Source organism: Ruegeria sp. HKCCSP346, assembly GCF_017872595.1.
Taxonomy (GTDB): Bacteria; Pseudomonadota; Alphaproteobacteria; order Rhodobacterales; family Rhodobacteraceae; genus Ruegeria.
The window spans coordinates 227,146-282,858 of the sequence record NZ_JAEDOT010000003.1 but is presented as its reverse complement, the minus strand read 5'-3'; the positions used below and the strand labels follow the sequence as shown (position 1 = coordinate 282,858).

Genomic DNA, 55,713 nt, shown 5'->3' with positions numbered 1-55,713 from the left:
CAGAACTTGCACAAGGGAGGCATGAGATGGGCGAGAACAAAGACGATCGTCTGTTGCAACGGGGGGTCGAAGACACCCTGGTCACTGATTTCGCCGAAACGCACCGCAAAAGCTATGGCGACTTCCTGCAACTGAAGACGCTGCTGAACCTGCAAAAAACCTTTCAGGACCCCGCACAACCTGACGAGATGCTGTTCATCATCATTCATCAGGTCAGTGAGCTGTGGCTGAAACTGATGCATCACCAACTGGTCGAGGTCCGCCGGTTCCTGCAACAAGACGAATTCGGGCCCGCCATGAAAAACCTCGACCGTATCAAGGCCATTCAACGGCAATTGATTGCGGCCTGGGAAACCCTGCTGACCATGACGCCGGCCGACTATATGACGTTTCGGCAGGCCCTCGGCAACTCTTCCGGGTTTCAAAGCTATGGGTACAGGCAGATCGAGTTCATTCTGGGCAATAAGGATGCCTCGACTCTGAAAGTGCACGAGCATGACCCCGAGGTGATGGAGATGCTGAACGCCGCCCTGACCAAACCGTCCCTGTATGACGAAGTGTTGCACATGCTGGCCCGACAGGGGTTCGACGTTCCAAAGGACTTGATCGAGCGGGACTACTCCGAACCCTATTCCGGTGATCCGCGCGTGGTTCAGATCTGGGTCGACGTGTTCCGCAACACGGACAAATATTGGGATCTGTATGCGCTGGCAGAAAAGCTCATGGATGTGGAAAGCCTGTTTCAACGCTGGCGCTTTAACCACGCCACGGCGGTTGAACGTGTGATCGGAATGCAACCCGGTACCGGAGGTTCCAGCGGCGTGGCTTTCTTGCGAAAAGCACTTGAGTTGCGATTCTTCCATGACCTCTATGATGTGCGGACGGAACTCATGTACAGCGGGCAGGGCTGAGCCATGCTGTATCGCGGATTTTCACAAGCCGAACTGGAGCGGGAATACTCTCCCAGTTCGATGATCGGTGGCGACCTGACCCCTTATCTGGCCAGCTATCAAACGCTGAGTGCGCAAGCCCGTGCCGAGCTGCCCGTTCAGGCCAACCTGGCCTTTGGCGACACCCCGGCCCAGGTGCTGGATTTCTTTCCTGCGAAGGGGGCCGGCGCCCCGTTGCATGTCTTTATTCACGGTGGGTATTGGCAGGATCTCAGCCAGCGCGAATCGGCCATGATGGCCCCTGCGCTGATCGAAGCCGAGCAATCCTTTGCCACCTTGAACTACACGCTCGCCCCGGATGCGCGGCTGGATCAAATGGTCGACGAATGTCGCGACGCCCTTCTGTGGCTTGCGTCACAGGCCGGGGCACTGGGTTTTGACCCGACGCGGATCACCTTGTCAGGACACAGTGCCGGCGCCCATCTGGCAAGCATGGTCATGGCGACCTCGGCCGGCGCATTGGCCTGCGCCGGGCTGCGTGTGCGTGACGTGCTTCTGATCAGCGGCGTCTACGATCTGGAACCCGTCAGTTTGACATCCGTGAATGACCCGCTGCACCTGACCCCAGTCGAAGTGAACGATCTGTCCCCGATCCGCAACCTGCCCCCACCGGGCCCCCGCTATCATGTTTCAGTGGGGGAACGGGACACCGGCGAATTCATTCGTCAAAGCCGCGACTATGCGGAACGGCTGCGCAAGGCCGGGCACTCGGTCAGCTTTGCCTTGAAACACGGAATGCACCATTTCGACATCATCCTGCATTCCGGAACCTTCCTGCCCGACACGTAATGAGGCATTTTTCAAACAAAAACAGCGGCCCGACCGGTGCCGCTGTTTTTTTGTGTCCATCCCGCTTGGGATCAATCCAGGGTACGGGTAACTTCTTCGCGCTCGAATATCTCGATCACGTCGCCCTGGCGGATATCGTCGTAGTTCTCGAACGCCATACCACATTCCTGACCCGACTGGACCTCGGCCACTTCGTCTTTGAAGCGCTTCAGGGTCTTCAGCGTGCCTTCGTGGATCACCACGTTGTCGCGCAGCAGGCGAACGCCTGCGGAACGGCGGGCAACACCTTCGGTAACCAGACAGCCGGCAACCTTGCCGACACCGGTAACCTTGAAGACTTCGCGGATTTCGGCATAGCCGATGAACTTTTCTCGTATCTCGGCGCTCAGCAGGCCGGATGCGGCCGCTTTCACGTCGTCGACCAGGTCATAGATCACCGAGTAGTAGCGGATCTCGACACCCTTTTGGTTCGCCGTGTTCCGCGCCGATGCGTTGGCACGGACGTTGAAGCCAAAGACCGGCGCGCCGGAAGCCTCCGCCAGACCGACATCCGTTTCGGTGATCGCGCCCACACCCGAGTGCAGAACGCGCACGCGCACTTCTTCGTTGCCGATCTTTTCCATCGCCTGAACGATGGCTTCGGCAGAACCCTGCACATCGGCTTTGACGAGGATCGGCAACTCGGCCACGTTCTCGTCTTCTTTTGCCTTCTGCATCAGCTGCTCAAGGGTGGTCGCGGCACCAGCGGCGGCACGTTTGTCCTTGGCGGCTTGTTCGCGATAAGCGGCGATTTCGCGGGCCTGCGCTTCGGTCTCGGTCACGTTCAGAACGTCACCGGCCTCAGGCGTACCGTTCAGGCCCAGAACCTCGACCGGAACCGAGGGGCCAGCTTCCTTGACGCGTTCACCCTTGTCGTTGATCAGCGCGCGGACCTTACCGTACTGCTCACCCACAACGAAGATATCGCCCTGACGCAGTGTGCCGTTCTGAACAAGAACCGTGGCGACCGGGCCACGACCCACGTCCAGCTGCGCCTCGATCACGGCACCTTGGGCGGCGCGGTTCGGGTTTGCCTTCAGTTCCAGAATCTCGGCCTGAAGCGCGATGGCTTCCAGCAATTCGTCCAGACCCTGACCCGTGATTGCGGACACTTCGACATCCTGGACTTCACCGGACATTTTCTCGACGATCACTTCGTGTTGCAGCAGATCGGTGCGGACCTTGTCCGGGTTTGCATCCGGCTTGTCGACCTTGTTGATCGCCACGATCATCGGTACTTCGGCCGCTTTTGCGTGGTTGATCGCTTCGATCGTCTGCGGCATCACCGCGTCGTCAGCCGCGACGACCAGAACCACGATATCCGTGACCTGAGCACCGCGCGAGCGCATCGACGTAAACGCCGCGTGGCCCGGAGTATCCAGGAAGGTCAGCGTGGTGCCGCCATCGGTTTTCACCTGATACGCGCCGATATGTTGGGTGATGCCACCGGCCTCACCCGCCACAACGCGCGCGTCGCGGATTGCGTCCAACAGCGAGGTCTTGCCGTGGTCGACGTGACCCATGATGGTGATGACCGGCGGACGCGGCTGCAGATCGTCTTCGCTGTCTTCGACCTCTTTGATGACGTCTTCAACATCCGAATCGGATACGCGAGTGACCTTGTGGCCAAATTCTTCGATGATCAGTTCCGCGGTGTCTGCGTCGATGGTCTGGTTCTGCGTGACCATCATGCCCATCTGCATCAGCGATTTGACCACGTCAGCCACACGCTCGGCCATACGATTGGCCAGTTCCGAGACCATGATCGCCTCGGGCAGCTGTACGTCGCGGATCACCTTTTCCCGTTCAACGGCACCGCCCATGGCTTTCTGACGCGCACGCTCCTGCTTGCGCTTCATCGCGGCCATCGAGCGCTGACGGTTGCCCTCGCCACCGGTCGCCTGACCCAGAGTCAGCTTGCCCGAACGGCGGTTGTCGTCGCGTCCTTTGCCACGACCACGCTGCTCACGTTCGCGATCCTGTTTGCGCGGCGTGGCTGCCGGCGCAGGTTTGCTGGCCGGGGCGCGAGCCGCTTTGGGCTCTTCAGGTGCGGGCGCGGCAGCGGCGCGTTTGGCGGCTTCTTCCGCCTCTTTGCGCTTGCGCTCTTCTTCCTCAGCCTTCTGACGCGCACGCTCTTCGGCTTCGCGCTGTTCGCGTTCTTTGGCTTCCTGTTCCGCACGGCGGCGTGCGCGCTCTTCTTCGCGCGCCTTTTCAGCAGCCTCGCGCGCCGCGGCCTCTTCGGCCTCACGCGCTTTGGCCGCTTGCAACGCCTTCATGCGGCGCGCCATTTCCGCATCGGAAATGCCCGCAGGACGACGCGACGGATCACCCGAAGGTGCAGCACCGCCACCCGGCTTTGCTGCGCCCGGCTTGGGAACCACCACGCGTTTGCGTTTGGTTTCCACCACGACATTCTTGGTGCGTCCGTGGCTGAAACTCTGTTTCACATTTCCGGGGCGTGCCCCGCCACGAAGACCCAATGTCTTTTTGCCGTCATTATCGCTCATAAAGCTCTTTACCCTTCCGCGCGGCCCCTGCCGCCGTCATCCGTTTCGCGCAAGCCACGCAGGCGCTGCGCTTCCTCTACAACACGTTTGGCGAGTCCGCCAGAGGCCAAGGCCGCATGAATCACCGTTTGGCGCCCAAATGCCTGTCCTAATTCGTCTGCCGTCAGCCAACCTATGTATTTCCCGAAGTGCGGCGTGCTCAGTTTGGACTTGCCGCGCCCCGATCCATCGGCGGCCTGAATCAGCACCTGCGCCTCTTCCCGGTCCAGCCACGTCTTGACCTTTTCATACCCCGCGACCGCGTCGCCGGACTTGCGCGCCAGGCTGAGCAGCTCGACAACGCGGCGCGCGATCTGCTGTTCAACCTTTTCCGCCAGGTCCTTGGGCACAGACACCTGCGCCTTGAACCCCCGCGCAAACAGTTTCTTGCCAACGGCCTTGTCCAAGGCGGCACGATCTGCCGCCACATAGACCCCCCGCCCGGGCAGTTTCGCCGCGACATCCGGAAAAACCTGACCGTCCGGCCCCGCCACAAAGCGGATCAGCCCGTTTTTGGGCTGCACCTCGCCTGTGGCGATGCACTTGCGCTCGGGTCCGTCGGACCGATCCTTATGGGCGCCACCGCGACTCATACACGCCACCCGAAGCCCGAGATCAGGCCTCGACCTCCTCGTCTGCTGCGTCGCCGTCGACGTCTTCTTCCGCCTGTTCCAGCTCGGCCGGATCAACCCAACCCAGCAGGATACGCGCCGTCATGACCATATCTTGCGCCTCTTCCAGCGTTACGCCGAAAGGCTCCAATACACCGTCATCCTTGACACGCTCACCATCGACGGTCGTCCAGCCACCGGCCAGTTCCCAGTCGGCGCAAGTTGCAAAGTCTTCCAGAGTCTTCACGTCGTCCCTGGCCAGCGCCTCTACCATCTGGGGTGTCAGACCTTCGAATTCAATGAGACTGTCCTCGGCCCCCAATTCACGCGCCGCATCCAGTGCCGCCTTGGCCTGTGCTTCCAGGAATTCGCGGGCGCGGGTTTGCAGTTCCTGCGCTGTACCTTCGTCAACGCCGTCGATGACCAGCAGTTCCTCAATCTCGACATAGGCAACCTCTTCGAGGTTGGTGAAGCCTTCCGAGACCAGCAGCTGAGCAAAGAATTCGTCCAGATCCAGGCTGTCCATGAACAGTTTGGTACGGGCTTCGAATTCCTTCTGGCGGCGGGCCGATTCTTCGGCCTCGGTCATGATGTCGATGTCCAGGCCGGTCAGCTGGCTGGCCAGACGCACGTTCTGACCGCGGCGACCGATGGCCAGCGACAGTTGTTCTTCTGGCACGACAACCTCGATCTTGCCGGCTTCTTCGTCCAGAACCACCTTGGAAACCTCGGCAGGCTGCAACGCGTTCACCAGGAAGGTAGGCTGGTCTTCGTTCCACGGGATGATGTCGATCTTTTCACCCTGCAGCTCGTTCACAACCGCCTGCACACGGCTGCCGCGCATACCAACGCAGGCACCCACGGGGTCGATCGAACCATCATAGGAAATCACGGCGATCTTGGCGCGCGAACCGGGGTCACGGGCCACGGCCTTGACCTCGATGATGCCGTCATAGATTTCCGGCACTTCCATCTTGAACAGCTCGGCCATGAATTCCGGCGCTGTGCGCGACAGGAAGATCTGATGGCCACGCACTTCGCGGCGAACCTCTTTGATATAGGCGCGCACCCGGTCATTCGGGCGATAGCTTTCGCGGCCGATCTTGTCGTTGCGGCGCAGAACCGCCTCGGCACCGCCCAGATCGACGATGACATTGCCAAACTCTTCGCGCTTGACCGCACCGTTGATGATGGTACCGGCGCGATCCTTGAATTCTTCGTACTGACGGTCACGCTCGGCTTCGCGCACCTTCTGCAAAATCACCTGCTTGGCGGACTGAGCCGCGATCCGGCCCATCTCAACCGGCGGGACCTCTTCGACGAAGACGTCACCAACCTCGGGCGCTTCCATATACTGCTTGGCCTGCTCGACGGTCATTTCGGCCTGATAGTTCTCAAGCTCCTCATCTTCGACCACGGTACGGACGCGGGTAAAGGTCGCCTTGCCGGTCTTGCGGTCGATCGACACGCGGATGTCCATCTCGGCGCCGTAGCGGCTCTTGGCGGCACGGGCGAGCGATTCCTCCATCGCTTCGACAACCAGACCGGGGTCGATCATCTTTTCGCGGGCCACGGCCTCGGCGGTCTGCAGCAGCTCCAGCTGGTTGGCTGAGGTGATTGCCATCAGTTCGTCTCCTCTTCGGACCCTTCGGTCTCAATCTCGTCGAAAGCGTTTTCGTTCAGGGCACCGGCGTCTTTGCGCTGGCGCAGCATTTCCTTGATCAGGTCATCGGTCAGGACCAGCTTGGCGTCGCTCAGCCAGTCGAATTGCAGACCGATGGTGATGGTTTCATCCCCCTCGGGGATGTTGATCAGAACCTCGTCCCCTTCGATCCCCGCCAATTCGCCCTTGAAGCGTCGGCGGCCGTCAATCAGTTCGGCGGTCTCGATCTTGGCCTCATAGCCTTCGAAGGTCTCGAAATCCTTCAGACGGGTCAGAGGGCGGTCGATACCGGGGCTGGACACCTCAAGCGTATAGGCATCAAGGATTGGGTCCTCGACATCCAGCGTGGCGCTGACCGCGTTGGAAATCTCGGCGCAATCATCCACTTCGATACCGCCATCGGGCTTGTCGGCCATGATCTGAAGCGTAGTCTGCTTGCCGCTCATCAGGCGGATACGGACCAGCTCATACCCCAGATCTTCGATCACGGGCGTGATGATCTCGGCCAGTCGCCGGTCAATGGCAGCTTTTGCTATCAGGTCGTTTGTCATCTGGTACTCTACCCTGTCAGTCGGGCACAAAAAAACGGGCGCGCGGCCCGTCGAATTTTCCGGTGGAGCCTTGGACCAGAAGTCCAACGCGCCGCTGTTGAAACTGCATATACGCAGGATGGCCCGAGTCTGCAACCCCCTGAGGGATTCGCATTCGGATTTACACCATCCACCACCGTTCGGCGATGCGGCCATCGTCCAGCGCACCGTTCCCGGCAATCTGCCGCGGCATCCCGACAGCATCCGATACGGCAAGGGCCATGTCGGCCTCGGACGGGTGGAACCGGACACCGCGCGTGCCTCGCATTCCGGCCCGATCCGGAAGCGCCGCGATATCGACATACCCGTCCTGCAGCGCCTCGGCGCGCACGGCTGGGTCCGGGATTACAATGACTTCAACCGCGTCAGCCCATCCGGCCTGACCATCTTTGTAATGCCCCTCGACACGGCGGCCCAGAAAATGGCGGCCATCTTCTGCCCGTTCGACACGATAGCAGCCGGTGCCATTGGCCTTGCGCAACGGGGATACGGTTTCACCGGCGCGCGCAACAACAAAGCGGCTGTCGGCCAACAGGAAAGGCAATCCGGGATTTGCCTCGGCAAGTTCAAGCCGCAGGCGGTTGGGGGCAAGGGCCTCGGGCCTTCCGATTTCGGCCAGAACGGCCAGGACATCGGCAATCTGCAACGGTTCGCCATCGTGAAAGACCGCGTCATCACGCAGATCAAAGTTCCAGACCCGTGCGTCGGCGTCGGTTTGCCAGCCGGTCGCAAGCTCACCGCGCAACGTACCATCCGGGGCGATTTCGGTCATTGTGTCGAAAACGGCCCCACGCGCCACTTGCTCGAGGCTGTCATCGCGCGGAACAGCCAGACGCAATGTCCCGCCTTTCTTGGGCGTACCGGCAAGGGATGCTCCTGTCGCCGCCAGCAATGCGGCAGCGGCACCAGAGGCAAAGAGAGCACGGCGATCGATGCGGGTCATGCGACACCCTCCGCCACACGGTCCATGATTCGCACCAGTTCCGCGCTGATGCCCGGCTCGGACAGGGCGTGCCCCGCCTGACGAACCATTTTCAGTTCGGCATTCGGCCAGCGTTCCGCCAGCGACCAGGCGGCCTGCGGCGGGCAGATCATGTCATAGCGCCCCTGCACGATATGGCCGGGGATATGCGCGATCCGGTCCATCTGATCCAGAATCTGCCCGTCCGTTTCCAGAAACGCCTTGTTGGTGAAATAGTGATTCTCGAGCCGCGCAAAGGTGCGCGCGTATTCGCCGGGGCTTTCGCCAACCGATCCGTTGGTGTGGATCGAGGCCAGCGCGTTTTCCCAATGCGACCAGGCCCGCGCATACAGTATCTCTGTCGCGCGGTCGCCCGAAAACAGGCGTTTGTTATAGGCGGCAATGGTGTCGTTCAGTTCAACCTCGGGCAGCAGCGAGGTGAATTTCTGCCATTGCTCGGGCCAAAACCGCCCGGCGCCACCGCCGTAAAACCAGTCAAGCTCGGCCTGAGTCGCAAGGAACACCCCGCGCAACACCAGTCGACTGACGCGATCGGGATGGGTCTGGGCATAGATCAACGCCAGAGTCGCCCCCCAGCTTCCGCCAAAAGCGATCCATTCTTCGATCTCGAAGAGTTTGCGCAGCCGCTCTATGTCGGCCACCAGATGCCACGTCGTGTTGTCCTCGACCGAGGCGGTGGGGCGCGACCGGCCACATCCGCGCTGGTCAAACAGAATCACCCTGTAGGCCTGAGGATCGAAGTATCGCCTCATGGCCGGGCTGCACCCCCCACCCGGCCCCCCGTGCAGGATCACGACGGGTATGCCGTCAGGATTTCCGCATTGTTCCACATAAATACGGTGCCCATCGCCCATATCGACCATCCGCTGGTCGAAAGGGTCGATCGGCGGGTACAGATATTGAACTGCGCGCTTTTGGTCCGGGTACTTGTCCATTATGGCCCTATATAGTCCTTAAGCGTAAAAGAGCACACGGAGACAGGAATGCAAGCGCATCCGAACACGGTGGACCCGTCCGAGATCGCAAAATTCGAGGCGATGGCCGCCGAATGGTGGGACCCGCACGGGAAATTCAAACCATTGCACATGCTTAACCCGTGCCGGCTGGACTATATAACGCAGCAGATCGCCGGAGAATTCGATCGCGACCTAAAGTCGCCTGTGCCGTTCGAAGGCCTGCGCCTGCTGGATATCGGCTGCGGCGGCGGGCTGCTGAGCGAACCCATGGCGCGGCTCGGTGCTGAAGTTGTGGGTGCCGACGCCGCCGAGGGCAACCTGCCCGTGGCCCGCATCCATGCCGAGCAATCGGGGCTGCAAATCGATTATCGCCACACAACCGCCGAGGACATGGCTGCAGCAGGCGAACAATTCGACGTGGTGCTGAACATGGAGGTGGTCGAACATGTGGCCGATCCCCTTGGCTTTCTGACCGCATCGCAAGACTTGCTGAAACCGGGTGGCTTGCTGATCTGCTCCACCATCAACCGCAACCCGAAATCCTATGCGATGGCGATTTTCGGGGCCGAGGTCGTCATGCGCTGGCTGCCGCGCGGCACCCATGAATGGAACAAGTTCATCACCCCCGATGAGCTGTTCGACCTGCTGCGCCAAGCCGGGTTGGAACCGGTGGACCGGAAGGGTTTTGTGTTCAACCCGATCCTGTGGAGCTGGTCGATCTCGGACCGGGACTTGAGCGTGAATTACGTGACGGCGAGTGTGAAGCCGGGGTGAGGTAGGTTTTTTGATTCGATCTTTAAGTTACGCGCCGTGGCGCGCGGTATTTTTTGGTGCGGCAATTTCCGCTGCTACCTTGTTCGATAACACACTAGCCACAGCAGAAGAGAATGCGGGCGTGTTCGTGTACGAACATGAAGGCGTTCCGCTGTATGGCTATGTAAGCGATCCTAAGGTTTCTGAGGCGACTCAGGAAATAGCAGATCGTTACTTGGGTTCGAACTCGAACAACTATGATCTGGTAAGGGCGTTGTATTTTTTCGTCTTTATTGACCCCGAGATAGTTTCGGATGGCAAGTTTGTGAAACCAGTGGAAATAGAACTGACGGAGGAGACGACAGAACCATTTTCCAAACACGAACTCTCTGACGAAGGATGCAATGTAGGGAGAATATTCTCCACGAATGAAGAAGAAAAAGGAGAGTATTTGGTATGGCTTGTTCATGGTGGGCAATATGAGGGCAAAGAAGGAATTGAATCTTGTCTTCTTTTCGCGGCGGCGGCTTCGGCCGGAATTTGGTTGGGTGATTTTCCAGCTTTGGATCCCCGTGATTTACGGCAGCTTCTGGATAGAATGCTCTTAGAATGAAGTGGCCGTTTAGTCCGCGGCACATTGCATGAGCATCAAGCCTGCCAGCGCCCGACCACACCAGTCCTGGATCCACCTTGGGACAACGGTTCGCTGATCCCTACTCCCCCTCCAACTGCAACCGCAAATCCCGCAGCACGGGTAACGTGCTGCGCACCCGTTCCAGCCCCAGCTCTCCGACGACACGGTTGATCAGCGGCGCGATCGACGAAATCGCCTGATCCCGCGCACGGCGACCGGCGGGGCTGATCGCGACCATCTTGCGGCGGGCGTCGTCCCAGTCGGGGCGGATGTGGATGTATCCGGCCCATTCCAGCTTGGCCAAGGTGTTGGTCATCGCTCCTCGGGTCACGTGGAATGTGTTGGCCAGTTGCGCCGGGCTACGCTCGTCCCCGACGAAAACCAGATGATTCAGCACAGAGAAATGCGAAATTTCCATACCCTTGGGCAGCACCCGGCTGAGCCGGTTGCGCAACAACTGATCCGCGGTCAGGATCTCGCTGAACAGCGTGACCGCAAGGGCGTTGGTGTCTTCCGTCATTGTTCAGTTCTGTCAGGGTCCAGTGAAAGACCGGATATGTGTCAACGACGGCACGCGGCGGCGTGCCTCTGACACAGAACTATCATCCAAATCGAAAATGTGAATGCCCGGATCGGTACCTGCGTCGATCAGCACCTCTCCCCAAGGGGCGACAACCATGCTGTGCCCATGGGTAAAACGCGTCTTTCCGCGCGTTGATGGGTGTTCCCCCGTTTGCGCGGGGGCCAAGACCCAACAGCCTGTCTCGATCGCCCGGGCCCGCAACAGCGATTCCCAATGCGCGGCGCCCGTAACAGGTGAAAACGCTGCCGGAACGGTCAGGATTCGCGCGCCTGCCTGCGCCAAAGCCGCATGCAGGTACGGAAACCGGATGTCATAACAGATGGTCAAACCCACCTTGCCAAAATCGGTTTCGGCTAGGACCGCCTTTTCGCCGGGGCGGTAGTTCTTTGATTCGCGAAACGTCTCGGTCTCGGTGACTTGCACGTCGAACATATGAATCTTGTCGTAACGCGCCACGATCTGACCTTGCGGATCGATCATGAAAGACCGGTTGGCAAACCGCCCGTCAGCGTCATGAGTCTTGATCCCCAGTGACCCGATCAACACCCACACGCCCAGGCGGGCGGCCTGTTCCCGCAGGCCGGCCAAGGTGATGTCGTCTTCTTCGTGCTGAAGAACCTCGTTTTGCCGCGTCGTACTGTTTGACACGCAATTCGTGACCTCTGGCGTCAGGATAAACCGCGCACCCTGCCCTGCCGCGTCGGCCGCCATGGCGCGCACCATGTCCAGGTTTTCGACCGGATCATCCGACGAGGTGATTTGCAGCAGCGCGGTCTTCATCAGGCCGCAAGCAGACGGTCAAGCTTGCCTTGCCGCTCCAGCTCGTAAAGGTCGTCGCAGCCGCCCACATGCTGTGTCCCGATGAAAATCTGAGGCACGGTGCGTTTGCCGCCTGCGCGCTGGATCATCTCGGGCTTGCGTTTGGGGTGCATCAGAATGTCAACTTCCTTGAACTCAACGCCTTTCTGCTTCAGCAGACGTTTGGCCGCGTGGCAAAAACCACAGAGCGGCGAGGTATAGATTTCTACGGGCTTCATGTTCCGGTCCCTTTGGGTTTCGTGCGATCTTGGGCGAATTAGGCATCCTTGGCAACGCGCGCCAGTGCCAACACGAAAATATGATTTGCCCCAGCGGCCTGACACGCACGCGTGCACGCCGCCAACGTCGCGCCGGATGTCATCACGTCATCCACCAGCAGGACATCGCGCCCCTTCAAATGCAGTGCCCGCCTTGGGTGGATGTCAATTGCGCCTGCCAAGGCTTCGTCCCTTTCCCGCGCGGTCTTTCCGTCCAGCGCCGGGGTCCGCCGTTTGCGCACTAGCAGATCCGGCACGCAGTCCAACCCGGTTTCTCGCCCAAGGTTGCGTGCCAACAGCGCAGACTGATTGTACCGCCGTTTCAGCAGGCGTGACCAATGCAACGGCACCGGAGCAATCACCATACCGGGACGCAACAGCTCGCGCCCGGCCTGCGCCATCCAACGCGCAGCGGGGCGGGCCAGTTCGGTACGGTCACCATGTTTCAAAGCCAGAACAAGTGACCGCGCCTTCCCATCATACATCAGCGCAGCGCGGCCCGCGTTCCAGGGCGGAGGGGTTTTCAGACAATCGTCGCACTCGGTCCGGAACCTGTCTGCGCTTCCGATCACGGGCACACCACAGCTTTCGCAAACCGTGCCACCGATGAACGGCGTATCCCGCCAACACGCCCCACACAGGCCGAAATCGGATTCCGTCAGCTCTCCGCAGCCTATGCAGCGCGGCGGGTAGATCAGAGCAAGGGCAGTTTGAATCCGCTGCGCAATGCGATACTTGCGACCTATGAAACTGCCCGAGCCCACCGCACCCTCTCTTTTCGACCGTAACGCCATTCTGCATCATCGCGCCCGCGCGAAGGACGACGCCTTGTTCTTGCACCGCGCCGCCATTGATGAGGTTCAGGATCGGCTCTCCATGGTTAACAGAACCTTTACCGCACCTGCGGTTGTGACCCCTTTTCCACAGCTTTGGGCAGACGTTTTTCCGGATGCCGCCATTGTCGCGGATGACGATGTGCTGTCGCTTCAACCCGGTGCGCATGATCTGGTAATTCATGCGATGGCGCTGCATTGCGCCAATGACCCGGTCGGCCAGTTGATCCAATGCAAAAGGGCTTTGAAACCGGATGGACTGGTTCTTGTTCTATGCCTTGGGGGTGAGACCCTTCACGAATTGCGCGCCGCGCTGGGTCAGGCCGAAATCAAAGTCACGGGCGGGCTCAGCCCCCGAATCGCCCCCATGGCCGAACTGCGCGACCTCGGTGGATTGTTGCAGCGGGCCGGTCTGGCATTGCCAGTGGCCGATGCCGTACCGCTGACGGCAGAATACCGCGATATCTGGCACCTGATGCACGATCTGAGGGACATGGGTGAGACCAACGCTTTGGCTGCCCGGTTGAAATGCCCAACCCGACGCAGAGTGTTCGAAGCCGCACAGCGCGTCTATTCGGATCACTTTTCGACGGAAACAGGCCGCCTTGCCGCAACCTTCGAACTGATTTGCCTGACCGGCTGGTCCCCCGATGACAGCCAACCAAAGCCGCTGCGCCCGGGGTCAGCCCAAATGCGCCTGGCAGATGCCCTGCGCACGAAAGAGGGCAAACTGCCGGATTGACGCGCAACCAAATCCCTTTATCTCAGGTCGGAACACGAAAACTCAGGAATGCTCAAATGTTTGATGCCACTCGTCCCGCTCATGCTCCTGCCGACCATCCTAAGGTCAAGATGGGCCGTGTTGGCATTTTGCTGACCAATCTGGGCACCCCGGACGATTACACCTATTGGCCGATGCGTCGCTATCTGAACGAGTTTCTGTCGGATCAACGGGTCATCGACTATCCGAAATGGAAATGGCAACCGATTCTTCAGGCGATCATCCTCAGCAAACGGCCATTCAGTTCGGGAGAAGCCTACAAATCGATCTGGAATCACGAGAAGGGCGAAAGCCCGCTGATGACGATCACCAAGGACCAGACTGCCAAGCTGCGCGGCGCAATGCAGGATCGGTACGGGGATCAGGTGATGGTCGATTTCTGTATGCGCTACGGCAACCCCTCAACAAAGTCCAAAGTGCGCGAGATGGTTGCCGCGGGCTGTGACCGTATTCTGTTCTTCCCGCTTTACCCACAATACGCGGGCGCAACCACAGCCACCGCCAATGACCAGTTCTTTCGTGCACTGATGGATGAGGCCTGGCAGCCCGCCTCGCGAACCGTACCGGCCTATTTCGACCAACCGGCCTATATCGACGCCCTGGCGCAATCCGTTGAACGTGCCTATGCAGCGGCGGAGACAAAACCCGATATTCTGGTCTGCTCGTATCACGGGATGCCGGAACGGTATCTGCAACAGGGTGACCCCTATCATTGCCAGTGCGCCAAGACGACACGGCTGCTGAAGGAACGGCTGGGATGGTCAGACGATCAACTGGTTTCGACGTTCCAGTCGCGATTCGGCCCCGAGGAATGGCTGAAACCCTATACAGTGGATCATGTGGCGGATTTGGCCAGGCAGGGCAAAAAGAACATAGCAGTCATCGCACCGGCATTCTCGGCCGACTGCATCGAAACGCTGGAAGAGATCAACGAAGAGATCAAGGAAAGCTTCGAAGAAGCAGGCGGCGAAACCTTCACCTATATTCCATGCCTCAATGACGATGCGGCGCACATTGCTGCATTGGGCACGGTGATCGAAGAAAACTTGCGCGGCTGGCTGGACTGACCGGCACAGCCTTGTGAAAACAAAAAAGGCGGTGGATTGCTCCACCGCCTTTTTCATGAATTCCGTGTCGGATTAGCTTGCAGCAACAGCAGCAGCAACAACGACCAGCAGGATCAGCGGCAGCAGGATGCCCTGCGACGAACCCTGAGTTTCTTCTACAACAACAGGTGCTTCAACAACCGGCTCTTCCAGGTTACCAGCATAAGCGGTCGAAGCGGCAGCAGTCAGTGCAGCAGCGAGAACGAGTTTCTTCATATTAACCTCCAGAATTTGCGCAGTTCCAATGCCCGGAACCACACATCTAAGACTTACCTCGTGGTTTTTTCTAATCAGCATTGACGCTGGAATGCAATTGCAACTTGACCGCTAAGCGGGTTCCCACACGAAAATGTCGTCAAATTAGCAACACTTGCGTGCCGACCTTCGCCATCGAGAACAGCTCGGCAATGTCTTCGTTGAACAGACCGATACAGCCATTCGACGACCGACGTCCGATTTTTCGCGTATCGTGCGTGCCGTGAATGCGGTAATACTTCCAGCTTAGGTATAAAGCGTGTGTTCCCAGCGGGTTATCTGGCCCCGGAGGAATATAGTCCGGCCATTCCGGATTTCGTTTTTTCATCGACGGCGTCGGAGACCAGCTGGGCCCTTCGACCTTGCGGATTACGCTGGTACGCCCGCGCCGGGTGAGTTCTTCGGTCAGCGGAACCGACGACGGGTACAATTTGTACACCGCTTGATCATCCGACCAATAATGCAGCGCTCTTGAGACGGTATCGACCAGAATGGCGCCATTTCTGGTGTTCGAGAAATACGGTTGCCAATCCAATGCCCGGAACCCGGATACGTTGCGGCGAACCGCCGGTTCAGTCTCGGGTGCAGGGCGCAGCGGGTCGCCCGGGATATATTGCGCCAGTGCTGGGGTTGCCAGCGTCGCAGTGGCCCCTGCCAGAAATCCCCTGCGTGTGGGCGAATGAATACGCTTTTTGACCATGACAACGGGTCCTGTGTTTAGATGAGGTCTGAAATCTATGACATTCTATTGCCAGAATGCTTCAGTCGCAAATCAAACCGGCAGAATCATGCAAGTTAGGGCCATTGCGCGTTTGCTCAGAGCCTTCAGGCGCGCTATGCCCTGTAAAGACACAATAACCAGGTCGATCATGACGCGTATCGTTTCTTTACTCTTGATTTGCTTTGTCGCGCTGGCGGCATGTACAGACACCGGCACCACGACCATTGGTGCAGACGGTCGCCCGCTGCCCACGGTCTACAAAATTCGCGGCAACCCGGAAAAGTTGCAGTTCCGTATGGTTGATTCGGTCAATGCCCTGCGCCAGGCCCAGGGATTGCAGCCTGTCCAGCTGAACGCGCAGCTGAACGCAGCAGCGGCGACCCATTCCAAGGACATGGCCAGACAGAACCGGCCCTGGCACTTTGGGTCCGACGGTTCCTCGCCGATCGATCGGGCTGCACGGGTCGGATATTTCGGCACGTTCCTCGGTGAAGCCATTTCCGAGACATACGAAACCGAAACCGAAACCCTTGCCGCCTGGATGCAGGAACCCGGACCGCGCGCCGTAATCATGGACCCCAAGGCCACGCAGATGGGGTTCGCCTGGCATCAGGAAAAAGGCGGGAAAATCTGGTGGACGCTGGAAATGGGAACCGGCGGCTGACCCCGATCACCGTACACACAAAAAGGCCCCCGAAATCCGGGGGCTTTTTTTGTGATTACGCTGCCTGCATGGACTGCGCTTCGGTCAGGATAGCATAAAGCTTGACCGGATCAGGGTTCGCCCGAAGTTTGGTGCACACCGAGGTGTCCCTCAGCGTGCGGGACACAAGGGCCAGCGCCTTGAGATGATCGACGCCGGCCTCTTCCGGCGCAAAAAGTGCAAAGGCGATGTCCACGGGTTGACGATCAACCGATCCAAAGTCGATGGGCTTTTCCAGCATGACGAATACGCCCGAAACCGAATCCAGCTCGGGCAAACGCGCGTGCGGAAGCGCAACGCCATGCCCCACGCCGGTCGGGCCCAGGCTTTCCCGTTCGAGCAGACAGTCGACGACGGCCTGCGAGTCGAGCCCCAGATTGGCGGCTGCTACATCGCCTATTTCCTGAAACAACCGCTTCTTGCTGGAAGCGGCGGATAGTACACGTACTGCTTCGGGCTTTAGTATGCTCGAAAGCTCCATGATCACGCTCCATGGGCACCGCACCCGCCTCGGCGGGTGCCGCCCCGTATCCTTGCCTGTTAAGGATCAATCCAGCCGATATTACCGTCTTCGCGACGATACACGACGTTCAATCCATCCTTGTTCTCATTTCTGAACACCAGCACCGGGGCACCGGCAAGTTCCATTTGCATCACGGCTTCACCAACGCTCAAAGATGGGATTTTAGTTTCCATCTCAGCCACAATCATGGGCTGTAGCGATTCGGGTTCATCGGCCGTGTCCGATTCGTCAGAGGCGAGGATATAAGAGGACGCCCCAAAGAGTTCAACCGGCTCGGACCGATCCTTGTGGTGGTCCTTCAAACGACGTTTGTAGCGCCGCAGTTGTGTTTCCATTTTGTCGCAGCATGCCTCGAACGCCGCATAAATTTCGGTTGCATGCGCCTTGGCCTGAGCGGTCAGCCCGGTGGACAGGTGCACTGTTGTTTCGCATACATATTCATGCGCTGAACGGGAAAAGACGACGTTGGCGTCGGTAGGCCGCTGGGCATATTTGCCCACAACCTCGCCCAATTCGGTCTGCACGTGAGTCTGAAGCGCCGCACCGATGTCGATCTGTTTTCCGCTGATTTGGTAACGCATGTGATCTCCTTCACAATTCACACCCATTCTGACGTCACGTTACGCGACGAACTTGTTTTTATCGGGTGGGGGGTCGAGACACTTTCCGCGGTTGTCTTAACTCCAGCCCTTCAACGAAGGGACAACGATCTCCAGACTGGAACCGGGTAAATGCCATGGGACAATTGAGGCAAGAGACGACGGAAGAGTCAATCAAAACAGGTGTGTATATACGCGATTTCCGCCATGCATCCGACGCAGACCATAACAAGCCTATGAAATACGGAAGTTTTCGCCAAGATAGACACGGCGGACATTCTCGTTCTCGACGACTTCGTCAGGTGTGCCGGACATCAGAACCTGCCCGTCATGCAGGATATAGGCGCGGTCAACAATTTCCAGCGTTTCCCGCACGTTATGGTCGGTGATCAGAACACCGATCCCCCGTTTTTTAAGGTCGGCAACCAGATGCCGGATATCGCCGACGCTGATCGGATCAACACCCGCAAATGGTTCGTCCAGCAAAAGATATTTCGGGTCTGCGGCCAAACATCGCGCTATCTCAACGCGGCGGCGCTCACCGCCGGAAAGGGCAAGAGCAGGCGCGCGACGCAGATGTTCGATCGAGAAATCCGACAACAGCTCTTCCAGCCGTTCTTTCCGCCTGTGAGCATGAGGAACCGTGATATCCAGTACCGCGGCGATATTGTCCTCGACGCTCATGCCGCGAAAGATCGACATCTCCTGCGGCAGGTAACCGATGCCCATTCGCGCACGCCGGTACATCGGCAAAGTCGTAACATTCTGGCCGTCAATCGTGACTTTGCCGGCCTCTGGGAAAACAAGCCCCGCCACGGAATAAAAGGTCGTGGTCTTACCCGACCCGTTGGGTCCCAACAGGGCAACGACTTCGGACCGATCCAGTGTCATCGAGACATCGCGGATCACCGTTTTCTTACGGTAGGATTTCCGCAGCTTCTCGATGCGCAGCCCGGAATTGCCTTCGGCCACTGACAGGTCGGGTCGCGCCATCAGTTGTTTCCCTGCTGAAGGATCGTCTTGACGCGCCCGGTCATGGTCGCTGTGCCCGTTGTCAGATTGGCGTTCATCTGGTCGCCGCTGATGATGCTGGGGCCTTGCGTCAGCAGGACATTGCCTTTCATCACGATCACACCGGAATCGATCGTGTATTCCGCCCAATCGCCCTCTGCCGCATCGGGCGGGCTGACCAGAACAACATTCTCGGTGGCTTCCATCCGTTCAATCGCCGAGCGTTCCTCGTTATAGATCACGAGAACCCGTTCAGCAGTCAGCCGCATTTCGCCCTGAATGACGACGACATTTCCGAGGAATTCGGCAGAACCGTCCTCCTGGTTGACGTTCAATGTTTCGGACGTGACCTCGACCGGAAGACTCGGGTCGGCATTTGCAGAACCAAAAGCCACCTGCGCCTCCTGCGCTGTCGCGGTTACGGCACCTGCAAACAGAGCAAGGCACAAAAGAACAAAACGAAAATCGAACACAGGTTATCTTTCTGCTTTTTCAGGCTCGTATACCAGCTTCACGCCGTCTGTAAAAACAATATGGACCGGTCCGTCCTTTTTTTCAGTGCCAAAGGTCATGCGTCCGGCGGAAAAATTGCCGATCGGCCCGGTTCCGTTCACCCGCCCCGGCGTGTCGCCCCGGATTTCGTCCAGCGACGTGTTGAGCAGGTCAGTCGTGACCTGAAGTCCGTCGGCAGTGGTAATCACGACGTCGCCGACAAAAGTTGCCGTGCCCTCATCGGGGCGGATCAAACCTGAATTGGAATCCAGAAATATCGTTCCACCGCTGAGAAGCCCCAGACGGCCCCGAAATTCGGACGCGGTCGGGGTTTCGTCTTCGCCGCCCTGCTTGGCCTGGATGGCTTCGATCTGGACATCTTCGCCTTTGCGGGTTGTCCCTCGATATTTCGGCTGTGTGACCACCTGTTGCGCCAATCGCTCGTCAATGTCTTTTTCGGCGAATGGCACCGATACGTTGGTTTCGATGCTGCGAGACAGCAGGAACACTGTGGACAGCATCAGAATGGCCGCAAGTGGCAACAGAACCTTCAGGAACTGTACCATGCGGGAATACCTGTCCAATTCGACCTCCCTCAGCCCAGACCGACGCGCAAGCAGTCGTGGATATGCAGAAGGCCCAGCGCCTGTCCGGATGCAGCCTCGTCGACCACAAACAGCGAAGTGATCTTACGATCATTCATGATCGCCACCGCCTCTTCGGCCAATGCGTCCGGTGTTATGGTGGTCGGATTGGCGGTCATGACCTGCTCGGTCGTTTTGTCCAGCAGACCGTCCATGTGCCGCCGCAAGTCACCGTCCGTAATGATGCCCGACAAATGCCCCTGCGCATCCGTTACACCGGCCACGCCGAAACCCTTTTGGCTAATTTCGATCAGCGCGTCGCTCATCGCGGTGTTCGCCGCGACCAGAGGCAGGGCGTCGCCTGTATGCATCAGGTCGCGCACCGTACTCAGCCGCGCACCCAGCTTTCCGCCGGGGTGGAAGGCGCGAAAATCCTCGGGGCGGAAGTCGCGATACTTCATCAGCGCAATGGCCAGCGCATCGCCCATTGCAAGGGTCAGCGTCGTCGAGATCGAAGGCACCATGCCGAAACCGCAGGCCTCGCCCATCGACGGTATCAGCAGATGCACATCAGCCTGTTTCATCAACGTGCTTTCTGGCTTGCTGGATAGCCCGATCAGCGGAATGCCAAAGCGGCGCGTAAAGGCAAGCAGGTTGGCCAGCTCAGGCGCTTCGCCCGAATTCGAAATCGCCAGCACCACATCGCCTTTGGAAACCATGCCCAGATCGCCATGGCTGGCCTCGGCCGGGTGCACAAAATAGGCGGGCGTTCCGGTACTGGCCAGAGTGGCGGCAATCTTGTGGCCGATATGGCCCGATTTTCCAATGCCACTGATGATGATGCGCCCGGTGGCTTTCAGGATCAGATGCACGGCCTCGGCAAAATGCTCGTCAAGGCTGTCGGCCAGCACATCCAGCGCGCGGGCCTCGTCAGTGACGACCTGGCGGGCGGTTCTCAGGAATGCTTCGGTGTCGGTCATGAGTGTGCAAAGATATCCGTTTCGGGCCAACCGGCGAGGTCCAGCTTCGCACGCATCGGCAGGAAATCAAAACAGGCCTGCGCCATCTCGGTCCGGCCCTCGCGCGCCAGCCGCTTGTTCAACTCGTCGCGCAGGCGGTGCAGATAAAGAACGTCCGAAGCCGCATAGTCCAGCTGAGCATCGGTCAGGGTTTCAGCGCCCCAGTCGCTCATCTGCTGTTGTTTCGAGATATCCACGCCGATCAGTTCCTGGCACAGGTTCTTCAGCCCGTGACGGTCGGTGTAGGTGCGCACCAGCCGGCTGGCGATCTTGGTGCAGTAAACCGGCGCGGCCAGGGCACCAAAGGTGTGATACATCGCGGCGATGTCGAACCGCCCGAAATGGAACAGCTTCAGGACATCGGGGTTTTCCAGCATGGCACTCAGGTTCGGGGCTACGGTCTGGCCCTTGTCCACCTGGATGATATGGCTGTTACCGTCGCCGCCTGACATTTGGATCACGCACAGGCGATCGCGATGCGGGTTCAGCCCCATGGTTTCACAGTCAATGGCCACAACCGGGCCCAGATCCAGCCCATCCGGCAGATCGTTTTTGTACAAATGGTTCGCCACCCGACTATTCCTTTGTGCGATATCGCCTCCGAGATAGGCGGTTTGGTCCCCAAACTCAACGCCGTCCGAAAGTCGCGGGCCGTTCGATGCCGAATCCTTGACCATATCCCCATCGGGGGGATATGGATAAGTCATGTCAGACAACGCCCACCAGTCACATCCACAGATCACGGCCCGACTGAAGCGGGCCCATGGGCACCTCGCCAAGGTCATTGCCATGCTCGAGGAGCACGCCCCCTGTTCCGACATCGCCCAACAGTTGTTTGCAGTAGAGAAGGCCGTCACCAATGCCAAACGCGCATTGATTCATGATCATATCGAACACTGCCTGTCCGCTGACGACGATGGCGGCGGGATCGAAGACTTCAAAGCGATTACAAAGTACCTCTGAGCCATGCTGAGAATTCTGAAACACCGCACCTACCGCCACCTGTTCGCCGCCCAGATCGTCGCCCTGACCGGAACCGGGCTGGCCACGGTCGCCCTTGGGCTGCTCGCCTTTGATCTGGCCGGGAATGCTGCGGGCCTTGTCCTAGGCACGGCACTGACGATCAAGATGGTGGCTTACGTCACTGTTGCACCGCTCGCCGCTGCTTTTGCCGAGCGTCTGGATCGTCGCAAGATGTTGGTCGTGCTGGACCTGATCCGCGCTGCGGTTGCAGTGTGCCTGCCTTTCGTGACCGAAATCTGGCAAATCTACGTGCTGATCTTCGTGCTCCAATCGGCGTCGGCGGGCTTTACGCCCGCCTTTCAGGCCACGATCCCGGACGTTCTGCCAGACGAAGCTGAATACACGCGTGCCTTGTCGCTGTCACGCCTGGCCTACGATATGGAAAGCCTGCTGAGTCCCATGTTCGCCGCCGCATTGCTGCTGCTGGTCAGCTTCAACAGCCTGTTCTGGGGTACCGCGTTGGGTTTTGTCGCATCGGCAATGCTGGTTGTCTCGGTCGTGCTTCCGTCACCCAAGCCAAGCCGCCCCCGCGGCATCTATGACCGCACCACGCGCGGCATTCGTATCTATTTGAAAACACCCAGGTTGCGCGGACTGCTTGCGCTCAGCTGGAGCGCAGCAGCCCTGAGCTCGATGGTAATCGTGAACACCGTGGTCATCGTGCGCGCCAATCTGGGCCTGTCGGAAAGCGCGGTGGCCATTGCCCTGGCCGGGTTCGGGGGCGGGTCGATGCTTGCAGCCTTTACCTTGCCCCGCCTTCTGGATCGGATCGAGGACCGTCGGGTCATGGTCGCGGGCGCCGTATTCGCCACTGGCTCCATGGCCGTCGCTGCGATGTTGGCCGCAATTGCTCCTCTGTCGCTCGGGTTGCTGACCGCGTTGTGGGCATTCACCGGTTTCGGATATTCCACCACCCTGACACCTTCGGGCCGCCTTTTGACCCGGTCGGCCCATCCCGAGGATCGCCCCGCCGTCTTCGCCGCACAGTTTACCCTGTCGCATGGTTGCTGGCTGGTTCTTTACCCGCTGGCGGGGTGGTTGATGACCGTGTTCGGCCCGACCGTCACACTCAGCAGCATGGCGACGCTGTCCGTGGCGGGCGTCGTCGGTGCAATCGGCCTGTGGCCGCGCCTCGACCAGGAACCGATCACCCATGATCACCCCGACCTGCCGCCCGATCATCCGCATCTGGCTGGGTCAGGCCCGCACGCGCATCCGATCATCATCGACGATCTGCACCCGCGCATCCCGCGCGAACCCTGAGCGGGCGCTTCGACCTGATCTCAACCCGGAATGACCATGAATCAGAGCCCCAATGGACCAGCTTGACCGTCGCATCATCGCCGCCCTGCAAGCCAACGCACGCGCCTCGACCACGCAGATTGCGACCACGCTGGGTGTGGCCCGGACAACCGTGCACGAGCGAATTAACCGGATGGAACAGCGCGGCCTGATCGAAGGATATTCCGTGCGCCTCGGGTCCACCGATGACACGCCGAAAGTGCAGGTCATCGTCATGCTCGAAGTGCAGCAAAAGGAAACCAGCCGGATCATCAAGCGGCTCGAAACCTACCCCGAAGTCAAACTGTGCCTGTCGATCAACGGAGAATTCGACCTTATGCTGTCGGCAGAGGCCCCAAGGCTGGAGGATCTGGACATTCTGGTCGATGACCTGGCGAAAATTCCCGGTGTCTTGCGCACCAATACCAGCGTTGTTTTCGGGCGCAGGATAGATCGAAACTGAAACGGCGATAACTCTCTGTAAACCGATCGTTGGCTAGCTTGGCCGGGAGAGATCAGAATCCCGGACCGGCAGAATGCCAAATCAGAAGTTCCCGCTGTTACTCATATTGGTGCATGTGCTTTTGGCGCAGGCAGGGTTTGCCATGCCAGATGCCAAAACCGGTGACCTCTGCGATCATGCCGCGCGCCGCGCCGCTTTGTCCGAAGGCGTGCCCCTGGACGTGCTGCGCGCCATCTCGCGCGTTGAAACCGGGCGCAGGCTGGACGGCCGGTTGCAGCCTTGGCCCTGGACGATCAACGTCGGCGGTCAGGGATACTGGTTCAAGTCCGAGGTCGAAGCCAAGGCCTATGCGTTCAAAATCTTCAAATCGGGCGCCCGCAGCTTTGATGTCGGCTGTTTTCAGATCAATTATCGCTGGCACGGCAGAGCCTTCCGTTCGATCGACGCGATGTTCGATCCGGATGAGAACGCGACCTACGCCGCCCGGTTCCTGAATGAACTCCATGCCGAGCTTGGATCGTGGCCCGCAGCCGCGGGGGCTTATCATTCCCGCACGACACCCCTTGCCGAAGCTTACAAAGAGCGGTTTCAAAAGGTGCTGGCACAGCTTGAAGGGGCCCCCCGAACCCGGGTTGCGGGCACGTCTCGGGATCCGTTCACCGGAGCCGGACTCCCCTTGATCCCCATTCCGACGGCCTCGCCCCGCACCGGCGCGCTTGGGTCTCTGGTGCCGGCCGCAGGCGCCGCAACCGCGTTTATCGCCTTCAACTAGGAGTTTCGCGTGCCCAAGGTAAACATCCAGTCGCTGTTTTCGCCTACTGTCCTGCTGGCGATTGCGCTGATGACAGTCATCGTCATGATGATCCTGCCCATGCCAGCCTGGGTTCTGGACGTGGGGTTGGCGGCCTCCTTTGCCCTGGCCATCCTGATCTTCACCCTGACCCTGTTCATTGAACGCCCGCTGGACTTTTCGTCCTTCCCGACGATTCTGCTGGCGTCTTTGATGTTGCGCCTGTCGCTGAATGTGTCGTCGACGAAACTGATCATCGGGCAGGGGCACACCGGCCCGAATGCGGCAGGAGACGTGATCGAAGGTTTTGCCAGTTTCGTCATGGGCGGCAGTATTTTTCTTGGCCTGGTGGTGTTCGGCGTGCTGCTGATCGTGAATTTCATGGTCATCACCAAAGGCGCCGCCCGCATGGCCGAAGTCGGCGCGCGCTTTGCGTTGGACGGGATGCCCGGCAAACAACTTGCGATCGACAGCGACATGTCCGCCGGGGCAATCGATCATCAGCAGGCCAAGGAACGGCGAGAGCTGGAACAGCAGGAGACGACATTCTTCGGTTCGCTCGACGGCGCGTCGAAATTCGTGAAAGGTGACGCTGTCGCCGGGCTTCTGATCACGTTGCTGAACCTTGTCATGGGCCTGGTCATGGGCGTCGTCGTACATGGAATGCCCGTGGCCTCGGCGTTCGAAACCTATGCGATTCTGACCGTCGGCGACGGGTTGGTGTCCCAAATTCCCGCCGTCATCATTTCCATAGCGTCTGCCCTTCTGCTGGCACGGGGCGGCACGCAAGGGGCCACAGACAACGCCATCTTTTCTCAACTTGGCCGCCACCCCGCAGCATTGTCGACTGTCGCGGTGCTCATGGTCCTGTTCGCTCTGGTGCCCGGTCTCCCTTTTCTGCCGTTCATCCTTGGCGCGGCCATTCTGGGATATGCGGCTTACAATGTTCACCGAAAGCAGCAAGATGCGGCGGTATCGGCAAACCTGCCCTCGACCGAAACCGAAGCGCCGTCATCCCAAGCTATCGGCGACATCCTGGACCTGGATGATGTCCATCTGAAGTTCGCGCCGGATCTGGTCAGCATGGTGCTGAACCCTGGCACGGGGCTGGACGCCCGTATTGCCAATATGCGGACCTATGTGGCGTCGACCTTTGGCCTGATTCTGCCCGAGATCCGCCTGACCGACCGCGCCGACCTGCCGACCGGAACGTATGTGATCAAGGTTCAGGGCGTCGAACAGGCACGCGGTGTCTTGCATCCCGATCTGGTCCTGGCGCTCGTGCAGGACGGGTTTGACCTGCTGCCGGAGGGCAATGACGTGACCGAGCCTGTCTATGGTGCTCCGGCGCGCTGGATCCTGCCGAAAGATCAGGAGGACGCCGCGCTGAGCGGCGCCACCATAGTCTCACCGCCTGAGATTCTTGCCACCCATCTGCTGGAGATCATCAAACAGAACTTCTCGCGCCTGCTGACACTGAAATCCCTCCGGCGCCTGCTGTCGGAAATGACCCGCCTGAGCGACCCGGTACGCGCCGAAGCCAACCGCAAGCTGCTGGATGAACTGATCCCCGACAAAGTGCCGATCGACACGTTGCACGCTGTTCTGCGCCTGTTGCTCGACGAACGTGTGTCGATCCGCAACATGGCGCTGATCCTTGAAAGTGTCGCCGAGGCGCGGCTGACCACAACCCAGCCCGAAGGCATCTGTGAACTTGTGCGTCAGCGTCTTGGCTTTCAGCTGGTCGCGGACATGAAGCGCGAGGATGGTTCGATCCCTCTGATACAGTTGGCCCCGGAATGGGAGGACACATTCGCCTCTTACCAGATCGACGCCCCAAATACCGGCATGGATGTCGCGCTGCCCCCAAACGTGTTCAACAAACTGGCCGACGGAGTTGTGAGCACCATCGCCAATTCCGCTGACAACGGTCTGTTTCCGGCCGTCGTGACCTCGACCCGGCGCCGTCGGTTGCTGCGCACAGTCATGCAGGCACGCGGCGTGTCCAACCCGGTGTTGTCCTTCGAAGAAATCGGGCTGGAAGCCAAACCTGCCTTGGTCGGAACTGTTGCAGCGTGATTGCCCTGCCGCCAGAAATGCTGTCGCAGCTGGCCGAAGCAATCTGGCAGGCCTTTGTCGTGTTTCTGCGCGCCTCCGCTCTTGTTTCGCTGCTTCCAGCTTTCGGTGAGCGCAGTATTCCGACACGGGTAAAGCTTGGTGCTTCCGTTGCTTTCACGCTGATCATACTGCCCGCTGCGCCCCCCGTCAGAATTGATCCCAGCCTTTGGGCGACCGTGCGACTGGTCGGCACCGAAGTCCTGATCGGGCTTGTCCTGGGGATAGGCCTGCGCCTGTTCGTTCTCGCGCTGCAAACCGCGGGGTCTATTGCGGCTCAGTCCACGTCATTGTCGCAACTGTTGGGTGGCGCGGCGGCCGATCCGGTCCCCGCCATGGGATACCTGCTGACCCTGGCAGGGCTGACACTTGCCGTAATCATGGACCTGCACATCCGGGCCGCGCAGTTCCTGATCCAGAGTTATGGCCTGTTCCCAATAGGGCTGGCACCTGATGCCGCGGATTCGTCGCGCTGGGGATTGCATCAGGTCGCCAACAGCTTTGGGCTGGCTTTTGCACTGGCAACGCCGTTCGTCATTGCCTCTCTGATTTACAACCTGGCACTTGGGGTCATCAACCGGGCAATGCCCCAGCTGATGGTGGCCTTCGTGGGTGCTCCTGCAATTACCTTCGCCGGGCTGTTTCTGCTGTTCGCCGGCACACCGCTGATCCTGTCCGTGTGGGCGGACGCGCTGGTCGCCTTCTTCACCAACCCGATGGGAGCGCAAAGATGAGCGCAGGTGATGACGACAGCGACAAGTCATACGAGCCGACACCGCAAAAGCTGCTGAAGGCGCGCGAGAAGGGTGAGGTTCCAAAATCCAACGACTTGTCGGTCGTGGCGGCATATACCTGGTTTCTGATCGCCCTGCTTACAGTCGGTCAATACAGCGTCGAGCATATGGGCACCGGGTTCATGGTTCTGATCGATCAGTCCGACGCTTTTGCACGGCTTCTGACGGATGGGCCATCGCATGCTCCGGTTGCAGGGGTTTTGAAAAGTGCCCTGCTGCCTGTTGCTTTGCTGTTCTGCCTTCCTGCCGCGGCTGTTCTGCTGAACTTGATCGCCCAGCGCGCGCTGATCTTTGCCCCAAGCAAATTGAAACCAAAACTTTCGCGTATCTCTCTGATTTCGAACGCTAAGAACAAGTTCGGGCGGGGCGGCCTGTTCGAGTTTGCCAAAAGCACCACCAAACTGTTGATCTACAGCACCTGCCTTGCGCTTTTTCTGAAAGCCAATCTAACCGAAATTTTGTCTGCCAGCGCGGCGCCGGCAAAGTCATCCATTCTGCTGATGATGAACCTGCTGTTTCGCTTTCTGTTCATCGTGATCGCTATCGCACTGGCCATCGGGGTTGTCGATTTCCTTTGGCAATATGCCGAACACATGCGCAAGAACCGTATGTCGCGCAAGGAGATCATGGATGAAACCAAGGATGCCGAGGGCGACCCTCATGTCAAACAACACCGGCGCCAGCGTGCACAGGAAATCGCAACCAACCAAATGTTGGCAGGTGTTCCAGGCGCGGATGTCGTGATCGTAAACCCCACCCATTATGCTGTGGCGCTTAAATGGACACGGGTTGCCGGCAGCGCCCCGGTTTGCGTTGCCAAAGGGGTGGACGAAATCGCCGCCACCATCCGATCCGCCGCAGGAGAAGCAGGCATTCCGATCCATTCAGACCCTCCCACAGCTCGCGCCCTTCACGCGACCGTGGACATAGGTCAGGAGATCGCCGAAGAGCACTATCGTCCTGTTGCCGCCGCGATCCGGTTTGCCGAAGCGATGCGAAAACGCGCGAAGGAGCAAGTTCGATGACTCATACGCAATTGCCCGATCTGGAAAAAGTGACCAACGCAGCGTTTCAGAAGCAATTTCAAGCGCTGCGACCGATCCTGAAGGCCGAGGCACGGATCAAGCAGCAACTTGCCAGATTGGACGGTCAACTCCGTCAGGCGCGCCAAGACAGCACCAAGGTCGAAGGCTATCAGGTTTCAGGGACCGACGTTCTCTGGAATAGTTGGGAGTCCGCGACCCGGAGACAATTGAACCTGCAACTGGCACGAACGCGCTCGCAGAAACTGGCCGGAATGGAAGCTTTACGTGCTGCCTTTGGGCGAAAACAAGCGGTGGAAACATTGCGGAAGAAAGTTCAGCAGGCAAACCGAAAAGCAAAAACCAGAAAACACTTCGGGCCATAGCTTGACCGACCCGGAGTATCGGGCCGATTAGTGTCAGCTATCTTGTCGGTTTACACTCAGGATCAGCACTTTGGACACGTCGTCGCCAAATTCTTTGCGCGCCACTTCCAACAAGGAATTCCGCAATACATCCAGGTTCCCGGATTCTGTAAAAGCCCCGTCAAAACCACCCGTGTTTGCATGGTCAAAAAGAACCTGAAGAAAGCCATCCCTGAGTTTAGGTTCGATTGCATAATAGGTTTCTGTAATGGCCGGGTTCGCCTCAAGGCTCAGCGACAGCGTTACCATGGCTTCGATCTGGTCATCTTTTACAACGGGGACGACAAATTGTTTGGTCATTTTCAGATAACCAAAGCTCTCCCCCTCGCCTTTTTCCTTTGATTTCCCTGTTTTTTTGCCGGCCGCCTTGTCCTCTTTGACTGCTTCTTTTTCGGCAACGGCAGTTTCAGGTTTCTTTGCAGGTGCAAGAACCAGACTCGCGCCAATACCCGCACCGAGTCCAACAATCAGAAAAATCACGGGAATCAATTTCGCGACCACGATCTCACCTCAGAACGGCAAAAGGGAATCAAGAACTTGCTGACCATAGCGGGGTTGCTGGACATCCGTTATCTGCCCTCTGCCGCCATATGACACGCGCGCTGACGCGATTTTGTCATAGGTTATTTCGTTTTGCCGCGAGATGTCCTGCGGGCGGACATATCCCGTCACAAGAAGCTCTCGCAGTTCGAAGTTGACCCGCAACTCTTGGGATCCCGATATTGAAAGAACTCCGTTCGGCAACACATCCAGCACTGTTGCGGCAACACGCAGAGTCAGTTTTTCGTTTCTCCTGACGGATCCCCGGCCAGAGCTCGAGGAATCCGCCTCAATCGAAACGGCTTCATCCAGTGACGCGCCCTGGGGCAGGTTCTTTTGCACGCGCTGAGGCAGGCCGAAGAGGCTGGGTACTTCGAGATTCTCGGAACCAGATCTGGATCGTCTGGTGTTGTTCGAAATTTCTGCCTTCTCGTCCAGTTCGATGACAACGGTCAGGATGTCGCCTTTCTTGATCGCCCGCTGGTCGCCCAGCAACGAATGCTGCCCGCCGCTCCATAAAGAGGATCGGTCGACGTTTCGCTGGGGTTGGATGTGCAATGGCAAACCCGGCCACAACATTGCAACCTGTTCCGGGGAATCCTCGTTGGGTGTGAAACTTGGCGGTTTGCCCAAATGGTCCATTCGACCACATGCGGACAAGGCAAAAGCCGTCAGGATAAGGGTTTTTGGCAATCCGTGCATCACTGTACCTCGATTTGACCGTCCAGACGGATTCGGCCTGTTACGGTTGTTCGGGATGAAAGGTTCATGACCCGAATGCGATCCCCCGCCGCGCCGCGCCCCAAGGCCCGGCCCTCTGTGGTGATCGACAAGGGTTGGCTACTGAACACCAGCACGACCAGATCGTTTCGATCCACGATGGCAGGTGGCCCGACATCAGAGCCGCGAATTGGCCGACCGGGGTAGAGCGCCACCCGGGCCTCTTGTCCGATCAGAAGATCAGGGTCTGAAATTGCATCGGCAACATCTGTTGGCTTTAACTCGAGATCGGCCGCAGAAATGACTTCCTTGGCCCGTATCGTGCGTGTCGGCACCACAATGTCAGCCTGTGCGGCAATTGGCGCCAGCAGCACCAGAGAAAGAACCAGATGTCGCATCACCGTACCTGCGTTGTCGCGCTCATCATCTGGTCCACCGCCGTGATGACTTTGGCATTCATCTCATAGCCGCGTTGCGCTTCGATCAGCTCGGTAACTTCGCGAACGGCGTCAACCGAACTGTCTTCCAGATAACCCTGCCGCAAAGTTCCCAGACCGTCTTCGCCCGGCGTACCTAGTACCGGAGCGCCGGAAGCTTCGGTTTCCTTGAACAGATTGCTTCCGACGGCTTCCAGGCCCTTTGCGTTCGAAAAACTGGCCAGCGTAAACTCCCCAAGCAACTGACCTTCGGGGGAATCGTCAAAATATGCATAGACCTCGCCCGACGCATTGATCGAAACAGAACGCGCATCGTCGGGGATGGTGATTTCCGGCGAAACCGCAAACCCGTCAGAGGTGACGATCAGACCTTCTGCCGACCGCTTCAAACTGCCGTCGCGCGTATAAGCGGCCTGACCGCTGGGCAAGGTCACCTCCAGATATCCGCGACCTTCGATTGCAACATCCAGATCGCTCCCGGTGGCTGACAAGGCGCCTTGTTCCAATTGCACTGTTACCGCTGCCGGTCGCACACCCAGACCCAGTTGAATACCCGTGGGCAGAACCGTTCCGTCCGACGCGTTCACGGTGCCGGCCCGCGCCATCTGCTGATAATGCAGGTCGGCGAATTCGGCCCGTCGGGCGTTGTAGCCGGTGGTGTTCATATTCGCGAGGTTGTTCGAGATCGTCTCGACCCGCATCTGTTGCGCTGTCATCCCGGTGGCGGCAATTTTAAGGGCCCGCATGTCTAACTCTCCTCATCCAAATCAGCGCATCAGCGCCTTGAGTGCTCCACGCACGCGCTCATCTTCACTCTCAAGAAAGCTTTGCCCCAGCTCATAGGCGCGCTGGATTTCCACCAAACGGGTCACTTGCTGAATCGCGTTCACGTTTGACCCTTCGAGAAAGCGATGCAAAACCACCGGCTCGTCGACCGGCTCGATTGCACCGTCGGTGCGGAAACGAGTGTTTCCTTCGCGTACAAGTTCGTTCGTGTCGGCGACGTTGAAAACGCCCAGCTGACCCAGAAGTTGACCATCGACACTCAGCGTTCCGTCGCTGCCGACATCGATTGACGCGGCATCAGGCGGGATGAACACAGGCGCGCCATTGGCATCGAGCACGCGCGCACCATCCATTGAAACCAGATCGCCATCGGCATTGGGAGAAAAACTACCAGCCCGCGTCAGCCGGTTGCCGTTCTCGGTTTCGACCATGAAGAACCCGTCGCCCTCGATGGCAAAATCAAATTGCCCGCCGGTTTGCGTCAGCACACCCTGTTGCATTGACGAATTTCGCGCCTCGGCCCGGCTCATGGAAAGGGAGGGGCTGTTCGGCATATCTCGAATGTATTCCGAGAACACCAGCCCCTGCTGGCGGTAGCCAGTCGTGTTGGCATTTGCGATGTTATTCGCCACCAGGCGCATTTCATTCATCAGCCCGGACTGGCGGGACAGGGTGACATAGGCGGTGTCCATCAGCGACCTCCTGCGATCAATGGAACAAGCGTACCGGTAAAAAACGTAACAAGGGTCTGAGTCATGAACCCCATCGAGATCCAGAACACGACGACGATGGCGATCAGTTTGGGAACAAAGGTCAGTGTCATTTCCTGTATCGACGTCAGGGCCTGAAACAGACCAACGATCAGGCCTGACACCAGAGCAACTGCCAGAATCGGGACCGATGTGATGACGGCGATCCAGAGAGCCTGACGCACGATGTCATAGAAAAGACCTTCGCTCAGCATGGTATCAGACCGGCATCCGAAGGATTTCCTGATAGGCCTCGACCACCTTGTTGCGCACGATCACTGCTGTCTCGACGGCCAGTTCGGTCTGTGCCAGCGCCTGCACCAGCGCGTGCGGGTCGGCCTGCCCTACCATCGCGGTCTGCGACATCTGCTCGCTGTGTTTCAACGTGGATGCAAAGTCCTGAAAACTTGCCTTCAGCCCCTGCACCATGCCCGAGTGATCTGGGTCGGCCTGGGTTGCAGGACGGGCGCCGGCATAATTCTGCGCGGCGGTCAAGGATCGGATGTCCATTCTGGCTGTCCTTTATTTTCTAAGCAGTTCCATCAATGACGACGACATTTGCCGTGTTTGATCGAACATCTTGAGGTTGGCTTCGTAGCTCCGCTGCGCCTCACGCGCGTCGGCTATTTCGATCATCAGATCGACATTCGATCCCAGATAGTGACCACTGGCATCTGCCAACGGGTGACCGGGGTCGAAAATTCGTGTCAAGTCGCGTCGATCAAGCTTTACGCGGCCAGCTTTCACCACGTTCTGACCCTCTTTTTCCATGGTCTCAAACGGCACCGTCTTGCGCCGGTACCCGGGTGTATCCGCATTCGATATGTTTTCGGACACGTGACGCAGACGGGCTGCCTGCGCACGCAGGGCGCTGGCGGATGCAGCAAGTGAGTGGGAAAAATCGCTCATCCCCGGCCTCCTTATCCACGCCCCAGACTGGTGCGAAGGATGTTCATCGAGGATTTGTAGATCGCCAACGCGCGGTCGTGCTGTCGTTTGACATCGACCGATTTCAGCATTTCTTCTTCAAGCGATACGCCGTTGCCATTTGGATCACCCGACGAAGCGGCCTGGTGCTCTGCCCAGGGCTGCGCACCTGTACCGCCGTGCAGATGACCCTGCCGCGTGGCCATCATGGTCACTTCGCGTCCCGAGGTTTCAAGTGCTGTATGGAAGGGCTCGATATCGCGCGGCTGGTAGCCCGGCGTATCCGCATTGGCCATGTTGCGCGCAATCACCGCCTGCCGTTGCCCGGCATGGGTTGCCATTGCGTACGCGGTCTTAAGGACGTTCAAGTCATAGAACATCGGGGCTTCTCCCTCGATCAATTTCAATCAAGGCTTAACCCCGATTCCTTTAGAAACCGTTTTCAGAACCCAATTGGAGAACCCAAGATGTCTGATCTCGACCCGATGCTTCTGAAACATGAATTCGATCGGATGACTTCAATCCGCCACGTGGGCCTGGTCAGCGGCGTCGCGCAAGGGTTGATCGAGATCAGTGGCCTGAACGAACATGCGCGAATCGGGGACTTGCTTACATTGCGGCGGCGCGCAGGGCCCGATCTGGCCGGTGAAGTGCTGCATGTCGGTGCAGACCATATCCACATGATACCGGGTTCCGCCCCTGACGGTGTCAGCCTCGGGGATCGTGTGTACCTTGATCCCTCGCCGGGTTTCGGGCCCGCATTGCACTGGCTTGGACGCGTCATTGATCCGTTTGGCAAACCGCTGGACGGAAAACCTCTGCTGAACGGGCCACAGGATCGCGACATCATGCAAGCGCCGCCGCCTGCGGTGGCGCGCAAGCCATTGGGAAAGCGGATGGCCACCGGACTATCTGTTCTCAACACCATGCTGCCGATTGTACGCGGTCAACGCGTTGGGTTGTTTGCGGGATCAGGTGTAGGGAAATCGACGCTGCTGTCGACGCTGGCGCGCTTCATGCAGGCTGACGTGGTTGTGGTGGCTCTTGTCGGCGAACGTGGGCGTGAAGTGAACGAGTTTGTTGCCCGCGCCATAGGTCCGGAAGCCATGAGGCGCACGATCGTGGTCGCCGCGACGTCCGACCAGTCTGCATTGGCGCGCAGACGGTGCGCGTGGTCGGCCATGTCGGCGGCAGAGTTCCTGCGGGATCTGGGGCTGAACGTCCTGTTTCTGGCCGATTCGGTAACCCGTTTCGCGGAAGCGCACCGTGAAATCGCCGTTGCCATGGGCGAAGCCCCGTCACTCCGAGGCTATCCGCCCTCTGTCACCCCCCTTATTGCCAACCTGTGTGAACGCGCAGGCCCCGGCACGCAGGAGCAGGGTGATATCACCGCCGTGTTCAGCGTCCTGGTTGCGGGGTCCGACATGGATGAACCCATCGCCGACATTCTGCGTGGTGTGTTGGACGGGCATATCGTACTCAGCCGCGAGATTGCCGAACGCGGGCGCTTCCCGGCTATCGACCTCAGCAAATCCGTATCCCGCAGCCTTCCAGAGGCCGCGTCAGAGGCCGAGAACCAGATGATCAACGAAACCCGCAAACTTGTTGGCAGCTACGAGCAATCCGAAGTCATGATAAAGGCCGGGCTGTATTCAGAAGGATCAGATCCGCTCTTGGATCAAGCCGTGCGCGTTCATGAGGAGTTGGACGCGTTTTTCGGCAAACCCGATTCCGAAGGGATTGAAAACAGCTTCAACCGCTTGTCCCTGATTCTGCGCCGTGCCTCGGCCGGCCTGCCGCGTTAGTGAACTCGGAACAGTTTTAAGTATTAAGGCCGCCTTAAGACGTACGCTGCTATCTCGATAGTCGGGTGATAAAAAGGTGGTGGAGATGGGTGCGCAAACCAATGCGGCGCCAATCATCATCAAGAAGAAGCGTGTATCGGGTGGCGATGGCCATCACGGTGGCGCGTGGAAAGTCGCGTATGCCGACTTTGTGACGGCCATGATGGCCTTCTTCATGTTGATGTGGCTGCTGAACGCAACAACGGAACAGCAACGAAAAGGGTTGGCGGATTATTTCGCACCGACAATCCCGCTAAGCCCGGAATCCGGCGGCGGGGACGGGGCGTTTGGCGGCGACAGCATGCTGTCTGAAGAAGTGCTGCTGCGGGACGGTCAGGGTGCCACGACCACTCACCCGACTGAATCGCATCAGGCCCGTGGCTCGATCGGAGTGAATGCCGAGGGCGGCGGCAAAGGAAACAAGGAAGATTTCTCTACGTTGGAGGCGCAACTGCTGGGGCGCACGGGTGAAAGCGAGATCTCGGACAAACTGCTCAAGCATATCGTCACACGAGTCACGGATGAGGGACTGGTGGTGGAACTGTTTGACACCGACGATCAGGCATTGTTCGAATCGGGCTCTGACAAGCCAACCAGCTTTCTGCGGTCCCTGGCCCTGATCATCGCCCGAGCATCGGATCTTGTCGTCAATTCGATCGCTGTCGAAGGGCATGTCAGCGCGTCTCCGGTTGTGCAGGCGCGCAACACAGCCTGGGAACTGTCCACGGCAAGGGCCCAAAAATTGCGTCAGTTGCTACAGGACAAGGGCGTTGCGGCACAAAGAATGGATCGTGTTACGGGCCATGCAGACCGAGAATTGTTCGCCGACAATCCCATGGCTGCGCGAAACAACAGGATCGAAGTGATCTTTCTGCGCCAGCCCTAAATGATAGAGCGTATTTTACATGTTAGCGCGCTGTTAAGGGGCAGCGCGTTACCTGTTGCATCAAAGACGGACGCAACAGAAGGGCGCACCCATGACCATTTCCTCTTCGCTCAATGCCGGTGTGGCGGCGCTGAAAGCCAATGCCAACAGGTTGGCGACGATTTCCGACAACATCGCGAACTCTTCAACCTATGGATATAAACGGGTCGAGACGGATTTTCATTCAATGGTCACGTCGGGCCAGGGTGGCAGCTATTCGGCAGGCGGCGTGCGGACGACAAGCCAGCGCATGATTGACCAACGCGGGCCCTTGGTCACAACCAGCAACTCAACCGATCTGGCAGTTCGCGGGCGCGGCATGTTGCCTGTGCGCCCCAGTTCGCAGATCGGGAATAATTCGAACGAGATGCTGCTGACAACAACCGGGTCGTTCCGCACCAACGAAGAAGGGTATTTGGTTACCGAATCCGGCCTCGTTCTTCTGGGGTGGCCCGCGGCATCTGATGGCACTATTCCACCGGTTTCGCGCGACACACCCTCCGCGCTTGTACCCATTCAGCTCAGCGTGAATCAGCTGTCGGGTTCTCCAACCACGGAAATGAAACTGCGTATGAACCTTCCGGCCACGGCAACAGATGCGGGCGCGCCGGGCGACATTCAGCCTTTGTCGGTCAAGTATTTCGACAATCTCGGCAAGTCTGAAAGCGTCGATATCCAGTTGATTCCGACCGTTCCCGCAACCGGCAGCAGCAATGAATGGCGGATGGTATTGCGCGATTCAGCCTCTGGCGGGGCCGTCGTGGGGGAATACAGGCTGACATTCACCGACAACCGAACGGCCGGGGGAACCCTCGCAAGCGTGACACCTATTTCAGGTGGTGCTTATGATCCAGCAACGGGCAGTGTCATGGTCAACGTCGCCGGTGGACCGATGGAGATCAATATCGGCCAGATCGGGGATACCGACGGCATAACCCAGCTATCCGACACCTTTGCGCCGGTTTCAATCACACGCGATGGCTCTGCCGTGGGAACCATGACCAGCGTTCAGGTGGACGAAAACGGCTATGTCTACGCGCGCTATGATACAGGTGTCAACCGCCGCATGTTCCAAATCCCGCTTGCTGACGTTCCCAATCCTAACGGCCTGACCGCGCTGGACAGCCAAACCTACGAGCCGTCACGAGAAAGCGGTACGTTCTTTCTTTGGAATGCCGGCGAAGGCCCGACAGGGGATCTTGTTTCTTTCGCGCGTGAGGAATCCACCACGGATGTGGCGACTGAGCTGACCTCATTGATTCAGACGCAACGTGCTTACTCGTCCAGCGCCACGGTGATCCAGACAGTGGACGAGATGTTGCAGGAAACGACAAACCTGAAACGTTAATCCAGCTCTGACCCAAAGAAAGGAACGGCCTCATGAACATGTCGACAGCACTCAATAACGCATTGGGCGGGCTGACTGCGGCCAGTCGCGGGGCCGCTGTGGTGTCCGGGAACATCGCGAATGCGCTAACCCCCGGCTATGCGCGCCGGTCCCTGGAACTTGCGACAAGTCCTATATCCGGAAATGGCGTACGCACCGTTGGCGTGATCCGGCATCAGGATCCGGTTTTGACCGCCAACAGACGTTCGTCTGATGCCGAACTCGCCTTTCGGTCGGACGTTTCAGATTTTCACGCGCGGTTCGAACAACTGGTGGGGTCTCCTGATGACGGCCCTTCGCTGTCTACCCGTCTGTCCTCGTTGGAAAACGCCTTTATCACGGCGGCCAGTCTGCCTGACTCGATCGAACGGCTGGATCAGGTTGCGCGCTCGGCCCGCGATCTGACCAACGAGCTGAACGCGGCGTCCGAAGGCGTACGCCAGGCACGCTCGGATGCTGATCGAAAAATTGGCGCCCAGATCGATACCCTGAATCAGACTCTGAAAGATATCGAAGACCTGAACGCCAAGATTCCCGCCATTCAAAACTCTGGCGGTGACATCGGTGCCCTGCTGGATCAGCGGCACGTCCTGATCGACCAAGTCAATACCCTGATCCCGGTCAATGTCGTGCCTCGCGCCAATGATCAGGTATCCCTGTACTCGGAGGGCGGGCTGATCCTGTTGGAAGGCACGGCCTCGGAGTTCACTTTTTCCACGACGGGCGAAACAAAGCCTCATATGACTGTGGCAAATGGTCTGTTGTCCAGTCTGGAGATGAACGGAAACCCGGTACGGACAAGCGGAGATAACGCTCAAATCCGCGGCGGGGCACTGATGGCGCAGTTCACCATCCGCGACGACTTGGCAGTCGAGGCGCAGGTTCAGCTCGACACGGTTGCAAGGGACCTGATTGAACGATTTGAAACGCCCGGTTTGGATTCGTCGGCTCTTGTGACAGATCCCGGTTTGTTCACCGACGATGGCAACCGATTTGATCCTGCATCTGTTGTCGGACTTGCATCACGGATCTCATTCAATTCAACCGTGGACCCTGACAATGGCGGGGACAGTTGGAAACTGCGCGCGGGTCTGGGCGCCGCAACTCCGGGTGACCCTGGGCAGGCTGCTCAATTGCGCGCGTTCGGGCACATATTGAACGACGCACGTCCGGTACCTGGCGGGCTGTTCGGCACGGGAAACATGCGAGCTGCCGAGTTGACCGAGGCCCTGTTGTCGAAAGCGGGCGCACACGCCCATGCCGCAGATCAACGCAAGACTTTTGCAAACAGCTTCCAGCAGCAAATGGCGCAGATCGAGGCCGCGCAGGGCGTGGATACCGATCAGGAACTACAGCGGCTCATGCAGGTCGAACAGACTTATGCCGCAAACGCTCGTGTCATCTCAGTTGTTGACGAGCTTATGGAAACTCTTCTGAGGTTGTGACCATGAATATCACTTCTATCGGCGATTTGGCGCGAGGAATGACCTTACGAACCCGCGCAACAGATATCAAAACCCAGATCGAAACCCTGTCTTATGAAATGTCCACCGGGCGGGTACAGGACGTCTCGGGGCGGATTGGCGGGGATTATTCGCAAATTCTGGATCTCGACCGCAGCCTCGCCAGACTCGACGCCTTTGGCATCGCAACGTCCGAAGCGGCCCTGTTCACCGATACCATGCAACTGAGCCTGAGAACCTTCGGAGATTCGGTCGGAGACATGACCGCGTCTTTGCTGGCTTACGGAACCGCCAATCAGCCCGTCAATCATGAACAAGCGTCCCAACATGCGAAGAATGAGCTGGACACGATGATCTCGGCACTGAACACGCGCGTAGGAGGGCGCAGCCTGTTTTCCGGTACCGCCACCGATGTGTCGCCCCTGCAATCTTCGAACGATCTTTTGACGGCGCTGAAATCGCAGTTGACTGGGCTTGCGACGGTCGCTGATATCAGGCTGGCGGCAGAAAACTGGTTCAATGACCCAGCCGGTTTCGACGCCGTGATTTATCAGGGGTCAAACGGCACCCTGTCTCCGATGCAGATTTCGGAAAACGAAAGCGTCACGCTGCCGATCACGGCAACGGATCCGGCGTTCAAGGCCGCACTTAAGGATGTCGCCGTTGCGGCGCTGGCCACCGACAGCGCATTGGCACTTTCGCCCGATCAACGCACCGCTTTGTTCACGCAGTTAGGGGTCGATCTGGCCAACTCACAGGATGCCACCGTCAAGCTCCGGGCAAAGGTCGGGGCGGCCGAAGCCCGCATCGAAGAGGCGGCAACACGCAATTCCTCGGCCCGAACCAGCCTGGAATTCAGCCGGAACGAACTGATCGCGGCCGATCCTTATGAGACGGCAGCGAAACTGCAAACGGTGCAATTTCAGTTGGAAAGCCTGTATTCCGTAACCGTTCGCAATGCGAACCTGTCGCTGGTGAACTTTCTGAGATGAGGGCGCTGATATTTCTCCTGCTTCTCCTTCCCGGCATGGCTTGGGCAGGGACAATCCGTCTCAAGGACCTCGTGGATTTTGACGGTGTACGGGGCAACGATCTGGTGGGTTACGGCCTGGTGGTCGGCTTGAACGGAACTGGCGATGGGTTACGCAACGCGCCTTTCACCGAAGAAATCATGTCCAATATCCTCGAACGCCTTGGCGTCAACGTCACAGGTGAGGATTTCCGGCCCAAAAACGTGGCAGCGGTATTGGTCACGGCCAGCCTGCCGCCCTTTGCACGGGTGGGTGGTCAAATCGATGTAACGGTTTCAGCCATAGGCGATTCAAGCAGCCTTTTGGGTGGAACATTGATCATGACCCCGCTTAACGCAGCCGATGGCCAAATCTATGCGGTCGCGCAGGGCACAATCCTTGCAGGTGGCGTTTCGGCTGAAGGAGAGGCAGCCTCGGTCGTGCGTGGGGTGCCAACTTCGGGCGTGATCCCATCCGGTGCCAGGGTCGAGCGTGAAATTGACTTCGACTTGTCAACTCTCACTCAGATGCGCCTTGCACTCAGAGAGCCCGATTTCACAACAGCCGCGCGCATCGAAACCGCGATAAACACCGAGTTCAACAAAGCCGTGGCAATCATGCGAGATTCCGGCACGGTTGAGATCAACGTCGCGGCGACGCAGGCGGTTTCTACAGCCCACGCCATAGGGCGTATCGAAAACATTCTGGTCGAACCTGAATCGAAAGCGCGCGTTGTTGTTGATCAGCGCTCTGGCACCATTGTCATGGGGCAGGAGGTCCGAATTTCGCGTGTTGCGGTGTCTCAAGGCAACCTGACTCTGACGGTTCAGGAAGCACCGATTGCGGTGCAGCCCAACCCGTTCGCCAGAGGTGAAACAGTGGTCGTGCCACGTACAATCGCAGGGATCGAGGAAGAAGAGGGAACCGGCCTCGCCGAAATCCCCGAGGCCACCACGTTGTCCGAGGTTGTCGCAGGTCTGAACGCGCTTGGGGTCTCGCCTCAGGACATGATCGACATTCTGAAAACGATCAAGGCAGCAGGCGCGCTGCATGCGGAATTCATCGTCAGGTGAAGGGCACCGCCAACTGGATGGGCGTGCTGCTGGCACGCCCGCCAAAGCTTGTATCTATTTCGATTTCCAGCTGTCCAGCCAGCGTCGAAATCTGTTGTGTCGCTCTTCTATGGCGTCACCAGCCGCATATAGGCCGTCTTCCACGTTTTCGATCATCGGATCAATCCGTGCTTGCCGGAACCTGCGCCAACGCACCCATATCGCCCAGACGAACGCCGCAAAGATCGTCAGGAAGATGATATTGAACCAGGGAATGATCCGAACATCCGGCCCTTCAACGTCTTTGATGAAAATGGCGTTGGGAAAGATCGACATGAATTCGTTGCGCCACCCGTAATGGGTTACGACCACCCATTTCGGGTTTTCTTTGGTGGATTTCGCATCATTGGCCTCGGTATACAGGTTCGCCGTGTCGAACTTGAAATACGGGGGCCATCCCCAGCCGGTATCCTCATTTCGGTACACGATGGGTTTTCCGTTGGCCCGCACCGCCTGAATGAACTGCACATCCCGGTTCGACAGGCTGGTGGATTGATCTTCCGGCTCTGACCAAAAGATCCGGGTCCAGTCGTTCAGATCCTGCCGTTCTTCATAGGTGTTGACGATGCGCACAATGTCATGCTGGGGCAGAGAATATTGCAGGATCACGGCAATCGTACCCCAGAAAATGATAATGAACGCCCATTTCACATAGGCCATGCCTAAACCCTCACATGTAATTCACGATGTAGATCAGCGCGCCAATCGCCACCCACGGCACGATATAGACACCCAGGATCAGTTTACGCCGAAACGAGTTGTCATACACATGCAATCCGCGTTCGACAAAGGCTTCTTTGTTGCCCGTCTTGCCCTTTTCGTCCCACCAGTTCTCCAGTTTGCGCCGGCGTATGCCGCGCGAATAGAAAGACAGCCCGACATAGGCAATCGTCTGGATCACCAGCAAGATCAGCAGAAGGCGCAATAATCCAATCATTTCAACCTTTCCTCACCGAACCCCACGGACCGACCCGGGCAATTATGTCATCGCTGACGCGATCGTCGCCGCTCATATCCGGCTCATGTCCGAACAGGGCGGCGCGGGCGCCTTGCTTGTCCACCTGATATTCGCGCGCAAGGAAGTCGGCCACATAGGCCTTCTTGCTCTCGGGCCAGCCCGAATATGTTCGGTAGAACAATTCTTTGTGGCAGATGAACATCTGGCGCGGGTCCAGCGGGGCCAATTCGGACAACAGCATGTTGACCAGATCGCGGTTCGGCGTATCGGCGGCGCGAAGCGTGTAGAAATAGGCCGGGTGGTCCGAGGTGATGCGCGGCCACGGCCCGCCGTCACTTGCCCAGCGCAGCAGTTGAGCAAGCCCGTGATATGCTTGCGGCAGGCGATCCGAGTGGTTTCGCGCCAGCCGCCGCATGTCGCTGCGATCCAACCCGGTGAGGTTGACATCGGCATCCGCCGCCGCGTCCACGGTCAGGAAATCCATCTTTTGTTGCAGGATCGCGGCCGCATCCACGCCGCGCGCCTTGACGATGGGCTCAACCAGATCGTTGTAATCCAGAAACTTGGCAATCTGGTTCCGCTGTGACGGGTCAAACGTGTACTTGATCGGCAGGTCGTCAGGCTTTTCACCCATGCAAATCGCGGCCGGGTGGTCCAGATCGGGAAACAGGTACAGCCCGCCGAAATGTGCCGTCCAGAAATTGCGCTGCTCAAAATCCGTGTGGCGCAGGCGCACCGGGTTGCGGGTGACGTCGCCGGTTTCCTTGGCCGTCTCGATCATTTTCGCGATCAGCACATCATCGAACCAGGCGTCCTCTTCGGTTTTAAACCGTTCAACCATGCCCGCCAGTTGCTGTGCCTTGCGCAGGGTGCCGCCTGCGGTGTCTGCCTCGATCTCGATCTTGCGCAGGTTCAGAAGATCGCGCGGCGTGCTGAGTTTGATGACCGAGTTCACCAACTCTCCGGCCACCGCATCGGTGGCGGTCAGGGCAAACAACTGCGCCTCGTTCATCTCGATGAATTCGCGCAGGATATCGCGCGAGGTCGAGAATTTGACGTTCAGCAGCGGCGCGCGTTTCTGCTCGGTCGTCAGCAGGATGAACTGCCGGTTGACCCCGTTGGGGTTGAGGTAGAGCTCATCCTCCAGCTCAATCCCCACCTCTGGCGAATAGCCCGAGATATCGACATGGAAATCCGTCAGCCCCGTGGTCTTGCCCGCCAGATGCTGCAACGCGCGGTTATACCGCTCGACCAGAGCCGGGCTGGAGATGTGGACGAGATTGCCGAACATCAGGCCTTTTTCGATGAGGCGGATCATAACAATTGCCTTCCCGCGCAACGGTAGCGATGCGCCCGGCCTGAGGGTGGGTGCTGAACGCGCCCGCCCTGGGGGGCGGGTCGGGCGCGTCGCGGCTGCGCCGCGATATCACTCTCAAAAAGAAACCTGTACTCCATGAATTCGAAACTCATGCTCTCAGTCCTTTTGCAAATGCAAAAATGATCGCGAAACCAAGGGGTATTGCAATCAACCAGAACTGTAGCTGAAAATAGACCATAACATCTGCGGGATTTGCGTTACCAACGTCCACGGCAAATCGGTCGACAAAAAAATCCATCAAAGTGTAGCTGGCAAGAATTGTCAGAACAGTGCAAGCCGCGCCATATGCTAAGAATAGAAGCAACCATTCCTTTCCGCTTTCTTTAGCCGCGCGAGACGTTCGATAGGCTCGGAACCCTATTGGAACAGCAACCACAGTGCTCAGCAGTAGAGGCAGACCTATGGCGATCAAATAATTCACCCCTTCCCCTCCAGATACCGCCGCTTGGCCTCTTCCATCCGGCCCATCTCGCGCACCGCGTTCTCGATGGCGACCTCGTCGCTCTTGTCGGCATAGCGGAACTCGCTGTCGGCGTAGCGGTTGATCTCTTGTATCACCATCTCAACGGTGATCGGCTGGCGCAGGTCCTCGATCATCGCTTTCTTGGTGTCGTAGTCGCGGAACAGGAACAGGTCGGGGTTTTCCATCCACTCGTCGGGCAGTTCGAAATCCATCGCGCGGACTTTGACCGCGTCGGTGATGTTCTTGATCGCGCGGCCGGTAAAGCGTTCATCCGCCTGCTGGATCGCCTTGAGGTAGGTGCCCAGCTTGGCAATCGTGTCCATCTGGCCGATATCGCCGGAAACCCGGTCATAGACCTGCAACAGCGCGTCCTCATGCGGGCGGGAGTGGCTTTCGAAACTGGCGGCGACAGCCTTTTTGATTTCCTGCGCGGCATAGGCCTCGTGCTCACCCAGCGGGATGTCATGGTTGCGGCCCATCAGCAGGTGTAGGATGTCGATGTAATCCTCGCGCGTCTGTGGCCCGTCCACCAGAAACCGCGCACCCGCCCGTTGACGCAGGGCGTCGTCCACATTCTCGGGGTAGTTCGAGAACATGCCAAAGGTGCAATTGCCGCGCACAACGGTGTTGGCGCCCGCAAAGCTCTCCATCAGCACGGCGGTGATTTCCAACTGCCCGGCTGACGATTGCCGGTCGCCGCGTTTGCCCGCCAGCTGGTCGATATCGTCGATGGTGCCGAACCCAATAACCGAAGGGTCGATGATCGTGTTGATGAACGCCTTGGCGTTCTGGCCCGATTTGCCCTGATAGCTGTCGATATTGTCGGTGCTCAGGTTCTGATAGCGGAACGGATAGCCCGCGTTCTGGCAATAGTCGTTGATCAGCCCCGCCATCATCTGGATCAGGGTCGTCTTGCCGGTGCCCGGTTTGCCGTCACCCATGAAGGTGAAGATGAATCCTCCGAGTTCCGCGAACGGGTTCAGGCGGCGGTCAAAGTCGTAAGCCATCACCATCTTGGCCAGCTTCATGGCCTGATATTTGGCGATATGGTTGCCGACCACCTCGTTCGGTTTCTTGAACGTCATGGTCAGGGTGGTGGATTTGGCCTTTGAGGCCGGTTCAAACCCCCGGATCGTCAGGTCATCAGCCTCGATATGCCAGGCGGCGTTCCGGAACGGGGCCAGATGACCTGCGGATTGGGCACGCAGGGCGGCCTTGTCCATCAACTGCTCGGCATAGGCACTGGTGGCAGCGATCAGGTGGGCATCGTCGGGGGCGTGTTTGGCCAGCGTCTGGTCCAGCTCCCACAAAGCACCATGCAGGGCGAGTTGGCCATTGTCGGTCAGGACCTCTTCGACCTCACCAATATCGACGGTGGTTTCGCCCAGATGCGAGGACATCAGGTAAGCCAGCGCATTGCCGAACACGTGCGATGTAATCAGGGCCTCAGCCGTCAGCAATTCCGAGAATTCCGTCTTGCGGGCGGCGGGCAGATCCCCGGCCAGATTGGCCCGTTTCAGATCCGCCAGCGGGGTCTGTTCCGCATAGGCCTCGGCCACGGCCAGAGCGATGGCAATGGCGCGTCGGATCGCCTGCTGCGTGGTTGCTTGCGGCGGAGAGACCAGCGTATCGCCATCATCTGCGGCCTCAATCCGGTCGACCAGATGTACGCCATCTGCCCGCGCCACCCGGCGCGTGACCAGCCCGGGCGTGGTGGACCGAAACCGTCGCCCCGTTGACACGCCGGGCGAACGTTCAACCGCAGCTTCAACCGGTTTGGCAATCCGTGGCGCGTGCTCGAACCCGTTCAGCAAGGCGGTCGCTGCCGGATAGTGCTTGCGAATATCCGCCTCGCGCAATTCCATCTGATCTGACGTCAAATTCATTTTCTTCCTCGCAATGCCGGGCTGAAGCCCGGCCTACTTTTGTCGCGTAGGGCGGGCTTTAGCCCGCCACCCGCTTTAATACCGCAACACCTGCCCCGACTTGCTGACGACGAATTTGCGCACATCGGCAAAGCCTGGCGGGTTGCGCTCGGCCAGCACCTGAAACGGCCGCTGTGGCAGGATGATCGACCGCTGGGTGCGCGTAGCCCCGGTTTCGGCCCCCTGCCCGCCGAACGGGTCCAGCGCAAAAACCTCGCGCTCGACGGTTGAAAACCAACCGGCGCGTTCTTCGATCACCTCTTCGCTTTCCAGCTCCTCGGTGGTCCAGGCCAGCGCCCAATCCTGACCTTCGGGCGCCTGTGCGTCCTCCAACACCTGCCGCAGGGGGCCGGATTGATGGGTATAGGCCGAGGAATACATCGGGCCCACATGGATGCGGCGCAAATGTTTGGGATGGAGGTCGTCGAAATCCTGATCGAAGCCTTTGGCAATGGTCACCAGTTTCAGACCGCCTAAGCTTTGCGCCATCAGATGCGCCTGCACCTCGGGCCAGCGGCGTTGGTCCTTGGGCAGGGCAGTTTTGCCGCTGTCCTCCAACTGCATCAGGTAAATGACCGGCAGGTTGATCTGGCTGTCATAGACCGCCCAATGGATCAGGAACTTGCGCCGCTCGCCCTCATTCCCGATCCAGTGACATTCGGGATCGTTGCGGGCCCAGAACAGCTGACCTTTCAGCAATTCCTCGTAATAGAGCCTTTGGGACAGCGCGAATTGCAGCTTGGTGGGGATGTCCTGATCGCTAATGATGGTCCGGACCATGTCGGTTTTCAGATCCTCTTCCGATGGCATGTTCGCCAGATGCACCTGCGCCTGCTGCGCGTCATTGGCCATGGTCAACAACTCGGCCGCCACCGGAAACCCGCTGTCGCGCTTGTCCATGGCGAGGCTGCCAAAGAACCGCCCCGTATCGCGCCCGACCAGCAGGTATTTCATGGACAGCGCGCGGAAGGTGTAGAGCAGCCCCGAAAGGTAGCGCGACACGATCCGCACCTCTTGCTTTGAGATCGCGCCTTCGGCCTCCATCGTCGCGGCCACGCGCAGGAGGTGGACGGTGATTACCTCGAATTTGCGGAAATAGCGGCGCGAGGCGAAGGTGTCGGTCAGGCCGACATGGTCTTGGGTGGGGTTAGTCAACGGTTTCGTTCCACAATCGGTGAGCAGAATGAGCCAGGCTAGCGGCTACAATGCAAATGGCAATCCATCCAAACGGCCCCCCTAGAACTGCGTACATCACTGAGAACACGAGCCAGAAACCGCCGAGAACGACGCACCAAAACCAGTTATCTGGAGCCACTAGAAAAGTAAGCAATTCCAGAAGTTCCAACCTCAACCCCCATACAAATTCTTATCATGCTTCTCGACAATCGAGGCAAACCGGCGCGCGAACCGCTCATCCGCCTTGGCCTTTTTCTCAAGCACGTCGCGGGCAAAGACCATGTGGTCCTCATGCGCTTCCAGCATGTCGGCCATTTTCTGGTTGGTCGCGGTGCCGATGGCGGCCATGGCCGTCTGCGCCTCTTGGTCGGTCTGCACGCCGATCTCGTTAATACGGTGGGCCACGTCCTGCTGCTGCGCGGTTTTTAGTGATTTGGTCAGGGCGTCATACAGCACCACGCGCTGCTGAGTGTCTGTCTGCAGCTTGTTGATCAGCACCATCTGCGTCGCCGCCTGGTTCTGGAGTGAATCGACCCAGGTCTTGCCCTTTTCGATATAGCGCTCCAGCGTTTGGGATTTGGCCAGCTTGACCTGCTCTTCCTGAACCTTGGCGTTGTATTGCTTGTTCAGCTCTGCCAATTCAGTCTCTAACTGGGTCCGCGCGGCGGCGTCCTGTTCGACGCTGATCTTGTTTTCCAGCGTGATGATCGTCGGATCCATACCCTGAATCTCGGCGCGCAGCGCCTCGAGTTCCGCCACGGTCGCCTCGCGATCGTCCAGCGTGACGGTCAGGTTGTCCTCGACCTTGACGCGCTGTTCCTCCAGCACGGCCAACTGCCCTTGCAGCAGTTTGACGATCACGTCGGATTTGGCGATCAGGTCTTGCAGCTTGTCATCGATATTGGCGGTGCGCATCCGCTCCTGCCGCATCGACTCGGATTTACCTTTCGAGAAGATGCCGACAAACGACTCCCACCCGGTTTTCGAGCGCATCTCGTCAAAATCCTTGGAAAACGCGCTGGTGACGTCGTCCAGCCCCATGATCAGCTCGGCGATATTGGCATTCATCACCTCGGTATGGGCATGCACATCTTCGAGCGTGGCGTTTTCGATGTCGATATCGGCCTCGGCAGTGCCGATCTTGGAGCGGGCCGCTTCAATGCGCGAGGTCAGCCCTTCGATCTGAGACTGGCTTTCGCGCACTTTGGCTTGAGTCTCTTCTATCAACGCTTCGAATTGCTGGTTCGACATCGCTTCTATCCCTTTTTTCTTCTATTACCCAATAAGATAGGAAATGTTACACTGATTTACATCCCCTGGGTCTCAAAATACACCCAGACTTTGGCAAACTCCTTGGCAAAAAGAAAGGCGAGACCGGACAATGAAACGCGCAGATTTCGGGTGACTCGATTAAATTAACTTGTTAAGTAATTTTTTGATCAAATCTGGATTGATTCCACATCCAGAGTGGCCATAGACAATTGAGACATCACCTGTTTGGGTGCGCACAACCCAATTCACGCCGGAGGCTTATCATGCTGGACGCAACGACCGATCTGAAGTCAATCCTGAAGAACCCCGAATTGCTTGTAACCAAAGCCTATATCGGCGGTCAGTGGGTGGACGGTGACAATGGCACGTTCAAAGTCACAAACCCCGCTCGGGGCGATGTGGTCGCCGAGGTGGCAGACGTCAGCCGCGCTCAGGTCGCCGGAGCAATCGCACAGGCCGAAGCCGCGCAGAAAGAATGGGCCAAGCTGACCGGCAAGGAACGTGCAGCCATCCTGCGGCGCTGGTTCGATCTGATGATGGAAAACGCCGAGGATCTGGGCAAGATCCTGACCGCTGAACAAGGCAAACCCCTGGCCGAAGCCATCGGCGAGATCGGCTATGGCGCGTCTTTCATCGAGTTCTTCGGCGAAGAGGCCAAGCGCGTCTATGGCGAGACTATTCCCGGCCATCAGCGCGACAAGCGGATCATGGTGATGAAGCAGCCGATCGGCGTTGCGGCCTCGATCACGCCCTGGAATTTCCCCAACGCGATGATCACCCGCAAGGCAGGCCCGGCTTTGGCCGCCGGCTGCGCCTTTGTGGCGCGTCCGGCCACTGAAACGCCCCTGTCGGCGCTGGTACTGGCGCTGCTGGCGGAACAGGCCGGCGTACCCGCGGGCGTGTTCAACGTGGTGCCCTCGTCACAGGCCAGTGAGATTGGCAAGGAGTTCTGCGAGAACCCCGGAGTGCGCAAGCTGACCTTTACCGGATCGACCGAAGTGGGGCGCATTCTGCTGCGGCAGGCGGCAGATCAGGTCATGAAGTGTTCGATGGAGCTGGGCGGCAACGCGCCGTTCATCGTGTTCGACGATGCCGATCTGGATGCCGCCGTCGAAGGCGCGATGCTGTGCAAGTTCCGCAACAACGGCCAGACCTGCGTCTGTGCGAACCGTATCTATGTGCAGGTCGGTGTCTATGACGCGTTCGCGGCCAAACTGAAAGCGGCAGTGGAAGCGCTGAAAATCGGCGACGGTTTGACCGAAGGCACCACCACCGGCCCGCTGATCAATGCCGACGCGGTCGCCAAGGTCGAAGAACATATCAAGGACGTGACCGACAAGGGCGGCGCGGTTCTGACAGGCGGCCTGCCCCATGATCTGGGCGGCACGTTCTTCCAGCCAACCATCGTGACCGGCGTGACTCAGGACATGCTGGTGGCGCAGGACGAAACCTTCGGCCCGCTGGCCCCGCTGTTCAAGTTCGAGGACGAAGACGACGTGATCGCCATGGCCAATGACACGATTTTTGGTCTGGCCTCGTATTTCTATGCCAAGGACCTGAGCCGCGTCTACAAGGTGGCCGAAGCGCTGGAATACGGTATCGTCGGCGTGAACACCGGCATCATCTCGACCGAGCTGGGCCCGTTCGGCGGCGTCAAGCAATCCGGTCTGGGCCGCGAAGGCAGCCATCACGGCATGGAAGACTATCTGGAGATGAAATACGTCTGCATGTCGGTCTGATCCAATACGGTCTCTGTCCCATTGCGGTGGGCAGAGACCCCGCGTCCGGAAACGCAATCGCGTCGTCTTTTGACTGTTCATGGCGGCGGCCCAGTCGACGCTGACACGGCTATTCTGCGGATTTGTCGCGGATTTGTTCGATTGCACGGGTCGCGAACTTTCCCTGCAACGAACCGTCCACCATGGCTTCCAGCGCGGGCAATGCAGAGGACGCCGCGCCACCTATTTTCCCCAATGCAATGGCTGCCTCTTTGCGGACAAACACCGACGGGCTTTCAAGAAGCGCGATCAATTCCGGCACCGCTGGCTCTGCCTCGGGACCAAACAGGGCCAGCGATTGGGCTGCCGTCCTCTGATCTTTAGCATCCCCCCGTGACAGGTCCGCCCTCAGACTTGCTATGGTTTTTTCCGGAGGCAACGCCGCCAGACGCAGCCCGTCGTTCAGCCGGGCGTTCAAATGCTGGTTCTCACCGACCCAGCGAATGATGAAAAAGTAATTCTGAACAGCGTCCTGTATGACACCGGCATGCTTGCCCTTTTGCCATCGGTCGATGATGGCCCTGCCCGCACGGCGATCTCCATTCAGGGCCAGAACCGAGGCTGCAAATGGCATCAGCTCGGTTGCCTGCGGATTTCTGTTCAACTCTTTCTCGATCACATCTGCCGCGCCCGTCAGGTCATTCAATGCGTAAAGAGCCGCCGCTTCAAACAGCGCGTAGTGGCTGGGATAATTGGGATCCAGCCGGGTCGCAGCCTGTACAAAGGCCAATCCTTCCTCGGGCTCACCGGCTGCAATCAGCGCCCATCCCATCGTCAGATGCGCCTCGGGGTCGCTGGGTTGCAGCGCGATGGCTTTCGCTGCTTCTCGTCTGGCTTCTTCCGTCCCCCGACCTACCCGTAGGTTACTGTCCCAATCCGGAAGGTTGAGACTGACAATAGCCCGGATAACGTGCACCAGGGCGGTATCCTGCTCCATCACATCCCGGTAATATCTGTAAAACAGGCCGATATGCATTTGCGCGCCTGACTCTGCAAACCCATTCCAATGATGAAAGATGTGCGGCCGCAAATGCGCCAGGGCAAGCGTCGCCCAGGCACGCCCATAATCCGGGTCCAGTTCCACGGCCTTTTCAAAATGGGGAATTGCCGCAAGGTTGTCCTGTTCGTTGAACTGCGAATACAACTCCCACCCGCGTTGGAAGGCTTCGCGTGCCGCAATGGTCTGGGTTTCCACGCTTTCGATGGCTTGCCGGCTTTGAGGGTCGAGCGGAAGATCCAGCTCCTGCGCAATTGCGAGAACAATGGTTTTCTGCACTTCAAAGACGTCATCAATCGCGCCATCAAACCTGTTCGCCCAGATCAATCGCCCGCTCAATGTGTCGGTCAGGCGAATGTTGATCCGGAAATCTTCATCCGCACGTCGCACGCTGCCGTCAACGACGTAGCGAACCCCAAGTTCTTCGGCGAAACGTGCGATATTTATGTTTCTGTCGCGGTATGCGAAGGATGAATTCCCGGCGATGACGAACAATCCGGATATTCGGGACAGGTCCGTGATCAAATCCTCAGAGATACCGTTGATCAGCATCTCCTTGGATGCGTCATCGGTGTAATTCGCAATCGGCAACACGGCGATGGAAGGCAGATCCGGTAAAGGGTAAACCATCTGCGCCTCTGAGGCGCGCAATTGGCCCGTCTTCCACGGTTTCGTCAGAAAAAGCCCAACAGCTGCCAACATCACCAGCAGAGCCGCCAGTGGCAGCCAGCGGGATGTCCTCTGCGTGCGGCTTTTTCGCGGGGAAGGCAAAATTTCCGCTTCTACGCGGAAGGCCTGAACCAGGTCTGCGATGTTCTTGACGTTCTGTGGCCCGATCGGGGCAAAACCATAGGGCACTTTGTTGCGCGCATAATCGACTATGGATTGTGAAACAATGATACCACCTGGATCTGCCAGTGCCTCAAGCCGCGCGGCAACGTTCACCCCGTCGCCAAGGATGTCATCCCCGTTCGAAACCACATCGCCGACATTCAGGCCAACCCGAAACGTGAAGACGCTATCTTGATCGGTGCCCGCGTTTCTCTTTGCAAGGTCGGCCTGAATTTCCACGGCAGCGTGAACCGCATCAACGGCGCTGCGAAATTCGATCACAAAGCTGTCTCCCGCAGTGTTCGCGATGCGCCCTGAATGCCGGGCGATCGCCGGCTCTATCACTTCGCTGCGGATCAGGCGAAGCCTTGCGATGGTACCTTCTTCGTCCAGACCAACCAATCTTGAGTAGCCGGCGATGTCGGCTGCCAGGATAGCTGCTAGTCGACGTTTTGGTCGGCTTTCCATAATACCGAAGACTATCAGGCGGATAATTTGCTGGGAACCAGTTTTCGCAAACGCCCAAAACACAACGCCCCGCATCTGGAGGAACGCGGGGCGTGTGTTGCGGCAGTCCGGGAGGAGTGAACTGCCGCGGGATATTCAGAAGCCTCAGTTCACGGCTTTGGCGTCCATCACATCCTTCTCGATGGCTTTGGCCGAGGTGATCTCGATCCGGCGCGGTTTCAGGGCCTCAGGAACCTCGCGCTTCAGTTCGATGTTCAGCATACCGTTTTCGTGGCTCGCACCGGTGACGCGGACATGATCCGCCAGGGCAAACCGACGCTCGAACGCGCGGGTGGCGATGCCACGGTGCAGATAGGTGCGCTCTTTGTCTTCGGCGGCTTTTTTACCTGCCACGACAAGTGAATTCTCTTTCACTTCCACGGTCAGGTCGTTTTCCGAAAAACCGGCAACGGCCACCGAAATCCGGTAGGTGTCGACATCAGTTTTTTCGATGTTGTAGGGTGGATAGCTGGGCTGGGCCCCATCATTGGTCAGAACGCGATCCATCATGTCGGCAATCTGGTCAAAGCCAATGGTGGCGCGGTGCAGCGGTGCAAAATCAAACGTACGCATGTGTCATATCCTCATTCTTGAGCGATTTGCGATAAGCGCCCTCCGACTGGACGGGCGATTTCAGGTACCGGACCCCGTTGTGGCGGTCCGATACACATCACATGGGTAGCGATTTCGCCGAGTTCAACCCCCGCCAGAACTGATGAATTTCGCACCAGATCCTGACTTACCGGACCCGACCTGCAATCGGCGGATCGAAGCCTTGGGCTGAGGTGCATCGCGCCGCATGATGGCCTTGAGCTCGGCGACGATCCCGTCAAGCTCCATGCCAAACCCCACCTTTCTACGGCCGTTCGTGCCTACCGCCGATACCACGGACAGGATCTGCCAGCGCGCACCGTTTTTCGCCAGAATTGCAGACCCGGAAGACCCGAAAGTAATGTCGCAATCAAAGGTGATCAGACCCTGCCTGCGGTCGATGATACGGCACGACCGTTCTCGGGTGATCGCCTCGGACCGTCCCCGCCCATATGAGGCAATGCTGATCTCGTTGCCCGGAACATGGCCGCTGTGCAGCGCAAAAGGGTCGGCGACCGAATACGGAATAGGCTCATTCAGCCGCATCAGGGCCACGTCCAACTGGACGCCTTCGTGCGAAAGCGGGTTCTGCGCCCCATAGCTGGGATGAAGGGCGATTTGTGTGACCTGACGTTCGGCCAAAGCGTTGCCGTTACTGAGGCCTGCACGAAACGTGATGTCTTCGGGCACATATGTCTTCCCGGTTCGACGATCCACCGCACAATGGGCTGCGGTCAGTACCATGTCCTGCGCGATCAACGTGCCGGTGCAATACGAGGCATCGCGGACATCCAGTCGACCGATAGCCTCCCAACCATAAAGGTCATCCCGGTCGGTCAGCTTGCGCTTGTTGGATTGCGCTTGCGGCGCTGTTGCCAAGACGCTCAGGCCCAATAACAAGCTCCAGAAGACTCTCATCATGGTCGAATGAACCTTGCGCCTATGTTCTTGTTCGTTCCCGATCCGGACGAGGAAAGCCCAAATCCCCGCCCCGCAGAAAGTTCGTCACGCAGCAATTGCAGCGAATGCTCAACCGCGGTTCCAATTGCAACACTCTGGCCGTCCATACTGGCCTTGGCCGCAACCACCGATACGATCTCAGGGCGCGCGCCCGAGAAAGAAAAAACGGGTGCCCCCGAAGACCCGAAATCAACATCGCAGGACATGACCATAACCCCGGCCTGCCGGTTCATGACCGAGCAGACCTGTTGCAGCGACGGAGCTTCTGACCGGTCATGCGCATAAGACACAACGCCCACTTCAGCGCCACGTTTGGGCTGATCGCCCGACTCAAATGGAATGACGGCGGTATTACGGATCGGCTGCCACAGCTCGATCAAAGCCACGTCCGCGCTTACCCGGTCGGCCGTAGAATCGACGCCATATTGGTAGTCCGGATGGATCACAGCCTGGCGCGCGGTCCGATAGGCCAACGCACGCCCCAAACGCCACCCAGCCAGAAACTCGATATCCGCAGGGTTGATCCGTTGTCCTGATCTTTTGTCGAACAGGCAATGCGCCGCTGTCAGTACAAGCGTCGGCGACACCAGCGTTCCGGTGCAAAACCCTGCGCCGGCGATATCCAACCGCCCGACAGCCATCCACTCGCGCCCGGAATCCGACGTATCCAGGCTTTCCAGCCTGGTGTCCTGCGCCGTGGCCGCCAATGGCAAGACACAGAGCACGATCGCCTTGATCCAGTTACGCACGCGGTTCTCCGAGACTCACTTTGAAGCTTTTGTCCTACGTGCCGCGTTGGGCAAAAATAGGGCGGTCATGCACCAAAGGTATTTCCCTGGAAAATGATGCGCGCTCGCATCAGCATGATTTACCGCAAGACGGGAACCGGATCCGCTGTTCTCTGCAAGGTCGGTGGCTTTGGCCCGCCCGTCGCCCAGTCCAGCAACTCTACCGTGTGAACGATCGGCAGTTGCGTACCAGAACCGATTTGAATCATGCACCCGATATTGCCGGCAGCAATGATATCGGGCTGTTTCGCCTCAAGTGTTCTGACTTTTCGCTGTTTCAACTGGCCTGATATTTCCGGCTGCATCAGGTTGTACGTTCCCGCGCTGCCGCAGCACAAATGACTGTCGGCGGGTTCGACAACCGTGAAACCCGCGTGTTTCAGCAAGTCTTTGGGATAGGATTTGATCTTCTGCCCATGCTGCAATGAACAGGCTGCATGATAGGCGACGGTCAGGTTTTTGTTTTCCCCCGCCGACAGGTCTAGCTGGATCAGAAGTTCACTGACATCCATGGCGATTGCAGACACACGCGCCGCATCTTCGGCAAGCGGGTCATTGCGAAACATATGCCCATAGTCTTTCACGGTTGTGCCACAGCCAGAGGTGTTGATGACGATGGCGTCCAACCCATCACCGTCCATTTCCCGTTTCCAGGCTCTAATATTGGCGGTTGCCGCCATATGACTGTCTTGCACTTTGCCCATGTGATGGGTCAAAGCTCCGCAACACCCGGCACCGTCAGCGATCACGACCTCGCACCCCAACCGTGTCAGCAGGCGGATCGTGGCGTCATTGATATCGGTGTTCAGCGCCTTTTGTGCGCAGCCCGTCATCAGCGCCACCCGCATTTTTCGTTCACCGCCGGGCGCAAAACTCTGCGGATCATCGTTGCGGCTGACAGACGGGATATGCTTGGGCGCCATCTCCAACATCGCGCGCAGCCGGGCATCAGGCATCAGGAACCGGAAAGGACGGCCCAGCCTGGCCCCGATCAGGGCCCAACGGAACCGCATCGGATAAGGCAGGATCTGCGCCAAAACCCAGCGCAACACGCGATCCGTCAGCGGGCGCTTGTAGTTGGCCTCGATATATTCGCGCGCATGATCGACCAGATGCATATAATGCACACCTGACGGGCAGGTGGTCATGCAGGCCAGACAGGACAGGCAGCGGTCGATGTGCTTGACCGTCTTTTCGTCGGGCACGCGCTCGTTTTCCAGCATGTCCTTGATCAAGTAGATGCGCCCACGCGGACTGTCCAGCTCGTCTCCCAGCACCTGATATGTCGGGCACGTGGCCGTGCAAAATCCGCAATGGACGCAGTTTCGCAGAATCTCGTTCGAGCGCTGGATGGCCGGGTCTTGCAATTGCTCATCAGTGAATGTTGTCTGCATCGCCCTATCCCATCAGCCCCGGGTTGAACAAACCCCGAGGATCAAATTTCGCACGCAAGCCCTTTGTCAGTGCCGATATTGAT

General features: G+C 58.6%; 63 protein-coding genes (1 of these 63 only partly in view). 22 read left to right on the top strand and 41 right to left on the bottom strand.

What is annotated here, in order from left to right:
- The first annotated feature begins 26 nt into the window (after window positions 1–26).
- A complete protein-coding gene (locus I9185_RS12580) occupies window positions 27–911 on the top strand; it encodes a tryptophan 2,3-dioxygenase family protein (protein WP_210093229.1) in 885 nt (294 codons plus the stop codon).
- 3 nt (window positions 912–914) lie between these two features.
- Window positions 915–1,739, top strand: a complete 825-nt coding sequence (locus I9185_RS12575) for an alpha/beta hydrolase (RefSeq protein WP_210093228.1) — start codon at window positions 915–917, stop codon at window positions 1,737–1,739.
- Between the two features lie 71 nt (window positions 1,740–1,810).
- Here the strand turns inward: I9185_RS12575 and infB are convergent, their stop codons facing one another.
- From infB to pip, 6 genes are all read right to left on the bottom strand, one after another.
- Window positions 1,811–4,285 carry a translation initiation factor IF-2 gene (gene infB / locus I9185_RS12570; protein WP_171724130.1) on the bottom strand — a complete coding sequence of 825 codons (2,475 nt, stop codon included), beginning with the start codon at window positions 4,283–4,285 and terminating at the stop codon, window positions 1,811–1,813.
- An 8-nt stretch (window positions 4,286–4,293) separates the two neighbouring features.
- Window positions 4,294–4,917 (bottom strand): RNA-binding protein, encoded by a 624-nt coding sequence (locus I9185_RS12565; protein ID WP_171635687.1) that lies wholly within the window; start codon window positions 4,915–4,917, stop codon window positions 4,294–4,296.
- A 22-nt stretch (window positions 4,918–4,939) separates the two neighbouring features.
- A complete protein-coding gene (gene nusA, locus I9185_RS12560; RefSeq protein WP_171120181.1) occupies window positions 4,940–6,559 on the bottom strand; it encodes a transcription termination factor NusA in 1,620 nt (539 codons plus the stop codon).
- Window positions 6,559–7,149, bottom strand: a complete 591-nt coding sequence (gene rimP, locus I9185_RS12555; RefSeq protein WP_152459779.1) for a ribosome maturation factor RimP — start codon at window positions 7,147–7,149, stop codon at window positions 6,559–6,561. Before rimP ends, nusA begins: the two co-directional genes overlap by 1 nt.
- A 160-nt stretch (window positions 7,150–7,309) precedes the next feature.
- The gene (locus I9185_RS12550) at window positions 7,310–8,131 is read right to left on the bottom strand and encodes an ABC transporter substrate-binding protein (protein WP_210093227.1); all 822 of its coding nucleotides are present in this window, start codon (window positions 8,129–8,131) and stop codon (window positions 7,310–7,312) included.
- Window positions 8,128–9,105, bottom strand: a complete 978-nt coding sequence (gene pip, locus I9185_RS12545; protein WP_171230291.1) for a prolyl aminopeptidase — start codon at window positions 9,103–9,105, stop codon at window positions 8,128–8,130. Before pip ends, I9185_RS12550 begins: the two co-directional genes overlap by 4 nt.
- 48 nt (window positions 9,106–9,153) lie before the next feature.
- Between pip and ubiG the strand changes: the two genes are divergently transcribed.
- Window positions 9,154–9,900, top strand: coding sequence for a bifunctional 2-polyprenyl-6-hydroxyphenol methylase/3-demethylubiquinol 3-O-methyltransferase UbiG (ubiG, locus tag I9185_RS12540; protein WP_210093226.1), 747 nt, complete (start codon window positions 9,154–9,156; stop codon window positions 9,898–9,900).
- Between the two features lie 10 nt (window positions 9,901–9,910).
- Window positions 9,911–10,492, top strand: a complete 582-nt coding sequence (locus tag I9185_RS12535; RefSeq protein WP_210093225.1) for a hypothetical protein — start codon at window positions 9,911–9,913, stop codon at window positions 10,490–10,492.
- Between the two features lie 100 nt (window positions 10,493–10,592).
- On the opposite strand, the gene I9185_RS12530 is transcribed toward I9185_RS12535, so the two are convergent.
- The 4 genes from I9185_RS12530 to I9185_RS12515 are packed head-to-tail and all read right to left on the bottom strand — an operon-like array spanning window position 10,593 to window position 12,966.
- Entirely contained in the window at window positions 10,593–11,033 is a 441-nt protein-coding gene (locus I9185_RS12530) for a MarR family transcriptional regulator (RefSeq protein WP_171724127.1), read from the bottom strand.
- A 12-nt stretch (window positions 11,034–11,045) separates the two neighbouring features.
- Window positions 11,046–11,876, bottom strand: a complete 831-nt coding sequence (locus I9185_RS12525) for a carbon-nitrogen hydrolase family protein (protein ID WP_209834180.1) — start codon at window positions 11,874–11,876, stop codon at window positions 11,046–11,048.
- On the bottom strand, window positions 11,876–12,133 hold the full coding sequence (gene grxC, locus I9185_RS12520) for a glutaredoxin 3 (protein ID WP_152459773.1): 258 nt from the start codon (window positions 12,131–12,133) through the stop codon (window positions 11,876–11,878). Before grxC ends, I9185_RS12525 begins: the two co-directional genes overlap by 1 nt.
- A 38-nt stretch (window positions 12,134–12,171) precedes the next feature.
- Window positions 12,172–12,966 (bottom strand): ComF family protein, encoded by a 795-nt coding sequence (locus I9185_RS12515; protein WP_210093224.1) that lies wholly within the window; start codon window positions 12,964–12,966, stop codon window positions 12,172–12,174.
- Here I9185_RS12515 and I9185_RS12510 point away from each other — a divergent pair.
- Window positions 12,917–13,747: a methyltransferase domain-containing protein gene (locus I9185_RS12510; RefSeq protein WP_171635676.1), complete on the top strand. Its 831-nt coding sequence runs from the start codon at window positions 12,917–12,919 to the stop codon at window positions 13,745–13,747. The genes I9185_RS12515 and I9185_RS12510 overlap by 50 nt on opposite strands.
- A 56-nt stretch (window positions 13,748–13,803) precedes the next feature.
- Window positions 13,804–14,853 carry a ferrochelatase gene (hemH, locus tag I9185_RS12505; protein ID WP_210093223.1) on the top strand — a complete coding sequence of 350 codons (1,050 nt, stop codon included), beginning with the start codon at window positions 13,804–13,806 and terminating at the stop codon, window positions 14,851–14,853.
- 72 nt (window positions 14,854–14,925) lie between these two features.
- Here hemH and I9185_RS12500 read toward each other — a convergent pair whose 3' ends face one another.
- Window positions 14,926–15,108, bottom strand: a complete 183-nt coding sequence (locus I9185_RS12500) for a hypothetical protein (protein ID WP_117870963.1) — start codon at window positions 15,106–15,108, stop codon at window positions 14,926–14,928.
- A gap of 139 nt (window positions 15,109–15,247) precedes the next feature.
- Entirely contained in the window at window positions 15,248–15,847 is a 600-nt protein-coding gene (locus I9185_RS12495) for a L,D-transpeptidase (protein WP_171635671.1), read from the bottom strand.
- A 169-nt stretch (window positions 15,848–16,016) separates the two neighbouring features.
- Between I9185_RS12495 and I9185_RS12490 the strand changes: the two genes are divergently transcribed.
- Complete coding sequence (locus I9185_RS12490; RefSeq protein ID WP_171120163.1) at window positions 16,017–16,532, top strand: CAP domain-containing protein; 516 nt, start codon at window positions 16,017–16,019, stop codon at window positions 16,530–16,532.
- Window positions 16,533–16,587: 55 nt separating this feature from the next.
- Here the strand turns inward: I9185_RS12490 and ptsN are convergent, their stop codons facing one another.
- The 7 genes from ptsN to I9185_RS12455 form a co-directional block, all read right to left on the bottom strand.
- Window positions 16,588–17,052: a PTS IIA-like nitrogen regulatory protein PtsN gene (ptsN, locus tag I9185_RS12485; RefSeq protein ID WP_117872900.1), complete on the bottom strand. Its 465-nt coding sequence runs from the start codon at window positions 17,050–17,052 to the stop codon at window positions 16,588–16,590.
- A gap of 59 nt (window positions 17,053–17,111) precedes the next feature.
- Entirely contained in the window at window positions 17,112–17,675 is a 564-nt protein-coding gene (gene raiA, locus I9185_RS12480; RefSeq protein WP_117870967.1) for a ribosome-associated translation inhibitor RaiA, read from the bottom strand.
- A gap of 252 nt (window positions 17,676–17,927) precedes the next feature.
- Window positions 17,928–18,686, bottom strand: a complete 759-nt coding sequence (lptB, locus tag I9185_RS12475) for an LPS export ABC transporter ATP-binding protein (RefSeq protein WP_152459766.1) — start codon at window positions 18,684–18,686, stop codon at window positions 17,928–17,930.
- Entirely contained in the window at window positions 18,686–19,177 is a 492-nt protein-coding gene (locus I9185_RS12470; protein ID WP_210093222.1) for an LptA/OstA family protein, read from the bottom strand. The genes lptB and I9185_RS12470 overlap by 1 nt, the downstream gene beginning before the upstream one ends.
- A gap of 3 nt (window positions 19,178–19,180) precedes the next feature.
- Entirely contained in the window at window positions 19,181–19,762 is a 582-nt protein-coding gene (locus I9185_RS12465) for a hypothetical protein (protein ID WP_245218082.1), read from the bottom strand.
- Window positions 19,763–19,791: 29 nt separating this feature from the next.
- Window positions 19,792–20,760: a KpsF/GutQ family sugar-phosphate isomerase gene (locus tag I9185_RS12460; RefSeq protein ID WP_171724122.1), complete on the bottom strand. Its 969-nt coding sequence runs from the start codon at window positions 20,758–20,760 to the stop codon at window positions 19,792–19,794.
- Entirely contained in the window at window positions 20,757–21,371 is a 615-nt protein-coding gene (locus I9185_RS12455) for a ribonuclease D (protein WP_171635664.1), read from the bottom strand. Before I9185_RS12455 ends, I9185_RS12460 begins: the two co-directional genes overlap by 4 nt.
- A gap of 133 nt (window positions 21,372–21,504) precedes the next feature.
- Between I9185_RS12455 and I9185_RS12450 the strand changes: the two genes are divergently transcribed.
- The 8 genes from I9185_RS12450 (at window position 21,505) to I9185_RS12415 (ending at window position 28,673) form a co-directional block, all read left to right on the top strand.
- Entirely contained in the window at window positions 21,505–21,762 is a 258-nt protein-coding gene (locus tag I9185_RS12450; protein ID WP_171635661.1) for a metal-sensing transcriptional repressor, read from the top strand.
- Window positions 21,763–21,765: 3 nt separating this feature from the next.
- The gene (locus I9185_RS12445) at window positions 21,766–23,085 is read left to right on the top strand and encodes an MFS transporter (RefSeq protein ID WP_210093221.1); all 1,320 of its coding nucleotides are present in this window, start codon (window positions 21,766–21,768) and stop codon (window positions 23,083–23,085) included.
- A 52-nt stretch (window positions 23,086–23,137) separates the two neighbouring features.
- The gene (locus tag I9185_RS12440) at window positions 23,138–23,566 is read left to right on the top strand and encodes an Lrp/AsnC family transcriptional regulator (RefSeq protein WP_210093220.1); all 429 of its coding nucleotides are present in this window, start codon (window positions 23,138–23,140) and stop codon (window positions 23,564–23,566) included.
- Between the two features lie 142 nt (window positions 23,567–23,708).
- The gene (locus tag I9185_RS12435; protein ID WP_171635798.1) at window positions 23,709–24,338 is read left to right on the top strand and encodes a transglycosylase SLT domain-containing protein; all 630 of its coding nucleotides are present in this window, start codon (window positions 23,709–23,711) and stop codon (window positions 24,336–24,338) included.
- Between the two features lie 9 nt (window positions 24,339–24,347).
- Window positions 24,348–26,435, top strand: coding sequence for a flagellar biosynthesis protein FlhA (gene flhA / locus I9185_RS12430; RefSeq protein WP_210093219.1), 2,088 nt, complete (start codon window positions 24,348–24,350; stop codon window positions 26,433–26,435).
- Complete coding sequence (locus I9185_RS12425) at window positions 26,432–27,205, top strand: flagellar biosynthetic protein FliR (protein WP_210093218.1); 774 nt, start codon at window positions 26,432–26,434, stop codon at window positions 27,203–27,205. Before flhA ends, I9185_RS12425 begins: the two co-directional genes overlap by 4 nt.
- Window positions 27,202–28,290: a flagellar type III secretion system protein FlhB gene (locus I9185_RS12420; RefSeq protein WP_210093217.1), complete on the top strand. Its 1,089-nt coding sequence runs from the start codon at window positions 27,202–27,204 to the stop codon at window positions 28,288–28,290. The genes I9185_RS12425 and I9185_RS12420 overlap by 4 nt, the downstream gene beginning before the upstream one ends.
- Window positions 28,287–28,673, top strand: a complete 387-nt coding sequence (locus I9185_RS12415; protein WP_210093216.1) for a hypothetical protein — start codon at window positions 28,287–28,289, stop codon at window positions 28,671–28,673. The genes I9185_RS12420 and I9185_RS12415 overlap by 4 nt, the downstream gene beginning before the upstream one ends.
- A gap of 33 nt (window positions 28,674–28,706) precedes the next feature.
- On the opposite strand, the gene I9185_RS12410 is transcribed toward I9185_RS12415, so the two are convergent.
- The 9 genes from I9185_RS12410 to I9185_RS12370 are packed head-to-tail and all read right to left on the bottom strand — an operon-like array spanning window position 28,707 to window position 33,251.
- On the bottom strand, window positions 28,707–29,213 hold the full coding sequence (locus tag I9185_RS12410) for a flagellar basal body-associated protein FliL (RefSeq protein ID WP_171635650.1): 507 nt from the start codon (window positions 29,211–29,213) through the stop codon (window positions 28,707–28,709).
- A 9-nt stretch (window positions 29,214–29,222) separates the two neighbouring features.
- On the bottom strand, window positions 29,223–29,945 hold the full coding sequence (gene flgH / locus I9185_RS12405; RefSeq protein ID WP_280922542.1) for a flagellar basal body L-ring protein FlgH: 723 nt from the start codon (window positions 29,943–29,945) through the stop codon (window positions 29,223–29,225).
- Between the two features lie 8 nt (window positions 29,946–29,953).
- Window positions 29,954–30,370 carry a flagellar basal body P-ring formation chaperone FlgA gene (gene flgA / locus I9185_RS12400; protein WP_171724117.1) on the bottom strand — a complete coding sequence of 139 codons (417 nt, stop codon included), beginning with the start codon at window positions 30,368–30,370 and terminating at the stop codon, window positions 29,954–29,956.
- Window positions 30,370–31,155 carry a flagellar basal-body rod protein FlgG gene (flgG, locus tag I9185_RS12395; RefSeq protein WP_170345694.1) on the bottom strand — a complete coding sequence of 262 codons (786 nt, stop codon included), beginning with the start codon at window positions 31,153–31,155 and terminating at the stop codon, window positions 30,370–30,372. The genes flgA and flgG overlap by 1 nt, the downstream gene beginning before the upstream one ends.
- A gap of 21 nt (window positions 31,156–31,176) precedes the next feature.
- The gene (locus tag I9185_RS12390) at window positions 31,177–31,887 is read right to left on the bottom strand and encodes a flagellar hook-basal body complex protein (protein WP_171230274.1); all 711 of its coding nucleotides are present in this window, start codon (window positions 31,885–31,887) and stop codon (window positions 31,177–31,179) included.
- The gene (locus I9185_RS12385) at window positions 31,887–32,159 is read right to left on the bottom strand and encodes a flagellar biosynthetic protein FliQ (RefSeq protein WP_152459750.1); all 273 of its coding nucleotides are present in this window, start codon (window positions 32,157–32,159) and stop codon (window positions 31,887–31,889) included. Before I9185_RS12385 ends, I9185_RS12390 begins: the two co-directional genes overlap by 1 nt.
- Before the next feature lie 4 nt (window positions 32,160–32,163).
- Window positions 32,164–32,454 carry a flagellar hook-basal body complex protein FliE gene (gene fliE / locus I9185_RS12380; RefSeq protein WP_171230273.1) on the bottom strand — a complete coding sequence of 97 codons (291 nt, stop codon included), beginning with the start codon at window positions 32,452–32,454 and terminating at the stop codon, window positions 32,164–32,166.
- 12 nt (window positions 32,455–32,466) lie between these two features.
- The gene (gene flgC, locus I9185_RS12375) at window positions 32,467–32,853 is read right to left on the bottom strand and encodes a flagellar basal body rod protein FlgC (protein WP_210093214.1); all 387 of its coding nucleotides are present in this window, start codon (window positions 32,851–32,853) and stop codon (window positions 32,467–32,469) included.
- Window positions 32,854–32,864: 11 nt separating this feature from the next.
- Complete coding sequence (locus tag I9185_RS12370) at window positions 32,865–33,251, bottom strand: FlgB family protein (protein WP_210093213.1); 387 nt, start codon at window positions 33,249–33,251, stop codon at window positions 32,865–32,867.
- Window positions 33,252–33,356: 105 nt separating this feature from the next.
- Between I9185_RS12370 and I9185_RS12365 the strand changes: the two genes are divergently transcribed.
- The 6 genes from I9185_RS12365 to I9185_RS12340 all read left to right on the top strand — a co-directional run bounded on the left by I9185_RS12365 (window position 33,357) and on the right by I9185_RS12340 (window position 40,573).
- Complete coding sequence (locus I9185_RS12365) at window positions 33,357–34,676, top strand: FliI/YscN family ATPase (RefSeq protein ID WP_245223552.1); 1,320 nt, start codon at window positions 33,357–33,359, stop codon at window positions 34,674–34,676.
- 85 nt (window positions 34,677–34,761) lie between these two features.
- Window positions 34,762–35,601, top strand: a complete 840-nt coding sequence (locus tag I9185_RS12360; RefSeq protein ID WP_210093211.1) for a flagellar motor protein MotB — start codon at window positions 34,762–34,764, stop codon at window positions 35,599–35,601.
- 91 nt (window positions 35,602–35,692) lie between these two features.
- Complete coding sequence (locus I9185_RS12355; protein ID WP_171635632.1) at window positions 35,693–36,988, top strand: flagellar hook-basal body complex protein; 1,296 nt, start codon at window positions 35,693–35,695, stop codon at window positions 36,986–36,988.
- A gap of 32 nt (window positions 36,989–37,020) precedes the next feature.
- On the top strand, window positions 37,021–38,472 hold the full coding sequence (gene flgK / locus I9185_RS12350) for a flagellar hook-associated protein FlgK (RefSeq protein WP_210093210.1): 1,452 nt from the start codon (window positions 37,021–37,023) through the stop codon (window positions 38,470–38,472).
- Window positions 38,473–38,474: 2 nt separating this feature from the next.
- Window positions 38,475–39,482 (top strand): flagellin, encoded by a 1,008-nt coding sequence (locus I9185_RS12345; RefSeq protein ID WP_210093209.1) that lies wholly within the window; start codon window positions 38,475–38,477, stop codon window positions 39,480–39,482.
- Window positions 39,479–40,573: a flagellar basal body P-ring protein FlgI gene (locus I9185_RS12340; protein ID WP_210093208.1), complete on the top strand. Its 1,095-nt coding sequence runs from the start codon at window positions 39,479–39,481 to the stop codon at window positions 40,571–40,573. The genes I9185_RS12345 and I9185_RS12340 overlap by 4 nt, the downstream gene beginning before the upstream one ends.
- Window positions 40,574–40,627: 54 nt before the next feature.
- Here I9185_RS12340 and I9185_RS12335 read toward each other — a convergent pair whose 3' ends face one another.
- The 7 genes from I9185_RS12335 to I9185_RS12305 form a co-directional block, all read right to left on the bottom strand.
- A complete protein-coding gene (locus I9185_RS12335; RefSeq protein WP_152459741.1) occupies window positions 40,628–41,272 on the bottom strand; it encodes a DUF1523 family protein in 645 nt (214 codons plus the stop codon).
- Window positions 41,273–41,282: 10 nt separating this feature from the next.
- Window positions 41,283–41,549, bottom strand: a complete 267-nt coding sequence (locus I9185_RS12330) for a hypothetical protein (RefSeq protein ID WP_171120117.1) — start codon at window positions 41,547–41,549, stop codon at window positions 41,283–41,285.
- Window position 41,550: 1 nt separating this feature from the next.
- Window positions 41,551–42,888, bottom strand: a complete 1,338-nt coding sequence (locus tag I9185_RS12325) for a DUF6638 family protein (protein ID WP_170345708.1) — start codon at window positions 42,886–42,888, stop codon at window positions 41,551–41,553.
- Window positions 42,889–43,036: 148 nt separating this feature from the next.
- Complete coding sequence (locus I9185_RS12320) at window positions 43,037–43,369, bottom strand: hypothetical protein (protein ID WP_170345709.1); 333 nt, start codon at window positions 43,367–43,369, stop codon at window positions 43,037–43,039.
- A complete protein-coding gene (locus tag I9185_RS12315; RefSeq protein ID WP_210093207.1) occupies window positions 43,366–45,297 on the bottom strand; it encodes an ATP-binding protein in 1,932 nt (643 codons plus the stop codon). Before I9185_RS12315 ends, I9185_RS12320 begins: the two co-directional genes overlap by 4 nt.
- 75 nt (window positions 45,298–45,372) lie before the next feature.
- Complete coding sequence (locus I9185_RS12310) at window positions 45,373–46,491, bottom strand: hypothetical protein (RefSeq protein ID WP_210093206.1); 1,119 nt, start codon at window positions 46,489–46,491, stop codon at window positions 45,373–45,375.
- A gap of 192 nt (window positions 46,492–46,683) precedes the next feature.
- A complete protein-coding gene (locus I9185_RS12305; RefSeq protein ID WP_210093205.1) occupies window positions 46,684–47,763 on the bottom strand; it encodes a hypothetical protein in 1,080 nt (359 codons plus the stop codon).
- A gap of 284 nt (window positions 47,764–48,047) precedes the next feature.
- On the opposite strand from I9185_RS12305, the gene I9185_RS12300 reads away from it, so the two are divergent.
- Complete coding sequence (locus I9185_RS12300; RefSeq protein ID WP_210093204.1) at window positions 48,048–49,523, top strand: NAD-dependent succinate-semialdehyde dehydrogenase; 1,476 nt, start codon at window positions 48,048–48,050, stop codon at window positions 49,521–49,523.
- Window positions 49,524–49,632: 109 nt separating this feature from the next.
- Here the strand turns inward: I9185_RS12300 and I9185_RS12295 are convergent, their stop codons facing one another.
- The 6 genes from I9185_RS12295 to I9185_RS12270 all read right to left on the bottom strand — a co-directional run.
- Complete coding sequence (locus tag I9185_RS12295) at window positions 49,633–51,858, bottom strand: tetratricopeptide repeat protein (RefSeq protein ID WP_210093203.1); 2,226 nt, start codon at window positions 51,856–51,858, stop codon at window positions 49,633–49,635.
- A 144-nt stretch (window positions 51,859–52,002) separates the two neighbouring features.
- Window positions 52,003–52,470 (bottom strand): Hsp20 family protein, encoded by a 468-nt coding sequence (locus I9185_RS12290; protein WP_171635607.1) that lies wholly within the window; start codon window positions 52,468–52,470, stop codon window positions 52,003–52,005.
- Window positions 52,471–52,593: 123 nt separating this feature from the next.
- Window positions 52,594–53,409 (bottom strand): trypsin-like serine protease, encoded by an 816-nt coding sequence (locus tag I9185_RS12285; RefSeq protein WP_209834223.1) that lies wholly within the window; start codon window positions 53,407–53,409, stop codon window positions 52,594–52,596.
- Entirely contained in the window at window positions 53,406–54,197 is a 792-nt protein-coding gene (locus I9185_RS12280; RefSeq protein WP_210093202.1) for a trypsin-like peptidase domain-containing protein, read from the bottom strand. Before I9185_RS12280 ends, I9185_RS12285 begins: the two co-directional genes overlap by 4 nt.
- 119 nt (window positions 54,198–54,316) lie before the next feature.
- Window positions 54,317–55,630 (bottom strand): glycolate oxidase subunit GlcF, encoded by a 1,314-nt coding sequence (gene glcF, locus I9185_RS12275; RefSeq protein ID WP_210093201.1) that lies wholly within the window; start codon window positions 55,628–55,630, stop codon window positions 54,317–54,319.
- Between the two features lie 4 nt (window positions 55,631–55,634).
- Window positions 55,635–55,713, bottom strand: partial view of an FAD-binding protein gene (locus tag I9185_RS12270; protein ID WP_210093200.1) — the 3' end only. The gene runs 1,022 nt beyond the window's last position; the window shows 79 of its 1,101 coding nt (coding positions 1,023–1,101); its start codon lies off the right edge, out of view; it ends in the stop codon at window positions 55,635–55,637.

Excerpts from the sequence above, each read along its gene's own strand:
- I9185_RS12580 (WP_210093229.1), top strand. The coding sequence starts at position 27 with ATGGGCGAGAACAAAGACGATCGTCTGTTGCAACGGGGGGTCGAAGAC.
- I9185_RS12575 (WP_210093228.1), top strand. The coding sequence starts at position 915 with ATGCTGTATCGCGGATTTTCACAAGCCGAACTGGAGCGGGAATACTCT.
- infB (WP_171724130.1), bottom strand. The coding sequence starts at position 4,285 with ATGAGCGATAATGACGGCAAAAAGACATTGGGTCTTCGTGGCGGGGCA.
- I9185_RS12565 (WP_171635687.1), bottom strand. The coding sequence starts at position 4,917 with ATGAGTCGCGGTGGCGCCCATAAGGATCGGTCCGACGGACCCGAGCGC.
- nusA (WP_171120181.1), bottom strand. The coding sequence starts at position 6,559 with ATGGCAATCACCTCAGCCAACCAGCTGGAGCTGCTGCAGACCGCCGAG.
- rimP (WP_152459779.1), bottom strand. The coding sequence starts at position 7,149 with ATGACAAACGACCTGATAGCAAAAGCTGCCATTGACCGGCGACTGGCC.
- I9185_RS12550 (WP_210093227.1), bottom strand. The coding sequence starts at position 8,131 with ATGACCCGCATCGATCGCCGTGCTCTCTTTGCCTCTGGTGCCGCTGCC.
- pip (WP_171230291.1), bottom strand. The coding sequence starts at position 9,105 with ATGGACAAGTACCCGGACCAAAAGCGCGCAGTTCAATATCTGTACCCG.
- ubiG (WP_210093226.1), top strand. The coding sequence starts at position 9,154 with ATGCAAGCGCATCCGAACACGGTGGACCCGTCCGAGATCGCAAAATTC.
- I9185_RS12530 (WP_171724127.1), bottom strand. The coding sequence starts at position 11,033 with ATGACGGAAGACACCAACGCCCTTGCGGTCACGCTGTTCAGCGAGATC.
- I9185_RS12525 (WP_209834180.1), bottom strand. The coding sequence starts at position 11,876 with ATGAAGACCGCGCTGCTGCAAATCACCTCGTCGGATGATCCGGTCGAA.
- grxC (WP_152459773.1), bottom strand. The coding sequence starts at position 12,133 with ATGAAGCCCGTAGAAATCTATACCTCGCCGCTCTGTGGTTTTTGCCAC.
- I9185_RS12510 (WP_171635676.1), top strand. The coding sequence starts at position 12,917 with ATGAAACTGCCCGAGCCCACCGCACCCTCTCTTTTCGACCGTAACGCC.
- I9185_RS12515 (WP_210093224.1), bottom strand. The coding sequence starts at position 12,966 with ATGGCGTTACGGTCGAAAAGAGAGGGTGCGGTGGGCTCGGGCAGTTTC.
- hemH (WP_210093223.1), top strand. The coding sequence starts at position 13,804 with ATGTTTGATGCCACTCGTCCCGCTCATGCTCCTGCCGACCATCCTAAG.
- I9185_RS12500 (WP_117870963.1), bottom strand. The coding sequence starts at position 15,108 with ATGAAGAAACTCGTTCTCGCTGCTGCACTGACTGCTGCCGCTTCGACC.
- I9185_RS12495 (WP_171635671.1), bottom strand. The coding sequence starts at position 15,847 with ATGGTCAAAAAGCGTATTCATTCGCCCACACGCAGGGGATTTCTGGCA.
- I9185_RS12490 (WP_171120163.1), top strand. The coding sequence starts at position 16,017 with ATGACGCGTATCGTTTCTTTACTCTTGATTTGCTTTGTCGCGCTGGCG.
- ptsN (WP_117872900.1), bottom strand. The coding sequence starts at position 17,052 with ATGGAGCTTTCGAGCATACTAAAGCCCGAAGCAGTACGTGTACTATCC.
- raiA (WP_117870967.1), bottom strand. The coding sequence starts at position 17,675 with ATGCGTTACCAAATCAGCGGAAAACAGATCGACATCGGTGCGGCGCTT.
- lptB (WP_152459766.1), bottom strand. The coding sequence starts at position 18,686 with ATGGCGCGACCCGACCTGTCAGTGGCCGAAGGCAATTCCGGGCTGCGC.
- I9185_RS12465 (WP_245218082.1), bottom strand. The coding sequence starts at position 19,762 with ATGGTACAGTTCCTGAAGGTTCTGTTGCCACTTGCGGCCATTCTGATG.
- I9185_RS12460 (WP_171724122.1), bottom strand. The coding sequence starts at position 20,760 with ATGACCGACACCGAAGCATTCCTGAGAACCGCCCGCCAGGTCGTCACT.
- I9185_RS12450 (WP_171635661.1), top strand. The coding sequence starts at position 21,505 with ATGTCAGACAACGCCCACCAGTCACATCCACAGATCACGGCCCGACTG.
- I9185_RS12445 (WP_210093221.1), top strand. The coding sequence starts at position 21,766 with ATGCTGAGAATTCTGAAACACCGCACCTACCGCCACCTGTTCGCCGCC.
- I9185_RS12440 (WP_210093220.1), top strand. The coding sequence starts at position 23,138 with ATGGACCAGCTTGACCGTCGCATCATCGCCGCCCTGCAAGCCAACGCA.
- I9185_RS12435 (WP_171635798.1), top strand. The coding sequence starts at position 23,709 with ATGCCAGATGCCAAAACCGGTGACCTCTGCGATCATGCCGCGCGCCGC.
- I9185_RS12420 (WP_210093217.1), top strand. The coding sequence starts at position 27,202 with ATGAGCGCAGGTGATGACGACAGCGACAAGTCATACGAGCCGACACCG.
- I9185_RS12415 (WP_210093216.1), top strand. The coding sequence starts at position 28,287 with ATGACTCATACGCAATTGCCCGATCTGGAAAAAGTGACCAACGCAGCG.
- flgA (WP_171724117.1), bottom strand. The coding sequence starts at position 30,370 with ATGCGACATCTGGTTCTTTCTCTGGTGCTGCTGGCGCCAATTGCCGCA.
- flgG (WP_170345694.1), bottom strand. The coding sequence starts at position 31,155 with ATGCGGGCCCTTAAAATTGCCGCCACCGGGATGACAGCGCAACAGATG.
- I9185_RS12390 (WP_171230274.1), bottom strand. The coding sequence starts at position 31,887 with ATGGACACCGCCTATGTCACCCTGTCCCGCCAGTCCGGGCTGATGAAT.
- I9185_RS12385 (WP_152459750.1), bottom strand. The coding sequence starts at position 32,159 with ATGCTGAGCGAAGGTCTTTTCTATGACATCGTGCGTCAGGCTCTCTGG.
- fliE (WP_171230273.1), bottom strand. The coding sequence starts at position 32,454 with ATGGACATCCGATCCTTGACCGCCGCGCAGAATTATGCCGGCGCCCGT.
- flgC (WP_210093214.1), bottom strand. The coding sequence starts at position 32,853 with ATGAGCGATTTTTCCCACTCACTTGCTGCATCCGCCAGCGCCCTGCGT.
- I9185_RS12370 (WP_210093213.1), bottom strand. The coding sequence starts at position 33,251 with ATGTTCTATGACTTGAACGTCCTTAAGACCGCGTACGCAATGGCAACC.
- I9185_RS12365 (WP_245223552.1), top strand. The coding sequence starts at position 33,357 with ATGCTTCTGAAACATGAATTCGATCGGATGACTTCAATCCGCCACGTG.
- I9185_RS12360 (WP_210093211.1), top strand. The coding sequence starts at position 34,762 with ATGGGTGCGCAAACCAATGCGGCGCCAATCATCATCAAGAAGAAGCGT.
- I9185_RS12355 (WP_171635632.1), top strand. The coding sequence starts at position 35,693 with ATGACCATTTCCTCTTCGCTCAATGCCGGTGTGGCGGCGCTGAAAGCC.
- flgK (WP_210093210.1), top strand. The coding sequence starts at position 37,021 with ATGAACATGTCGACAGCACTCAATAACGCATTGGGCGGGCTGACTGCG.
- I9185_RS12345 (WP_210093209.1), top strand. The coding sequence starts at position 38,475 with ATGAATATCACTTCTATCGGCGATTTGGCGCGAGGAATGACCTTACGA.
- I9185_RS12340 (WP_210093208.1), top strand. The coding sequence starts at position 39,479 with ATGAGGGCGCTGATATTTCTCCTGCTTCTCCTTCCCGGCATGGCTTGG.
- I9185_RS12335 (WP_152459741.1), bottom strand. The coding sequence starts at position 41,272 with ATGGCCTATGTGAAATGGGCGTTCATTATCATTTTCTGGGGTACGATT.
- I9185_RS12330 (WP_171120117.1), bottom strand. The coding sequence starts at position 41,549 with ATGATTGGATTATTGCGCCTTCTGCTGATCTTGCTGGTGATCCAGACG.
- I9185_RS12325 (WP_170345708.1), bottom strand. The coding sequence starts at position 42,888 with ATGATCCGCCTCATCGAAAAAGGCCTGATGTTCGGCAATCTCGTCCAC.
- I9185_RS12315 (WP_210093207.1), bottom strand. The coding sequence starts at position 45,297 with ATGAATTTGACGTCAGATCAGATGGAATTGCGCGAGGCGGATATTCGC.
- I9185_RS12305 (WP_210093205.1), bottom strand. The coding sequence starts at position 47,763 with ATGTCGAACCAGCAATTCGAAGCGTTGATAGAAGAGACTCAAGCCAAA.
- I9185_RS12300 (WP_210093204.1), top strand. The coding sequence starts at position 48,048 with ATGCTGGACGCAACGACCGATCTGAAGTCAATCCTGAAGAACCCCGAA.
- I9185_RS12295 (WP_210093203.1), bottom strand. The coding sequence starts at position 51,858 with ATGGAAAGCCGACCAAAACGTCGACTAGCAGCTATCCTGGCAGCCGAC.
- I9185_RS12290 (WP_171635607.1), bottom strand. The coding sequence starts at position 52,470 with ATGCGTACGTTTGATTTTGCACCGCTGCACCGCGCCACCATTGGCTTT.
- I9185_RS12285 (WP_209834223.1), bottom strand. The coding sequence starts at position 53,409 with ATGATGAGAGTCTTCTGGAGCTTGTTATTGGGCCTGAGCGTCTTGGCA.
- glcF (WP_210093201.1), bottom strand. The coding sequence starts at position 55,630 with ATGCAGACAACATTCACTGATGAGCAATTGCAAGACCCGGCCATCCAG.